We start from the raw sequence: 53,540 nt of genomic DNA on the forward strand, positions 1-53,540 counted from the left end.
CAACCGACGCCGGGCCGATTCCTGTGGACCAGCCCCACCGGTCGTACGTACGACGTCACCCCCAACGACGAATACCCACCACCACCGTTCTAGCGGTAGGAAGGGCACCGGTGATCCCGGGTTCACCACGGCCAGCGAGAGTCGCTGGGTCAAGCACGTCTACTACCAAGACGGGGATGTCATAGTGAGCTTTCCGATGGTGTGACGGAACGGACTTGGTTTATGGCTGGTCAACGGCTGAGTCGGAAGCGGAGTCTGCGGGCGCAGGCTTTTGCGGATGTTCGAAGCGGGCGTCGATCCCGAGACGATTCAGGTAGCACTGGACGCTGGCCTGTCGACGGTCTACAAGTGGTACGCGATCTGGGCCCCGACACGCCAGACCCGGTGATGGAGAAGCCAGGTCAAGCAACCTCCCACACCATCAAGATGCTCTTCCGCCATCCACCCTGCGCCACGTCTCAAATGTCCCTTAACTCACTACCGGCTTGGTAGCAGCGGATTGAGCGTGAGTCCCCACGCCACGGTGCGACCCTGGTCGTCGTACTCGATGTCACCCCCAGCGGGCACCACGGCAAGGTCCGGTTCGGCGACACTTGCTGCCGCGGCGAGCTGATAGACCGCGATCGGTTGGGCCAGCGTAGGAGCGGGTTAGCGTCGATTTGCTTTCGGATCACCACGACCGCGTGGTGTGAGAGTTGACATTCCCCCCGGGGGTAGGACGTAGCGTCGGCCGCGCATCCAATCGACGGACGGAGAATAATAATGACCATCGCCATCCCGGGGGTAGATTCCGAAGCGTTTCAGAACGAGGGCTTCGCCGTTGTCCCCGAGCTGTTCACTCGTGACGAGGTGGACAGATTCCGGCGAGCAGCCGAACGCGAGTTAGATCCTGGCAATCACAACGCAAAGGTCGGCCTGGTTACCACGACCGACGCCTGGGAGCACAACGAGGCGCTGCGTGCGCTCGCGTTGCACCCGCGTCTGGGGGCTGTGGGCCGAGCGGCTCGCCGGCCGTCGGCTGCGGATCTGGGGCGGCGAGGTGCTCGCCAAGCAGCCCCACGAACGGACGCCCAGCTATCTGCACGACGACCAGGTCTCCAGCCTGCTCGACTCGCCGATAACCTTCAACGCCTGGATCGCACTCGTGGACGTTCCGGTAGCCCGCGGCGCGATGTCGTTCCTCCCCGGGTCACACCGCCGCCCCGGCCCGGATCGCGTCACGGTGGCCGACCTGCCCAACGACGCGTTCGCCAGCTATTTGCTCGACACCTGGCCCGACCTGCAGTGGAAGCGGCGCATGACGATCCCGCTGCGCGCTGGAGGAGCGACCTTCCACCATGACCGAACGGCGCATGAAGCCGGGCCAAACACGACCGATCAGATCCGGCTGGCCTTCGTGGTGACCTTCACGGCCGCCGAGGCCAGGTATCGGCCCCAGAAAGGACGTGACCCACTGGCGATGACTGCCGGGCAACCCATCGATCCCGACCGCTACCGCTGGCCGGCACCGCCGAGGCCGTTTCATGAACCGACCAGACCGTGAGCGGTACGATCGCCTGACTTCGGTTTGGTGGTAGGGCTGTCGAGCTATTGGCCCGACCGAAAGGAAACAGCGCGACGTTGCCGCCTGTGATCCCGATCCCGTCGCGGGGTTACAACCGTGTTGGCGATAGGTTGCGCGCATCCGGCATGATCGCCAGGCAGGGTGATGCGGGATAGTGTATTCGGTAAAGCGTCGGCGAAAGGTCGGTCGCCTCCACAACCACGAGCAGCTGATGCAACGGTTAACCTGTCCGCTCGGTCTCTCCTCGTCGTGCTGTTTCGAAGGTGTCGATGCGGTCGAGGATTTGTTGCGCGACGGCGATCCGTTGCTGTAGTCGTTGCCGGGAATGCCGCAGTAGTTCGGCCAGGTGGGAGCCCACGGTGTCGTTGTCACCGGTGGTGAAATTGGTGGCTAGACGGCGGATTTCCGCGATGGTCAACCCGAGTCCGCGCATCTCGCCGATGAATCGCACGCACCACAGAGCGTCGTCGGTGTAGAGCCGGTATCCGGCGGCGCTGCGGCCCGGAGTGCGGATCAATCCGAGGTCGGTGTACTCGCGCAGGGCCTTCACAGGTACGCCGGTCCGTGCCGACAGTTCCCCGATCGTCGCCAGGCGTGTTTTGGTGTTTTTCGGGTCCATGGGTGCCTTTCTCTCATTCACCGGTGTTGAGCTCGGGTTGTTCAGCCGGCGCAGCAGGACAGCTCAATGACATCGGTGGTGAAAGAGGTCTATTCGCATTGACGAATATCTACGCGAACCATACTATGCGTCTACGCGAATAATTCAAGTCCCATGGAGGCGCCAGAATGACCCGGTCCGGCAGCGGCACCATCGTGTCGGGCGATCCGGCCTGTACACACGTCGATACGACGGCGAGATTTTTTTTCGCGCGCTGTCGGATCCGACCCGGCTGGCGCTGCTGGAGTTCATCGTTGCCGGTGAACGAACATCCGCCGACTGCGTGCGGTACGCCGGAATTTCCCAGCCTCGGGTCTCGGTGCACCTGTCCTGCCTCGCCGACTGCGGATATGTCGTCGCTCGCCGTGACGGCAGAAAGCTGCGCTACTCGATCGGGGATCCGCGGGTGCCCGACCTGCTGACTCTGGCACGGGCACTGGCGGTCGAGAACGCCGTCGCTCTGGATTGCTGTACCCGCATCCCCGCCGCCGTGGACGGCAGTCGATGAACGCGCTGAGGAATTCGGGCGGTCACACCGGCCCCGCTCGTGGTGACATTTCGCCATGGTGGAGTCCGGTTCCAGGACCTTCGGAAGTCGACCGAACTGCCGTGGGACGCGATTCTACTGGATGGGAATAAAACGGGCGCGCCGTACGGGTGTCGCGGCGCGCCCGCCCCCCTTACGCGAGCTGGCCTATCGACCTACCAGCTCCGCGGCTCGTTTCAGCAACCTGGTGATCGCGGCCGGATCGTCATCGTTAATCGCGGGAAAAGCCGCGCCGAAGCCACCGTTCAACCATGACACCCGCACTCCAGGGTTCGGTACGTTGGTGCCATCGGCGAGAAATACATGCGGACTGCAGTTCACTCGCCCGCCTCCTGCTTGGTCGAACTGATCGATCACCGATGAGCGGAAGGTTCCGTGGTCGAGGGCCTGCTGAAGTTTGATTTCGTCAACACCGTCGGTCTCGGCTGCGATGTCCAAGATCACGTGCCTGAGTGAGATACACCGGTGGTCAGACCAGAAGGCGATCCGCAGTGCCCGGTCGAGCTGCTCGCTGGCCGTCCAGCCCTGCGCCTTGCATGCCTGAACTGCTTCCAGCGCGGGCAGGGTCGTCACCGGATACGTCCAGTCTGGACCCGGCCGCAGGCGCCATCCGGCCTCCGGCTCGAGGGCGCCGACGACCGCGGCCTCCGAATCGACGCCCGGCCGGGAATTGACTGACCGGGTTGAACAACTCGAGGGGAAAGGCCGGTGATCAAACCAGAGCCGACCGTCGAGTCCGAGTCGGCTTCTCTCGCGATGTAGTCGATACACCGCCAGATGAGCGAATGAGCAGTTCAGGTCGGAATAAATGGCAAGGACGGCCGGCGAGCTCGGCAACAGTGGATTCTCGGACACTTAGTGATCCTTTTGGATGTCAGCCCCACGATGGTCGCGGATGCAGGTGACAGTAGTAATGCGGCCCGGCGAGAGCAAGCCTGAGGTTATTACGAGAAAATGACCTGGAAATGGTCCACTAAATGGACGCGTAATTGGACCAGCGTGGGCAGCCTTTGCGTCATTCGACAGGTATAGTTCGCAGACATGGCACAGCCTTGGACTGCGTTCGGATTAGAACTTCCGCTGCTGCTGAAAAGGACTGGACAAGGCCGGGTCGCGGGGCAACTGGAGACCGCCTTACGGTCAGCGATAAACTCGGGCCGCCTTGGCAAAGGCACGAGGTTGCCGTCCACGCGTACGCTCGCGTTCGATCTTGGTCTGTCCCGCGGCACCGTGGTCGAGGTATACAGCCAACTGGTCGCCGAGGGTTATCTCATCGCTCGCCAAGGATCGGGCACCGAGGTGGCAGTGGGCGCGCGGCCGCTCGCGCTGGCCCGAACCGGCTCGGCGCGGCCTGGTCCCAGAGCTCGGTGGGATTTCCGTCCGTCGCTACCTGATTTGTCGCTCTTCCCGCGCCCGGCGTGGCGGCGCGCCCTGACCTGGGCACTGGATAATATGGCAGACGAGGCGCTGGGCTACGGCGATCCGCGCGGCGTGGAAAGCCTGCGCACCGAACTGGCCCAATACTTGCGCCGGGTTCGTAACGTTCACGCCGATCCTGAACACATCGTCATCTGCAGTGGCGTCACCCAGGCGCTGACACTGATCTGCCGGGTACTGTCCGACCATCCGGACGTGGCCGTCGAGGATCCAGGATCACCCGCATTGTGCGCGCGAATCTCGACGGCTGGCCTGCTGCCGGTCTCGATCCCGGTCGACGCCGAAGGGCTCCGTGTCGACCTGCTTCGCTCGAGCCCAGCAAAAGCGGCGCTGGTTACCCCGGCACATCAGTTTCCCACGGGCGTGGTGCTTTCCGCTCGGCGACGAGCCGATCTGCTGCGTTGGGCAGCAGAGGGCGGCCTGGTCATTGAGGACGATTACGACGCTGAGTTTCGGTATGACCATCGTCCGACCGAGGCTTTGCAGTCCGCCAGTCCGGACCGTGTGTTGTACGCCGGGTCGGCCAGCAAGGCGCTGGCTCCGGCGTTGCGGCTGGGATGGCTGGTGTTGCCGGCCCACCTTGTCGACTCGATCGCCGACGCCAAACAAACCGATGACTTGGGTTCACCCGCTGTGGAACAGTACGCGTTCACCCACCTGCTGGCCACCGGCGCGTATGACCGCCATCTCCGGCACGCACGCACGATCTACCAGAGCAAACGAGACGCACTCATGAAGGCAATTCAGCGGCATCTACCGATCGCCGATATTCATGGCATCTCCGCCGTCTGCTGCAGACCATGATCAGCCTGCCGTCCGCTGTTGACGAACATCAGTTGGTCAAGACCGCCCGCCGAGTCGGCGTCGGCATCTATCCGCTTGGCGACTACGGCTCCGGCAGCCGACGGATCGGCCCTGGCCTGGTCCTCGGATTTGCCTCGCTTGGTCCTTCGGAGATCGCCAGCGGTATTGAGTGCCTTGGGCAATGCATCACTCAACTACTCTCCGTTGACCATGAACGGCGATGACGTTTCTGCTGCGGACCAGGAAACCTGACCAAACTGATGCCTTTATTTCCTCCCTCTTGCTGCGGGTTCTTGTAGTACGCCAGCGCTGCCGGGCCTAGCTCGACAACCGCCGGATGAACCTTCGTGCCTTGGTTGGCAGCCGAAACGCGGACTTTTTACTGTTGTCAAAGGATCGTTGGACCGATTGCTCGGGCTGATGTGGAGGGTTGACCTGTGCGACACGGTCCTGGTCGCACGTCGAAGTGGCCACCGGATGCCGATGGCGGCCGTGGTAGTGGGCAGGCCGTGCGGCGTCGGCGTACCGCTGCGTCGCCTCGGCGCAAAAAGGTGTAACACGGTTGGTACGAACAGTGATATCCGTTTTCCCCCCATCATCAATCATGCCCGATGAACGCGACGGACTTGATCGTCATTCCCGATTCGGCAGCCTTTTTGGCTAATTTCTGCCGCTCGCCGGCACAAATTACTCTCAGGCTGCGGCAGCCTACGGAAGGTCGATTTTCGAACGTTTTCATCGCAACGCCGGGGTCTGGAATATCCGAACTGGCACAGAAACCCCTTCAAGAATCGGACCAAAGCCGCTGCCCCTGCGACGGTATCGTCGAAGCCCGGACTCCGGAAATACCCGCCGGATCTGAGCCATGATCCCAGACAAGCCCGAGAGAAGAACGTCGTGACATCTCCTCAACAGCCATCCCCGAACGACAGCCGAGCACTGCCGGACCTCACCGGCCAACTGGCCGGACGAGCCGCGCAACTTGCCACCGAACTGCCACCCGAGGTGCTCAGCGTGTTCTTCGGACAGGCAGCAATGCTTGGCGAAAGCGACCTGGAAAGCAAAGTGCTCGCCGCAGGCTCGCGGGCACCCGACTTTTCTCTGCCGGACCCGCAAGGTGACGTCGTTGACTTGGCGGCGATGCTGGCCCGCGGACCCGTGGTTCTGACCTTCTACCGAGGAGCCTGGTGTCCCATGTGCAACCTGCAGTTACCGGCACTGCGGGACAGCCTGCCGGCGTTCACCGCCGCGGGAGCTTCACTCGTTGCGGTGAGCCCGCAACTGCCAGATGGCTCGCTGACCATGGCTGAGCGACACGCGCTGACATTCCCGGTGCTGTCGGACCTCCGCAACGTCACCGCCCGCCAGTACGGACTGGTGTTCACGATGTCCGCCGAGGTAGTCGACACCGCCCGCGCGATCGGTGTCGATTTCGTTGCGGTCAATGGCAACGACACCTGGGAACTGCCTATTCCGGCGACCTTCGTCATCGATCGCCAAGGAGTCATACGCTGGGTGCAGGCACACGCCGACTGGCGTCAACGACCGCAGCCACAGGCCATTCTCGATGCGCTCACCGCTTTGGCCGATGAACCGGAGTGAGCATGCTGTCCGGTGTAGCGCGGGCGACCCAGTTTGTCATATCCCAGCCTGCCGCACGTCTTCTTGCTGCGATCGGACCCGATCGAGCCGTTCTGTCAATGTGACCCAACCATTCCGCTGTTGATTAACACCAGGGAGCAAATGATGCAGTTTCTCGTCCTGAGCCACACCAAACCAGGCGCCACCGACGCCCAGGTAGGTGAGCACATCGCGGCCGAGATCGAGCGGGCGTGGAGTTACTACCTCACCGGAATCATCCGGCAGATATTCGCGCGTACGGCACCCGCCGCGCCTGGAGCCGTCCTGGTGATCGAGGCGGAACAGCTCACCCAAGCGCAGGAGCTGATGGATCAGATGCCACTGGCGCGAGCCGGCCTCGCCACTTTCGAAGTCATCCCGATCGGACCGTTCGCGCCATGGAATGTGCTGATGTCAAAGATCGACACCGTAGTGGGCGACGCCAAAGCAGATGCGTCGGCCTGAGCCTGGAATCGCTGCTCGTTCGCTGGGAGCGTTTCTCCAAACGCGTACGTGCCTATCTCGCTGGGCATTGGATGGTCGACAGGAAAGGCTCTACTTCCGTGGGCTAATATTCGGTGCGGGGCAATTATGACAAACCTCATGGGGGCGAGTCGTGTTGATTACAACTGCCCCGCCAGCGCCGGGTAGCGAACAATGGACGAGTACTCGGGTTTCGGGCCCGCACCGACCACGGAGGCAGTCCCTTGTCTATTCACGAATCGCCGCGGCCAGGTTCAGCATGAGCGCGCAAACGCAGGAGTCGTCCAGGTTCGGACGCAACATACGTTTCCGAAAAGAGTTCCGCGGCACCACCAGGCTCTCCGGTTTCTACCTTTTCCTCAGCCTGGCCACCCTGGTCGGCGTGTGTTCTTCCTGCGCGACAACGCGACAATGGTCACGCCAGCGGTGTGGATTCGATGCTCCATCGTGGCTGCGACCTCCATATTGCTGGTCTTGCTCACCGCCGCCGCCGCGCGCGCGGATCAGCAGGGGGATACATGCGACTGCGTATCTCCTCTGCGATCCTGCTGGTGGCGGTGATCGTCATTCTCGTTCTGCCGGGCGACTTCCCGCTGTGGATCAAAGCCGAGCAAGCTGGGTGCGGGTTGTTGCTGGCGGGAGTGGTCTACAACGTCAACCGAGCCAAGGTCCGCAGCCTGTTCGTGAGCTGACTCTGGCATTTGGTCCACGACCGCGGCTACTTCTATCGGCAGGGTCGCAGACCCGACTGGGCGATACTCCGCAGATATTTGTCAGCGACCACCAAGGAATGACAACTGTCATCAGCTAGTCCCAGTGGAAGCATTTCCACCGAGAGAAAATGGGGTGTCAAAGTGCGTTGGACAAAAGTCACCGCGGCTACATTCATGGCGATATTCATGGCGATCGCAGGCACACTTGTCAGCGACCAGGGCGCCTATGCGGGAATTGGGTGTGGTGCTGACACTGTCAGCGAAGGATATTTTCAGGTCGACGTTCAGCGCGCGGTGTTCAGCTGTGATGTCGTTGCGTTCGGCATCGAAGGGGTGCATGGGCCGTACGGCGGCGGTCTTTTTGTCAACGCGTGGGGTCCAGATGGCATTCAGGGTAGTGTCACGCTCACCGCGAATGGTTACGTCAACGTATGGAGCGGCGATCATGCGCCCGGCGGCCTCTGGTGCGGACAGATAAGCGACGAATACTGGACCAGGGTCTGTCTCAGCACCTGACTTCCGTGACAGCACTGGGCTCGGCGTGTTCCCTATCCGATGGCCGGTCCACCTCCAAGCTCGGCCGGCGAATGATCTTCCTGCTGGCTCCGAACGGGTGAGAGACAACGGACGGCTTGTTCTTCCAGCTCGGACTTGCCGGTGACGCCGTGGATCTGGTGAGGTTGTTCGAAACGTACGCGCGCGGGCTTTGGGCGAGGCCGCTTGAGTTTCTGGAGATGCCATGACTGCGGCGCGGTTGTTGGTGGAGGCCGAGCGGGACGCGGTTCAGATCGGTCGGCTGTCGGATTTGTTTCCGGAGCTGGACGTGGCCGGTGCGTACGCGATCCAGCTCGAAAACATCCAGCGCAGGGTCTCGGCTGGCGCCGCGGTGGTCGGTTACAAAGTCGGCCTGACCAATGCCGCGATGCAGCAGTTGCTCGGGGTGTACGAGCCGGATTTCGGCCATCTGCTGGACGATGTGACCTACTCGGACGGGATCTCGCTGGTAGCCGCGCGCTATTGCCAACCGCGTGTCGAGCCGGAGATCTGCTTTCGGTTGGCGGAAACACTGCACGGTCCCGGTGTGACGGTGTCGGACGTACTGGCCGCCACCGACGCCGTCGCGCCAGCGCTGGAGATCGTGGACAGTCGCATCCTGGACTGGAAGATCAAGCTTGTCGACACCGTCGCCGACAACGGTAGCGCGGCGGCCATGGTGGTTGGCGCCTTCCAGCCGCTGGACGGCCTGCCGGATCTGGCGTCGATGACGGCCGAGCTGTTCGTCGACGGCGAGCTGATCGGATCCGGCGCTGGCGAGGTCGTGCTCGGCCATCCCGCCGCAGCGGTTGCCTGGCTCGCCAATGCGCTCGCTGGCTGGGGCACCGGGCTGCCGGCCGGCCATCTCGTGCTTCCCGGCTCGATGACCACCGCGCCGTTCGTTCACGCCGGCCACCGCGTCGAAGCGCGCTTCGACGCGCTCGGCACTGTGTCCGCGAGGTTCACGTAAGGAACCCGTCATCAGGACCGATGTGCGGCATTCCGTCCTGCCGCTGGAACGGCGCGGAACATCGCGACCGGCCTGTGAATGGACGACAGCACGATTTCGGGCTGCGCGCGATCGGCTGCAGTGGAGCGACCTACCAGCTCTGGTACCTGTCAGAAGCCTGACAGCGGCGGCCTTTGGCGTGAATCCCCCGCCGGCGGGGGATGTTTCCTTGGGCGGTTGAGATAGTCACCAGCGAGCCCGACCCTGGGCTGCCTCTTCGCGGGGACGCTCATCGGGCGGACGGCAGGACCCCACCGGCCTGCCAGGTTGTCCATGACAGGTTCCAGTCGCCGTAGCCGTCCCAGCTGGGTGTCGTGGGTCCGCCGGTGTTGACATAGCTGAAGACGTCCCCGATATGGGCGAAGTTGAAGTAACGCTCGGCGTCGGCCACAGTGAGGTTGGTGCAGCCGTTGGAGGTGCTTCGGATACCGATGTTGCCGCCGTTCCAGCTGGCTGAGTGCACGAATTCGCCGGAGCTGGTCAGCCGGACCGACCACGGCACCTGCAAGTCGTAAGGGTCAGCCGGGTTAGTGGACATCATGCGCTGGACCCGGTCTTTTTCCATGACTATCTTGGTCCCGTTGTAGGTAGGGGTCTTCGATTTTCCCAGCGACACGGGCAATGTCATCGCGGGTTGACCGTCCGATGTGACGGTCATCCGTTTCGTCGCACCGTCCACGGTGGCGATGTTCGCGGCGCCGGTGGCGATCGACAGGGTGAGGCTGTCGTCATAAACGAGCCCATTGCCGGCAGACAGGCCCTTGACTGGGAAAGCGACCTCTATCTTGGCGTGCGCCGGCCAATATTGCTGGAGCCGGTAGTGCGCTTCCAGAACCTGTCCGGCCCGTGCGGACCGCTCCCAATACCAGGCGCCGACGGCCGGCGCGCCGTTGACGGTCACCGTCGTCGCCTTGTCGAAGGCACTCGCATCGGTGACCTTGCGATTGAAAAACGCGACGATTGGCATGCCCACGCCGTACACCGTGCCGTCGCTCTCAAGCAGTGACAGGTGAACGGGAGCACCCGTCAAGGCTGGTCCGGGCGAGGCGGATGATCCCGGGCTGGCGGGACCGCTTTTCGACGGTGTCGGGCTGCCGGCAGCATTGCTCCCACCCGACGAACAGGGGGAGAGAACGATGAAAGCCGCGACGGCCACGGCGACGGCGACCGCGCGGACCGCGCCGCCGCGGGTGGCTAAAATGTTCATCTGTATATTGTACGCTGACCGTTGCGCGCTGGAATTTTCCGCGTTGACTCATGAAAAATGCCCGCGTACGTGATTCTTGCCCATGCAAGGGCGCCGGTGTGGTGTACGGGCCTTGGAAGGCAGTGAGGTTGACGGTGACTGTGTCCTGGTCGCAGGAGGCGCGTCGGCTATCTGCACCGCATACTGTGCTGCGTCTTGGCGAAACGACCGAATCGAGGAGGCCGAGTGCCTGACGACATCGAGTACGCCATTGCCGCACAGGTGACGCGTCTGCGCGACACTTTCCGCACTGGTCGTACGAAGCCACTGTCCTGGCGCATCGATCGGTTGCAGCAGCTGCGCACGATGCTTGACGAGCAGCGTGAGGATTTCCGCGCCGCGCTTCAGAAGGACCTCGGCAAGAGCGCCGCGATGGCTGACCGTACCGAAATCGACTTCGTGATCCGTGAGATCGACCACCTGCTCGCGCATCTTGAGGAGTGGCTGCGCCCGCAGCCCGCGGCGGTGCCCGCTGCGATGGGTGCCGCGACCGCTTGGACCGTCTTCGATCCGCTCGGAGTCGTGCTGGTTGTCGCCCCATGGAACTATCCACTGCAGCTGCTGCTCGCTCCGGTGGTCGGTGCGTTGGCCGCTGGCAACTGCGTGGTGGCCAAGCCCAGCGAGGTTTCCCCGGCCACCTCAGCCGCGATCGCCCGCCATGTGCCGCGCTATCTCCCTGGACGCGGTCGCGGTCGTGGAGGGTGCTGTCGCGGAGACGACAGCGCTGCTCTCGCAACGCTTCGACCACATCTTCTACACCGGCAACGGCGTGGTAGGCCGCATCGTCATGACCGCCGCGGCGAAGAACCTCACCCCGGTCGCGTTGGAGCTTGGCGGCAAGTCACCGGCGTACGTCGACCGTGGCGTGGATCCGGCGGCCGCGGCGGCTGCCCGGATCGTCGCTGGCCGGTTCCTCAATGCCGGTCAGACGTGCGTCGCGGTCGACTATGTCCTCGCCGATCCGGATACCGCCGCCGCCCTGGAGTCCGCCTTCCCGCAGGCCCTCGAGGACTTGTACGGACCGAACCCCGCCTCGGCCCCTGACTACGGGCGCATCGTCAACGAGCGCCATTTCGACCGGCTGCTGGGCCTGCTCGGCGCCGGGCGTGTGGTTGTCGGCGGCACCCATGACCGCACCACCAAATACCTTGCTCCGACCGTGCTCGCCGGGATCACCGGCGAGGATCCGGTGATGCAGGAGGAGATTTTCGGCCCGATCCTGCCGATCATCGAAGTTGCCGACCTCGACGCGGCCATCGAGTTCATCAACGCGCGGGACAAGCCGTTGGCGCTTTACGTGTTCACCGACTCCGACGCCACCCGGGACCGACTGCAGAACGAAACCTCCTCCGGTGCGCTCGGCATCGGACTCCCGCTGGCTCACCTCACCGTGCCCGAGCTTCCCTTCGGTGGGGTCGGCGAGAGTGGCATGGGGCACTATCACGGGCTGTACTCGCTCGAGGCATTCAGCCACCGCAAGGCGGTCCTGGAGAAACCACTCGGCTGAACAGCGGTGTCAGGGAGGTGTGCGTCGGGACCGCGTCGGCGGTACGGGTGCGTCCGGCCGCCGCGCGGACGGTTGGACCGCCGACGGTTTCACCAGGACCCGGCGGTTATCCGTTGACCCTGGAGGCGTATCCACCCGACATGGAGACAGGGGTGAACTCCACTTTGAATCCCACGCCCACTCCGTCTTTGGACTCGGCTTTGCCGATGGCAGGGAAGATCAGGCGTCCCACCATGGCACCGCCGTCCATGAACTCCAAGGCGTCGATACCGGTGTAGTTGTGCTTGCTGCCCTGGACAACTGATTCGAAGTTCATGAACCTGGCCACCACGATCGGACCGGCGATGTCCGCGGGCGCCCAGTACTGACTGGGTTTGTCGGCGGCTTCGACGCCGTCTTTCTCGAGCTCCAGCTTGATGAGACCGATGCCCAAACCACCTTCAACGAGCTTCGCGTGCTCCTTTTCCTTCTCCGGTTTCTCCCATTGGCTGATTCCCTTGCTCACCAGGTTCTTGGCGGTATCCCAGGCACCCCCAAGCAGCCCACCCGCGGCCCCCTTGGCGGCCCCACCGGCGGCCGTACCAGCCTGACCTTCCAGCGACGCGTCGACGCCGATCGAGGCCTTGAGCTCCATTCCGACAATCTGATATTTGGAGGTGAATGCCCAGTCGGCACCAATGTTGTTGGCGTACGTGATGTCGACGGTCGTCACCAGCTTCTCGACCACCCATTTCATCCCGTCGAACACGGGGTTGGTCGGGGCTTCGTGATGCATCGAGATCTTGTACTGGTGCTCGGCATTGAGGTGGTGGCCGTCGAGGAACATCACCAGCACCCCGGACGGGATCGCCGACGAGCTGACCTTCTCGCCGCTCCGCCGCCGATGCTGTCGAGTTCACGGAGCAGCTTCTGCCGGTCGCCGGCCAGTTTGGCCTTGGCCAGCGGAGCCAGCGAGGCGTACCAGGAGTCGTATTGGGGCAGCGAACCACCGCGACCATCGAAGGCCGCCATGGCCGCGGCGATCCGAGACTGGCCGGGCAGGTTGCCCGAGCCGCGACGGTTGGTGTCCTTCTTCCAGGCCTCGAAGTCGCCCAACGCGGCGTCAATGTCGGCGACGAGCTGATCGCCGCCTTTCTGTTCCCAGATCTGCTGCACCTCGCCGGCTGGTCCCGGCTTGGCGCCGGTCTGCCCACCAGCGCCGGGCCCGCCCGCGTCGCGCTGCACCGCAGCCCGCTTGCCGTTCAGCAACCGAGCCACCGCCGCGTTGCCGGCCGACCGCTGCAGGTCGACCAGCCCGCTGGGATCAGCTGGCCGTGCCGGATGGAGCGGCGGTCGACTGCCCGTTGTCGGTCGTTGCTGGTTGTCGTCGTGCTGTCGCATGTCCCGATCTCTCCATCGGCGGGGCGAGCGCCTCGACGCTGGCCAAGAATAGGAATCTATCAACCCCCGAAATCAAGCACCAGCGGAGCGAAACCAAGGCTCGCTGCTTTTCGTGACCATATGCGCGCGGCCTGGCGGAGAAGTTCACGGCGGGAACACACAACTGCCCAATCGGGAAATGGCCAGCCAATTTCTTGGCGAGATTTTTACCTGAACAGGGCCGTATGAATGCGTTCGAAGACAAGAAGTGTTCGCGCGATTACGGAACGAGTTTCGCCCTTCACTCCAGCGGGCGCGGCTGTCGTACGTCAAGACCGCCTGGGTGCGTCCGCATATTCTCGAGGTGCTGCGCTACCTCCGTGCGACCCGGGCGACTCGGCAGCGCTCAGCCACCGCTGTCCCGGGCTGTGCGGCGAACCGGGGGAGCCCTGTTGCTGGCGGGTCCGAAGCCAGAGACTGCGGACAACAATGTCTGGTCAGGTCGACTCGGGATTTGTCATTTGCGGGTTCCTGGTTTTATTTTGTTTCGGTGGCTTAGAAAGTCACTCGGGCTGTTTGGAGGGCGCGGACCGCGGGCGCGTTGCGTGCGGCTAACGCGTGGTCGACCGGGCGGCCGGACAGCCCGCGAAGGAAGTCGACGGCGTCGGCGCGGACGTGTCCGGTCGGAGCGCTGTCGCCGAGCTGGAATTTGTCGCCGGCGGGGCCGGTCAGTTCCAGTGTGACCGCCGGGCCAGTCCAGCTGGCGGCGAGGTCGCGAATGACCTCGTTGACGATCCAGCGGTCGTGGTCGTCAAAGACCATCGGTTGGTCCGTGGCGCGACACAGATCAACGCGGTGCATCCAAAGATCGCGGCTGTAGATGATGTCCTGGAGGTAGCCGATGGTCCAGCGCGGCGGGTCGGGTATGCCTGGGCGGATCGTACGGTTGCGGATGACTGCTGGCATCCGACGTACCGAGCGCAGCGCGCGCGCGGCCAGGCCGTCGCGAAGGCCTGACCAGCTGCGGGCCACTGTCCTCGGTATGGTCGGCTATTTGCTGCGCGGTGAGCGCATCAAGCTCGATACGGTCGGGAAAGTGCCGCCTGCCGTGGCGGATCCGCCGGGTGACGGTGAACAGCGACGCGAGGTCTTCGGCCTGACCGACCAGATGCGCGGTGATGTCGCGAACCGACCAGCCGACACAGTCGGTCGGTTGCTGCCAGTGGTCACCGATTCGGCGCAGTACGGCCAGGATCGCGTCGCCTTCGGCTTCGGCGGCGTTGGCTGCCTGGTCGCGATCCGGTTTCTGTCGCCGAGCGGCCGGGTACGTGGTCATCGGCGTCAAAGTTTCTCCGTTGGGGTGTAGTAGGCGCAGAACATGTCAATGGCTTGTGGTGCCAGTCGGACGTACCGCCCGGCTCCCAGGTCCACTGCCGGTTCGTTGGACAGCTGTTGGCTGAGCAGACCCGCCATCAGCGAGGTGTAGAGCGCCAACCCATCTGGCTCGGCGGCCGCCGGGGACAGCCGGCCGGCGGCCACCGCCTCGTCCAACGTGGTCCGCAGCAGGTCAATCGTCTCCACGGCCGGCGCGTACGCCCGCTCGGACGGGGTGAACCCGGGAACTGGCCGCCAGAACAGCAGCTGGGCGAGTACCGGATGCGCGGTGCCCCATCGCAGCGCGCCATCCTCGCCGGCCCGCAGGCGCTCGATCGGATCGGTGATGCCCTCAGACGCCGTCGCGATCGCGACGTTCTGTCCGCGCGCGCCGGCCTCAAACAAGGCGTCGTACACGGCGATCTTTGAGGGAAGTACTGGTAGAGCGACGGCGGGCGCAGCCCCATCCGGCGAGCCACCTCCGCCAGACTCAGCGCCGCGACACCTTCTTCGACCATCACAGCCAGCGCGCCGTCGAGGATTTCCGCGATGGTGTCGTTCCGTCTACGCGTGCGCCTATCGAGTCCCTCGCTCATGGCATTAGCGACCTAACCCACTGTCGGGAGGGTTCTGTGACCGCGCTGCCGTCAACGACGCGGACCTGCACCGAGCAGGCCTCCGGCTTCCCGTACGTCGCCAAAGGAGCGAGCTGCGACCCGGCCAACCGGCTGACTGACGGCCACTGCGGGCAGGTCATGGCCGCGCTCGAGCAACGGATCGAGGGGCTCACCGCCTGCGTTCGCGGCAACCGCGCACGGGCTCGACACCTGCTTGATGCAGCCGCGACGGCACTGCAGCGCGCTGGCGCCTCGGTGCTTGCCGCCCAGACCCGACTGGAATGGGCCGAGCTTGCCGACCCTGCCGACCCAGAAGTTCGGCGTGCCATCGCCGGATGCTTAGAAATCTTCGACCACGCGGGACTGTCCAGCTGGACCGAGCGTGCCCGTGCGGCAATGCCTCGTACCACCAGGCAGCGCTGGCTAGAGCCGCTCAGCCGCCGCGAAGCCGAAGTCGCCGAACTGGTCAGCCGCGGCCACTCCAACCGGCGCATCGCACACCAGCTCTCCATCAGCGAACGAACCGTCGAGGCACGCTTGCACAGCGCCTACACCCGTCTTGACCTCGCCTCGCGGGTCAGCCTCGCCGCTTGGGTCATCGCCCGACAAACCTGACGCCCCACCCTTGGAACCACCTGCTGAGCAGATCCGCCACAAAGTAAGCAGCCGACACTGCCTCACCAAGTGGACCATCGGGATGCCAGCCAAGCGGCCGTGAGTGCTGCTGGTGCGTACGCGCGAGGGAATCCGGACCAGTGATCGGAGTCGGCGGAGTGCGACCAGTGAGCGCCGGTTTGAATCTGTACTACCGGTTCGCACCCGAGGCGTGGGGCCGGGCTGGTTCCGACTGGCTCTGTAAACGACCCCGCCGGCATGCAGTTGAGGTTCGCGGTCACGACCGAAGGCCGCGCTGATCACCATCGCGACTCCAAATCTGTGACCAGAAGGGCGACATTCCAGTTGTCCGTCCTCCGTAACTGCACCACTCGCGCCACTCCGCAGCCACCACGGGCAAACCCGGCCCTGGTCAGGACGCCTATGATCGGTTAAATGTCGCCCTCGAACTATCGGGTACTCCGATCCGCGCGGCTCTCGTACCGAACCAGGATCATGGGGTTCTTTGGGGTAATAGCCTTCATACTCTTCGTCTTCTCCTTCAACGGTGTAACCATGGCGACCTACTATGTGCTGGGGAACAAGGTTGTTGCTCACGTGGACGACTGCCACACATACCCAACGCGGTATACGGACAGCGTTGAGGTCGTCTGTAACGGAACGTGGAAAGAAGCTTACGGCGACCAGGTTGGTCAGATCTACGGCGTGGCGCCGAGCGAGAAGGGCAGCACCATCACAGTCCACGCCCTCCACGGCAGCGCCGTGGAGGACGGCACTCAACTTCCATCGATTGGTGCAGCCGGCGTCAGCTTGGTGGCGCTGGGTGTAATCGGTTTTGGGTTTCTGCTTGGAACTGTTCGGAAACATAGTGCCCGTGCTCGCGCCATCGCCGACGACGCCCAAGGTACAACCACGAACCGTCCCGAAACAGGTCAAGTAAGCACGCCGGACTAAAAGACCCAGCCGTCGCAGGCGAAATCCGTCACGGGCCGGAATGGCCAACGACCTTCGCCAGGCCGGAGCTGCCTCCGGCCGTGGTGTCAGGCGAAACTCGTTGACCGTTGCTCAGCCTCCGAGGAGTGGGCGCATGAAGGAGCGGTCGTAGCGCAGTACGCAGCCGCTGTCCTCCTTGATCCGGTCGGCGGCGATGAAGTCGGGATCCTTGCCAAACAGCGTCCTGTATTGCTCGTACTCGGCGAAACTCGGGAAGCTGAAGAGCGCGAGTGCCTTGTCGCTCGAGCCTTCTGACGGTAGGAAGTATCCGTGGTGGGCGCCACCGTGGCGGTTGGCGAGGTCGATCCACCGTTGGGCGAATCTCTCGAAGGCTTCGATCTTCGCGGGGTCGATGACGTACTCGACGACACAGGTAATCATTCGCTCAAACTACAGTGAGGTAACGGCCATCAGCCGATGGGTCAATGCAATCGACCGCGAAGCCATCTGGGTCTTCTGCATATTTCTTCCTCGATATTCGCCTGCTGGGATGCTTTTCCAAACGTCGAATGCCGCGGCTCGTACGAGTTTGTCAGCGGCAGTCCCACAACACGGGATTGCCGTAACCGATATTGTCATGACCGATGTTGCCGTAGACGATCTCGTTGTCGGCCACGCCGACCAACACGTTGCCGTCGGCGCTGCCGTTGACTGGAAGTTGCCGAAGGTTTCCTTGCTGCAACAGCCGAAGCAGGTAGGTGTCGTCGATCCCCACCGAACCAGCCGAGTTCACCGCGACCGCTTTGCCGTCGACCGGTGAGGTTACGCCGATACCCAGCAGCCAGGTCACCGATCCGACACCAGCCCGGCCTGTCACGACTCCATTGCGGATTGCTCGGCGAACTGGCGGCGGCCGTACGCGGTGGCCACTGGCCGGCGAAGGTTGTGCTGGCCGATCGACGCGACACCACGTGGCCGCAGCTGCTGGCGGCGCCAGGTGCACTGGCGTGGCGTGCCAGCGCGGACCGGCGGCTGGTCGACGTCCTGACGGCGCTCGCCGACAGCGGCATGACCGAGCCAGGTTGGCGAGTTGTCGATGCCTATCCGCCGCCGGACTTCGACGGCGAGCCATATTTTTTCCAGACTGGCAGTGAATTCATCGTCCTGCTCGGCTCGCGACGGCGGTACGAGCCGAAATTCTGGACCGCGTTGCAGTATTCGCCTGGCGCTTTCCGTCTTCCGGTCGGCTGGTCGGTCGACAACGTGCGAGGTGTCGACGGCTCGTTCGGCGCGGAGCGGATCAGGCAGTTCTGCTCGCTCCTGGCCGAGCACGGATCGGTGCCGTGGCGGCCTGCGGCGGCAGCGAAGCTGGCTGATCGCACCGGCCTCAACGCGGTCGAAGCCGCACTTTTGTTGGCGGGACTGCCAGACCCGGTGGACGTACGCGGCCGGCTCGGACTCAGCGCGGCCGATGCCGCGGCTGCCAGCCGGTCGCTCAGCCGGCGTGCCAAGCTGGCCGTGGACGCGGTTTTGCAGGCCGCCATCCCGAAAGAGCTTGAGCAGCTGTGGACGGCAGGACCGGATGTCAGTGCTGCCGCCGATGAGTGGATCCGCCGGTTTGGCAGGCGTACGCCGGTGGACATCGACACGCTGTCTTCGGCTTATGATGCGCGCGTCTCGCTGACCTCGATCGACGCGCTGGCCAGCGAAAAGGTTGGCAGGGACCAATTCGACCGAGCGGCCTGTCCGAGCTGGTCACGGCGATCCGCTGGCTGGCCTATCAGTTGCCGGCCGGTGCTCCGCTGCGCAGTCGGCTGCACTTGCGGCCGTACGCGGCTGGCTCGCCGACCCCGAAACGTCGCTTGAGATTGGCCGGTCGTACCAGCGCGGCAGCCTCCTTTCGTTGCTGGGACTGCGTTCGAAAGGTCACGGCGAGCGGATCGTCGTCGCTGACTGGCTGGAGTTACGCAAGGACGGCAACCGGTTCACGGTGGTGATCCGGCCAGGTGTGTACGGTCCTGAGCATCGTTCGACACTGGCCGCGATCACGGCTCTGCTCGATGACGCAATGCCGGACGTTGGCCTCCTCGATGTGTTGGCGCAGCAGGAAATCGACACGATCTGCGCTCAGACGGCCGCTGGCGAATATCTGCAGAATCCGGCGGTCGCCGTGCCTGACCTCGTGGCGACGGCGGCGGCACGGCACGCGATCGACTCCGGCGCGGCCACGCTTTACCTGCAGTTGTTGGCACTTCCGGATCCGACCGACGCCAATGTCGCTCGCTGGACTGGTTGGCCGGCCGATCGACTCAAGGCCGCTCGAGCCGCACTGGCCGAGACGGATCTCGTCCGCACCGCCAAACGTACGCGAGCCGGCCGCAGCCTGTTTTTCTTCCCGGCGGCTGGACCGATGTGCGCAGGCCGCGACGGCCGGTGGAGACCTGGAAGCTGGCACTGCTGGCGACGGATCGGCCGGGTCCGCTGCTGCCGGCCGGCACGGTGGCCGGCTGTTTTCGGGCGGCCTGGCAGCGCGCGTCGAGGACGGCGACGCGCCGACGTACAAGCAACTCTGAAAGACACCGAGGATGCAGGCGCATAAAGGAACACGGCTGGACCGTCACCCGCCGACGCCAGGCCGTTTCCTGTGGAGCAGCCCCACATTGGGCTCAGAGGAGAGGTCATGCCTGCTCGAGGATTTTGGAAAACGCGCGCAGGTAGGTTGGGTCTCCGTTGTGCTGGCGCAGCAGCCAGTATTCGGCGCCCCAGAAAAGATACGCTGACAGCCCTGGACGCAGGCCCTGGTTCCAGCGTATGCAGTGGTTGTAGTTGCCGATGATGTTCTCCGGTAGGCAGCTGTACATGCCGTGAGAGCGCGGATTCGGCGGCACCGTGACGGTTTCCCATGGCTCCGCCTGGCCTTCGGTGATCATCAGCTGCCGGCCGTTCTCAGCCGCCCACTCCAGCAGCTTCCGAGACGCCGGCTCTGCTGCCACGGTCGGTTTGCGCCCTCAAGGTAGAGCGTACGACCGCGGACGTTCACCAGTGCGTGCCGCGGATAGAAGTCGATCCCCACAATGTCAGCGAAGCGCATCGCCGCGTCGAGCGAGTCGCCCTGGTCCCGGGTTCGCCACCATTGCTGCGCGTTCACCAGCGTCGAAGTGGGCAGGAAGCCGTTCATCAGCACCGGCCGGGTCGGGTCGGCCGCTCGTACGGCCGCGACCTCCTGCTGGACGAATCCGGCGGACAGCCGCCACGAGTGTTCCATGCCGAGCGGATCAGTGGCCTCGTGCTCCACTTGCCAGGCCATGATTGCCGGCCGATTCTTGTATCTTTCTACCAAATGGACGAGATAGTCGATGCTGGTACGCAGTAGTGGGTGGGTCGGAGCAACCAGTTCTCCCTCCGGCAGTGGTGTCAGCAAATGGTGCGGTGGAACGAAGAATTCCGGATAGCCGAAGTTCTTTACCGGCCCAAGGCTCAGAATTATCCGCTTGCCGGCGCCTTCCGCGATGTCGAGCTGCCGGTCGAGCTCGTCCGTACGATACTTCCCGGTGGCCAGCACCAACCTATCCCAATAGGCGGCCAACCGGATCACCTCGAACGGATATTCCACCAGTGTTCGCAGCGTTTCGTCGGGGTCCAAACCCAGCGACTCAGCTTGCAGCGGTCGGAAACTGAGCCCCAGCTTGGTTTGTCGCCGCGGCAGGACCGGCTGTCGCTCCCAACGCCCGGTCAGCGGACGGACGGGCCGCCCGGCGGACTCGAAATTCGGACAGCACCGGCGCGAGCAGGCCGGCCGCACCGAGGCCGATCGCCGCTGCTGTCCGGGTCCGCCGGGAAAGGGTCTGTCGGGAGGGAATTTCTGGTCGAGTCATACCCACCAGCTTTACCGGCTGCGGCCCTTCTGTCGTTCTGCCTGCGCAGTATTCACGCGTACGCAAATTGACGTACGCCGGCTGCTGACCGACGGAGTGTTGGGCAAGCCATACGTAGCCGAGCGTACGCCGGCGCAGCGGTGGCCTCCTGCGACCGTACATGCGCCTCAGTCCGCTGACCGACGACTTGCTTACCGCCTGCTGGCACTCTCGAAGCCAGGAAAATCACCAGGTCAGGGGGAAAATGTGACGTCCGATGGGCTGGTCATCGAGAATCCGGCCAGCGGCGAGCGGATCGTTATTCGCAGGACGGCCGCCGAGACCGGCGGTGATCTGCTGGCGTGGGAGCTGTTCCTGGCACCCGGCGGGCGGGTGCCGAGCAGTCACGCGCATCCAGAGCAGGAGGAGCGTTTCGAACTGCTGGCCGGCCGGTTGCGGTTCCGGGTTGGGTTCCGAACCGTGGTCGCCGGACCTGGCGACGTCGTTGTTGTCCGGCCCGGCCAGGTGCACGGATTTGTGAACACCGGCGGGGAAACCGCGCGCGTGCTGGTGGAAACCCGGCCCGCACTGCAGATGCAGGAGCTCTTGGAGACGGCGGCGGCGCTAGTCTGCGCAAACCGCCGGCTGCCGCGGCTTTTCGACCTGTTGTTGTTCATGCACGAGTTCCGCGCGCGAGGTTCGGGCGCCCTACACACCTCATTTGGTGCGTGCGTTCGTACGACCGTTGGCGTGGCTCGCCCGGCGCGGTGGCCTCGATGCTCGCTATCGCCGAGCTCGGTTGCGTTCGCGGCGGCGGGCATGACGGACGCGATCGAGGTGCGGGAGCTGGTGAAGCACTATCGGGGCGCGGCTGGCAACGCGGTCGACGGGGTGTCTTTCGACGTGCCGGACGGCCAGTTTTTTTTCTGCCTACTGGGGCCGAACGGTGCGGGCAAGACCACCACCCTGTCGGTTCTCACCACGCTCCTCGCGCCGACCTCCGGCCAGGTCCGGGTGGCCGGCCTGGATCTGGCCGCGGAGCAGTCAAAAGTACGTCAGCGGGTGGGCATTGTTTGCCAGCAGCCGTCGCTGGACCCCAACCTGACCGCAGAGGAAAATCTTCGGCTGCACGCGCTGTTTTGTACGGACTCTATCCGTGGCGGCCGCTTTACCGGCTTATGCCGCGCGCGTACCGCTGGCAGGTAGCGGAATTGGCGGTTTTGTTGGAGCTGGAGGACATTCTCGGCCGGCGGGTGCGTTTGCTGTCCGGCGGGACCAGGCGCAAGCTCGAGATCGTCCGCGCTCTGATGCACCACCCGCGAGTGCTTTTCCTCGACGAACCCACCACCGGTCTGGATCCGCAGAGCCGCCGGAGTCTTTGGGCTTACCTGGCGGATATTCGCCGACTGCGAGGTACCACCATCTTCCTCACCACTCATTATCTCGAAGAGGCGGAGCCGGCCGACATGGTCTGCGTCCTGATGGGCGGTCGGGCCGTCGAACTGGGAAGCCCGGCGCAGCTCAAGAACCGATACTGGCCACCGGGTGCGCCAGAACCATCCCTTGAGGACACTTACCTTCTCTTGCTGGAAGGTGAAACTCGGTGACCGCTGGCCACGAGTTCTGGGCCGTGCGGCGGCGATAGCCCAGCGGGACGTGATCAAACTGCTCCGTGACCGGGCCCGGTTGGCGGTGAACCTGGCCTTCCCGATCATGTTGATCGCGGGCCTGGGCACGGTGCTGCAGTCCACTGTCGGCAAGGCAACGGGACTCGACGCCGTCACGGTCGCCTTTACCGGCGTACTCGCCGCCAGCCTTTTCCAGTCGACAGCGGCCGGCATGGTTTCGATCGTCGAGGACCGGGAGACGGATTTTTCTCGCGAACTGTTCGTCGCCCCGATCTCACGGGCCACGTTGATGGCGGGAAAGATCGCCGGCGAGTGCCTGGTCGCGCTGTGTCAGGGCGGTGCTGTCGTTCTCTTCGCCGTGCTTTTCGGAGTGGCGGCAACACCATCGCAGCTCGGCCGGCTGGTCGTACCAGCTCTCGCCTGCGCTCTGCTGGGAGCGGCCTTCGGGCTCGCGACCGTCGCGACGCTGCCGAATCAGCGCTCGGCGATGCAGGTCTTCCAGTTCCTCATCATCATTCCGCAGTACGTGGTCGCCGGGGTCCTCGTGCCGCTGCATAATCTGCCGGCATATCTCGACATTCTGGGCTGGGCGATGCCGCTACGATACGCGGTCGGCCTGATGCGCGAGGCCTTTTATGCCGGCACGCCCGGATACGAACAGGTGGTGGTCGCCGGCCCCACTCGCGACGGGCTGATTGTCGCGGGGCTTTTCCTCGTGCTCCTTGTCGTTGGAACCCTGCTGTTCAGTTATCGAGAACGCAATCGGTGATATCGACAGAGAAGCGGCGCGCTGAGTGACGCCGGGCACCCGCAGTAGACCGTACTGCAACGATGCACTGAATGCGTTTCTGATGCGCCCATTGGTCGATCGGCTTGGAGTACGCGAAGCAAATCGCTGTTCGGGAAACCGGCTGTGCGCCTACCCGTTGACGGCGAACCCCATCGCCTCTATCTTGGTGCATCGTTACACCATAGCGGCCTTGCCTGACTGCTGCGTCGGCGACGGCGGGTCGAGTCACCTTCACCGCCCTGACTGTCACGACTGATGGACGAAGGGAATTCCATGAAGGGCACGATGTGGTATCGGCTTGCTCCGGCGGCGACGGCTGTCCTGGCCGTCTCGCTGCTGGCGGCGCCGAGCGCGGCGGCCGGTCAGCCAGGCGGGCAGAGTATCGGCGACCCGTACTTCCCACACGACGGGAACACTGGCTACCAGGTCGACAACTACGCATTGGACCTGGCCTACCAGCCTGGTGCGGATCAGTTGAGTGGAACGGCGACCATTTCGGCGACCGCGACGCAGGACCTCAGCAGCTTTTCCTTCGATTTCGGGTTGACCGCCTCAGCGGTGACGGTCAACAGCGAATCGGCGGAATTCAAGGATCAGGACAACAAGCTGATCATCACGCCGAAAGTCGACCTGCCCGCCCAGAAACCGATGACGGTCGTGGTGACGTACTCGGGAGTTCCGTCCAAGGTGCGCATGTACGGCGAACAGGCCTGGTTCGCCAGCGCTGACGGGGCGTCCTCAGTCGCCGAGCCGCACTATGCCGCGTTCTGGTTTCCCTGTAACGATCACCCCTCGGACAAGGCCACCTGGTCTGCGTCGGTGTCTGTTCCGGATGGAACCACCGCGATCACCAACGGCAAGCTCGTCAGTTCCGAAAAGAGCGGCGACAAGGTGGTCTGGAAATGGAGCAGCGCCCAGCCGCTGGCCACCTACAACTCGTTCATGGCGATCGGCCGCTTTACGATGAAAAAAAACACCACGGCCGCTGACGGACGTACGTTCATCCGTGCCTACAGCCAAAGCCTGTCTGAGACCGAGAAGAAGAACGCCACCTCAAGCATCGAGCAGACCCCTGACGTGCTCGCCTGGGAATCCGGCCTCTTCGGGCCGTACCCCTTCGACATCGAAGGCGGGGTCGCCGTTGACGCCGGGAGCGTGAACGACGCCGAGGAGTATCAGACAAAGCCGGTGTACAGCAACGTTTTCAAGGACGGTAAGCTTCGGCGACGTCGTTCACGAGAACGCGCATCAGTGGTTCGGCGACGCGGTGTCGCCCAAGTCATGGCAGGACATCTGGCTCAACGAAGGCTTCGCCCAGTACACCGAATGGTTGTGGCAGGAGCACGAAGGCACCAAACCGGCGAGCAAACTTGCTGACGAGGACTACAAAAGCCACGACAGTGGCGACAGCTTCTGGAAGACCCCTCCCGGCGACCCGGGTGCGGCCGGCCTGCTGGACGACCCGGTGTACGAGCGTGGCGCCATGACCCTGCAAGCACTGCGTTCGACCGTGGGCGACGACACGTTCTTCGACATCCTCAAACACCGAGTAAGCGACAACATGTACAGCAACGAGTCGACAAGCGAATTCATCGCCCTTGCCGAGAAAATCTCCAACAAATCACTCAAGCCACTGTTCGACACCTGGCTGTACGCAAAGGAGCGTCCAGCCAACCCACCGAGCCAAGGAATGCGGCTCGGCTGAACGCGGTCGACGCCGGCGGGCGCGTGCCCGCCGGCTGGATCGACGGTCGGTGTTTCAAGGCGTCCCGCGAGGCCGGCTCAGGCCTGCGACCCGTAACGTGCGGCGATCTCCTGAGAGCTGCTCCAGTTGCTGTAGGTGGGCGACTTGGGCCACCCCTGGGGTGAGTCCTGCCATTCCTCCTGTCGCCCGTACGGCAACACGTCGACCAGCGCGAAGGTGTAACTGAGCTGTTCGGTGCCCCGGCCGCTGCTGTTCCAGGTGCGGTAGACCGTGTCGCCGTCGCGCAGGAACACGTTGACCGCGAAACCACCGCCGGCAGGCGCGCCGACGTCCGCACCGAACGGGCTGTCCGCGGTGGAATACCAGGTCATCGTGTTGCCGACCCGCCGCTGGTAGGCCAGCGCCTCCTCGATCGGTCCCTGGGTGACCAGGACGAACCGAGCGTCGTACTTGTCCAGGTATTCCAGCCGGGTGTACTGCGAGGTCAGGCTGGTGCAGCCGCCGCACTGCACTGCTCGCCGGCAGAGACCACATGTGGTTGTAGACGATCAGCTGCGACTTGCCTTCGAAGACATCGACCAGCCGGACCGGCCCGTTCGCGCCCTCGAGCGTGTAGTCGGGCATCTTCACCATCGGCAGCCGGCGACGCTGGGCGGCGATCGCGTCGAGTTCCCGGGTCGCGGCCTTCTCCCTGGCCCTTAGCTCGTCGATCTGACGCTGCCAGGTGTCGGTGTCGACCACGGATGGGAGTGCGTTGATGCTCATAGGGACCCTTCCAGCTCACCCTTGACTATCGGTATCACCAGTACTGACCTCACCCGAGCCAAAAACTCATCGGCGCGGTCGTCTCCAACTGTGGTTGAAGCCCAACTGGGACATCGCGCGGATCAGTGACCGGCTCTCAGGCAGGCGGTGGGGGCCCAGCGGCGAGTACGTGGGAGTGCGGAGGGCAAGCCGAAGTCTTATCGACAAGAAAGGGTAGGATTCTCGCCGGTTTCCGGACCTGGCCCGGTCAGCCTGGTCGACGCGAACCAAACCTGGCGGTCGTGGGTCGGTTTGTTGATTTCTAAGGCGACAACTCGGCGATCGCCGCCTGCACGGCTTTGCGGTTGTAGCTGCCCGTCGGCATCGTGGCGCTGTGTGCGTAGCGGATGACTCCGCTGCGGTCGATCAACAGGGTGCCGGACTGTTGCATCATTCCGAACACCTTCTTGGTCAGGCCGACGCCGGTGTGCGGGCCGCCAGTGGAGTTACTGATGACCGGGAAGGGAATGCTCTGTTTTTTCCTTCCAGCGGGCGGCATCCACCCGGTCTTCAGGGACCGCGATAATGACTTGTACGCCGTGGGCGCGAAAATCCGCCGCGGAGCGCGACACCAGGTGGCGGACGTGGAGGTTGCACACCGGGCAGGTAGTCGACCGCATGAAGAACATCAGCACGGCCTGACCGGGGAAGTCGGTCAGGCGCACAGCCTTGCCTTCGGTGTCGGACATCCTGATTTCGGGCAGCCGGGTATCCACAGCAAGCATTGAATCTCCTTGGTAGGAAAGAATCAGCCGAGGCTGTCGCGTACGGCCAGCCGCGCCCGATGCAGTTGTGACTTCATCGCGGCGAGGCTGAGACCGAGTGCGTCGGCCGCCATCTGGCCGGAATAGCCCTGCACGTCTCGCATGATCAGGACCCGCCGCTGAAGATCCGGAAGCGCGGCAATGACAGCCGCCACCCGGTCGGACTCCAGCCTGGCCAGCACCTCGTCCTCAGGATTGAGCATCGCGTGTGGTTCGACCGAGTGAGACTGCAGCATGAGTCTGGAGAGTCGTACGCACTCGTTTCGTACGATCCGGAACACCCAGGACGCCAGGGCACCTGAGGCGCGCAGCGTGCCGATCTTGCGGTAAAGGATCAGCAGCGCCTCCTGCGCCGCGTCCTCAGCGTCCTCCGGGGGGTGGCGCACAGCGTACGAGCGAAGCGCTGGACGTGCGGGTGCGCTCCGTACACGACGGCACTGATCGACTCGACATGGCCGCGTTTCGCCGACTCGACAAGCTGCTCACTGACCCAGTTCGGCATGTCACCTCCCGGTCCGCTCACATACTGACCCCTATAAGAGGCCAGCTGCGGCGAAAGGATTCGCGGTCACGCCGCAACGTTTCACAACGGGTCCTGGCCGAGGCCGACGCGGCCGTCGATCAGTTCGCGGGCCGCGTCGAGGTGACCGAGATGGCGGGCGGTCTCCTCGATCATGTGCATCACGACGAAGCGGAGGTCGGTGACCAGGGTTTCGTCGCCATGGCCGTGTCGTCCCAGAGGTCGGGTGGACAATGGGGTCGAGGCGAGCACGACATTCGCGCGCTCGATCTGGTCGCGGTAGAAGGCGAACACCGGCTCGGTTCGCTGGCCTGTCGCGAAAGGCCCGTTCTGGGCAGGCCACGGCAGTGGTTCCGCGGTGCCGAGGGTGACCTCCTGGAACCAGTGCCGCTCCGCGTGCCCGAGATGCTCGAGCATCCCCACCAGCGTCAGCCGGACGGCAACACCGGGGTTGTTGCCAGCTGATCTTCGTCCAGGCCGGCGAGGATCTCGAACACTCGGGCCCGCTGGGCGTTGAGGAAGTCGATCAGCAGGTCATCCATACTCATGGCCTGAAGTTTGCCGCATCCGTACGGTCAAGGACGGGACGACGTACTAACCGAACGGGTCCGGTGCGACGTACGACCGCTGGGTGAACGCGAGGGCGATCAGACTGTCGCACTCGCGAGTTTGAGCGGGTCGCGTGGCGCGTTGGGTTTGGCGTCGAGCATTCGCTGACCGATAGCCTGCACCTCATTTCGGCCCATTGCCTCGCGCACCTTCGGAAACCATTCCTGCTCTTCACGGGTCACGTCTGTGCGCGTTGGGCGAGCAGGTCGGATGCCTTGGCGGTGGCGAAAAAGGAGGCCACCACAGTGGCCGTCAGCAGGAGTCCGATCAGCAGGATGCCGCCGGTCGCGACCGGCGGTTCGGCGGTCTCGCCGGCCTGGGCGCGGGCCGAGCCGCTGAGAAATGGTACGACCGTCAGGACGCCGATTCCGAGAACGACCTCGATCGCGACGACCTTGGGAAAATGCCGCAACACCAGCGTGACCAGGGATCCTTCGGAGCCGGCGAGGCGGGCCCGTACCACTCGCGGGATCAGCCAAAGCTGGTTGAATCCGCCGGCTGTCACCAGCCCCACCACCAGAATCAGCTTGAGCAGCAGGAAACGGCCGAAGGTAGTGGTCACCAGTTGGGCGGGATCGCCGACGTTCTTCCAGGTCAGCCACAAGCCGGAGAGCAGCACCCCGCCGACGGCGACCAATGCGAGCGTGCTGAAGCGCTGCCAGATGTCCGCCCAGATCGCGGCCACCCCGGTGGCTTCCCGGCGGCCGGCCAGCACGAGCGCTACCAGCACGGTCAGGCCACCGAGCCAGGCCGTACCGCCAATGATGTGGACCTGGGTCAAGTACCTGTCCATCAAGGTGTCCAGCGCGGTGGCGCGCGTCGGTGTTGAGCCGATCAGGCTCGCAAGCATGGCGGCTGGGAAGGCAAAGAGCGCGATTGTGTCAATTCGGCTGCCGATTTTCTTGAAAAACAAGGAGATCAGCAGTGCGGACAGCAGCAGGACCAGGACATTCTGTACGAGATAGATCGTGCCGCTGGCGATCCAGTCACCTGGGGTGGCGGCCTTGGACAAGAACCGCCACATCGCGGCCGGAGTGGTGGCCTCGCCAAATGACATCCCCTTGGTTCCCCGGGCTACCCGGCTTGCCAGCTGGAAATAGCCAGTGACGAGCAACAAAACACCGCTGGATGCCAACAGCGCGGCGGCGCGGCGGCGGCTGGCGACCACGTACGCGTCAGTGCCGGACCTGTCCAGTGCGGGGCGTACGGCGACCCAGTAGGTGAGCGGGAACCCGATGGCCGCGGACAGGCCCAGGAAATATCCGAACTCGGTGAGCATCCGCCAGAGCGGTGGCAGAGCGCTGGGCACGGCGTCGGCGAGCACGTCAGGCGTCATGTTAGGTGAGGCTAGCCTACTTTTCAGGTGAGAGGGCTGTGACCCGAAGCACCAGGTGGGAAGTCGATCTTGCCCTGGTAGCGTCCGCCGCATGGCTGACGATGCCCTAATGCCGCTCGGGTACCGGGCCGCGAGTGCGGATGACGCTGAGCAGGTGGCGGCGCTGCACGCGGCGAGTTGGCGGCGGCACTATCGCGGCGCGTACGCGGACTCGTTCCTGGATGGTGACGTTGTCGCGGACCGGAGGGTGGTCTGGTCGGTACGCCTCGCCGAACCCGCCGGCAGCATCACCGTGCTGGGTGAGGACGCCGGTGGCCTTGCCGGCTTCATCCACGTCATTCTCGATAAGGACGCCGAATGGGGCAGCCTCATCGACAACCTGCATGTCGCTCATCGCTGCCAGGGGACCGGCGTCGGCACCGCTTTGTTTGCCCAGGTAGGCCCCGAAATACTTGAACGAGCCACCGATTCGGGTGTCTACCTCTGGGTGCTCGAGCAGAACCTCGCGGCCCAGCAGTTCTACCGTGCCCGGGGTGGCGTTTCCGTGGAGAAAGCGCCGGTTCCGCCGCCGGGCGGCGTGCCGTCTCGCCTAAAAGGCGCCCCGATGGCGCTGCGCATCGCCTGGCCCAACGCCGCCTTGCTGGCGGCCCGCTAGTAGCAAGCGGGTTAGGCGAAGCTGTGGATCGGCCGGGTGGGAACGCGGTTCGCGCTGTCCCCGAGGCGTTCGTTCAGTGGACAAAAAACGTCGTGGAGTGGGCGAGGGGTGTGACGGATGTGAGTCCGGTGGCGCGCGAGGGGTCGTAAGAACTGCATTCTGTTGCGGTTTCGCGGTTTGCGAACGGTGGCGTCGCCTCGTTACGTGCGCCCCGGCCTGGATGTACCGGCAGGGAGCTGGGTTCGGCCTTGTTTCGCCTGGCTCTTCGTCGAGAGTGAGGCCCCACCCTCACCAAATTGCTTAGGGCTTGAACGCGCGCGCTCCGCGTTTTGCTGATGTGATTGAGAAAATGACCACGTTCCGATCGTACGAACTCGATCTTTTTTGACGGTGATAGCGGTAGAATGGTGTCATGGCCGCCGGCGATGAAGGCACAGATCCAGAGCTCGGTTTCGCGTACGCACACACCGGCATCGCTATATCTCCAGAATCCGGCCGCAGGCTCGCCTGCGACGCGGACATCACCCCCATGCTCCTGGGCAGAAACAGCGTACCGCTCAACGTCGCCAGCACCGAACGACTCCTACCCGCACACCTACGAAAAGCACTGATAGCGCGGGATAAAGGCTGCGCCAGGTGCGGTCGACCACCTCGCTGGTGCCGCGGCCATCACGTCACTCACTGGGCCGATGGTGGCGATACCTGCCTGGAAAATTGCGTGCTCCTGTGTGATGCCTGCCATCGCCTGATTCACCACAGCGACTGGGAAGAACGCATCACCGACGGAATCGTCGAATTCATCCCACCCGCGTACCGGGACCCCGAACGAAGAACCATCCGTGGAATCAACCAACTCGCCGCATAAAACATCCACCCGGCCGCCGGGCACCACCACGCCCGGCGGCTCACAACCCTACCCGCCCCCGACGTTGCACTTCGAGTTCGGACCCACCATCCGGTTGTTTCGCGGCTAACGCAGCTCGAAATATTCGTCGTAGAACATGCCGTCGCCGGCAAGCGCACCGCGAAAGACTGCCTGGACCCGGTTGAGCCACGTGTAGCGCGAGTGGCTCGTCTCGAATCTCGGGGCACCGTAGAGAACGCCCGCGTTGCCTATCCCGCCCCCCCGCATGTCGCAGCGCCCTGAGCCGTACATGTAAATCGTCGCTCCGTCGTCGGTCTCAAGTGTGCCGCGGAAATCGATCGTGCCAGTGCCGTCGGGTCCGATCAGAAACCAGTCAGCTGTCGTTCCGCCAACGACTCGACCGTTGACGCGATCGCCCTCGATCCGGCCTTCGGGGATCTCGATGATCACCCGGGTGCCCGCCGGTGTGGTGCCGAGTGTTCGGTATTCCGCCAGTCGCCACGCGCCGACAAAAAGGGGCACGAGCTGTACGGCGGGGAGTGTTTTGAGATCGACGGCCGGCATGATGCTACCTCTCTGGAGACTTACCTTGAGGTTCCAAGGTAAGCCGCTTTACCTAATCTAGTCAAGGTAGGGTGGCGGGGTGACAGGACGCGTTCGCCGTACACCCGAGGAGGCGCAACGTCTCATCCTTGAGGCGGCCGAGCTGCTGCTTGTCGAGGGCGGGCCGCGAGCCGTCGAGGTGCGTGCGGTCGCCCAGCGAGTCGGCATGACCGACGCCGGCGTCACGCATCACTTCCAAAACAGGGAAAGTCTGCTCGTCGCTTTGTTGAGCCGCGCGGGCGGGCGGCGGCTGCGCGGCGCGGTCGAGGCGGCGTCGAGCCGATGGCTCAACGGCGTGGTTTCCGTCAGCGACCTCGTCGAAACGATGGCCGCGGTCTACGCGGACGGGTACGGCGAGCTGGCTATCGCGCTGCACGCCGCCGGTTGGAGACCAGATGGGCAGGGAATGCTCGAACCGGTGGTCGACGCCCTCCACGGGGCGCGGCGTCGTACCGGCAGCGGTTCGCCTCGCCGGATCGAGACCCGGCTCGCGGTGGCGGCCCTGCATCAGGCACTGGCCACCGACCCCACATATGGCGTGGCGTTTCGGAACAGCGCTGGAATCGCCAATCCGGCCGCCCAGGACCCGCGTGCTCAACGGCGATGGTGGGCGGCGACGATCGCCACTGTCCTGGGCATTCCCGCCGCCCCTTCTTCGCGAACTTGACGTTTTCGTTGCCGACATGCCGATAGCCACTACTAAAACGTCCCTGATCGCCTATCGATCCACTCGGAAGCGGCGGTCGGCTCGTACGGCGAGTTCGTCGGCGTCGACCAGGGTGAGCATGGGTGCGCCGATCATCACGACGACGAAGCGGGTCCAGGCGTCGGGAAGGTTGTTGGCGGCCAGGTAGTGGATGACGTCGCCGCCGGGTTCCCAAAACGCCTCGCCGGCCCGGATGATCCGCGGCGGCTCGCCTTCGAGCTCGAACAGCATCTCGCCTTCGATCAGATACCCGAAGACCGGACCGCTGTGCCGATGCGGCGGCGTGCCCGGGTCGGCTGGCTCCAGCTCGATGGTGGCGGTCATGACCTCGGCGCCGGCGGGCAGGAACGGCGGGACTTCGTGCGACAGGGTGGTCAGCGTTGTCATGGCCCGACCGTATGCGCGATCTGGACCGCTGGCGGGGGCCAGTTGACGACTTTTCTGGTGGACCAGTTGGGGCACTCGTACGAAGAAGGCATAACGGTCAGGGCGTACCTTTTTGACCTCTGTCGAATACGTTGCTCGCGTCGATCACCAAATGCCACCCTCCTGGGGCATCCACATTTGTGAATGCCATAAGGGGCGTACGTCCCAAGTGCACCTGTGGTGAATCATGATGGAGAGAACGATGAAGGCAGTCGGGAAGATTTCGGCGGCACTCGCGTCGATAGGGGCGTTGACCACCATGTTTGCGGTCCTCGCGGCCACTCCCGCGGCAGCGTCCCCCATGAACAGCCCGATTTCGCGAACGGCGTGCGATCAGAGCAATGACTTCAACTACTTCACCTTCTTCACCGGCGGATATCCGGTCTGCTTCGAAGGTGAGGGAACGCTTCCCATGCATTTTGGCCCGGTCAGCATTTGGTACGCGGAGAACAATCAGGGCTCCTTCACCTACCTGCTGCCAGGTCTCTGCCCACCGCCGGTGATCTTCAACCCGCACGAGACGGGGACCTTGCCGCCGGACGCCACGATCATCTCCCTCACCATCCTCTACGGCAGCTGAGCCGACCCGTTCACGTTGGTACGTCAGCTGTCCGCGCGAAGCCGTGCTCGCCGGGTCCGCAGGAAGGTTCGTTCGGTGTCGTTGGTGGCCAGGGCGATCGCTTCGTCGTACGCGGCGATGGCAGCTGAGGTGCGGGCGAGACGGGTGAGCAGGTCCGCGCGGGTGGCCGGCAGCAGGTGATAGCCCGGCAGGTCGAGGTCTTGGATGCAGGCCAGCGCTACCGCCGGTCCGTGCACCTCGGCGACCGCGACCGCCCGGTTGAGCGCGATGATCGGGGTGGGGCTGAGGTGCAGCAGGTGGTCGTACAGCGCCAACACCTGCGTCCAGTCGGTCGCCGGCCCGTCGGTGTGTACGGCGTTGATCGCGGCCTGCAACTGCTACGGCCCCGGCTGGTTGCGGCGCAGGCATCGCCGTACGAGCTCGTGCCCTTCGGCGATCAGCGCCCGGTCCCACAACGACCGGTCCTGTTCCGCGAGCACCACCAGCTCACCCGACGGCCCGACCCGCGCCGGCCGCCGGGACTCGACGAGCAGCAGCAGCGCTAGCAGCCCGATCACCTCCGGCTCGTCCGGCATCAGGTCGGCGAGTGCCCTCGCGAGCCGGATCGCCTCCTGGCACAGGTCCGTACGCAGCAGTTCCCCGGCGGTTGAGGCGTACCCCTCGTTGAAGACCAGGTAGAGCACGGTGAGCACCGGCTGCAGCCGGTCGGGGAGTTCGGCGGCGCCGGGCACTCGGTACGGGATGCCGGCGTCCCGGATTTTCTTCTTCGCACGAACGATCCGCTGGTGGACGGTCGGCTCCGGGACAAGGTAGGCCCGCGCGATCTCGGCCACCTCCAGCCCGCCGAGCAGGCGCAGGGTGAGCGCGGTCTGGGCGAGCGGCGACAGCGCGGGGTGGCAGCAGGTGAACATCATCCGGAGCTGGTCGTCGCGCACCGGTCCCACCTCCTTCGGCTCTGCGGGTTGGTGCAGCAGCAGCGCCTGCGCGTGGCGGGCTTCGCGACTGGACTCCCGGCGTAGCCGGTCAATCGCCCGATTACGGGCGGTGGTCACGATCCAGCCGCCCGGGTTGGGCGGCGGCGCCTCGCCCCACTTCTGGACGGCTGCCGCGAACGCATCCTGTACGGCTTCCTCGGCGAGACCGATGTCACCGAGCATGCGTGTCAGCGTGGCCACGCACCGGGCCGTATTCCGCCCGATAGACGCTGTCCAGGTCCATCCGCGCCTATTCCGCCGGCAGTTCGTTGAACGGGCGTACCTCGATCGGGCGCCCGCAGGCCAGCGCGCCTTTCCGGGCCCAGGCGAGCGCCTGGTCGGCGTCTTCGCACTGGATCACCCAGAACCCGGCGAGCTGTTCCTTCGTCTCGGCGAAGGGGCCGTCGGTCATCGTGGTCGTGCCGTTGGCGGGACGGACGACGGTGCTCGCGTACGAGGGCATCAAGCCGCCGGCGAACACCCACGAACCGGCGGCTTCCATCTCCAGGTTGACCTTGTGCGTCCGAGCCAACTGCGCCCGCAATTCCTCTTCGGTCTCCGGGTGGCTTTCGTCGAACTGGACGGCGAGCAAATATCGCTTCACGGTGGAGCTCCTTCAAACGTCAGGCGGGCGATGGCCGGGATCGCGATCGCGGCGAACGCGGACATCGGGCCCTCCGGTGAGTGGCGACCGGCTCGTTTGCCGGGCCTCTCACCATGGCTACGAACGGACTCGACGCCATTCGACACCATCGCGGAAAATTCCGCGGACTTCCCCGCCGAACCCGGCGGCCCGCCTGATCGTCACCGGCGGCGGCCGGCCTTCGCGGCGGCCGCCGTGTCGAAGTCGACCCGGGCTTGCTCCACTTTGACCAGATTCTGGGCGGTCCAAGTGGCCAGGTGCGCGAACAGCGGCGCCAGGCTGCGGCCGAGTTCGCTGATCTCGTACTCCACCCGTGGCGGCACTTCTGGGTGGTACGTACGAGTGACCAGCCCGTCTCGCTCCAGCTGCCGGAGCCGCTGAGTGAGGACTTTCGGTGTGATCGTACCGATCCGCCGTTCCAGTTCGACGAATCGCTGGACACCGAACTCGTTGAGTGTCCACAGGATCGGCGTGGTCCATCGGCTGAAGACGATGTCGACAACCGGGCCGACTGGGCACGCCTGTTCCGGAGTGGCATCGCTGGCTGGGTGCCGGGTCGCTGTCTCGGTCATAGCGGCCTTTCCGTCCAATACTTTCTTCTAGGTACCTACTATACCGACGCTGTTACGGTGACCGCGTCGCAGCGATGAAACCGCGCCGGAGACCACTGGGCCGCCGGCGATCCCGCCATCCTCCGGTAGGCCCGGGCGGAGGGTGGCGGCCCGAAAATCTGTCTATCTCTGGGAGTTCAACCGCATGTCCATGACCGAATCCACCGCCAACCAGGTCCGGACGGCCCGCAGTCCAAGCCTGGTGCTGGCCTTCTTATGTGTCGCCGGGTTCATGACGTTCGTCGACGTCTCCATCGTCAACGTGTCCCTACCGACCATCGAGCGCGAACTCGGCATCACCGAGACGTACCTGCAGTACGTCGTCACCGCGTACGGCACTGTGCTCGGCGGATTCCTGCTGCTTGGCGGCAGGCTCGCCGACACCTTCGGCCGTCGGCGCATGCTGCGAGGCGGCCTGGTCGGGTTCGCGCGCTCGCCTCGCTGCTGGCGGGCTTGGCGCAGGGCCCGGCCATGCTTATCGTCGCCCGCGGGCTGCAGGGGCTCGGGTCCGCGTTCATCGCGCCCGCCGCGTTGAGCCTCCTGACCACCACTTTCGCGCAGGGCCCGGCCCGTACCCGCGCCCTCGGTGTCTGGGGCGGGATCAGCGGACTGGCCTCGGTGGTGGGTGTGATCCTCGGCGGCCTGCTGACCGAGGGCCCCGGATGGCGCTGGATTTTTATTATCAACGTGCCAATCGGTCTGGTCGCGGCCTTGTTGGCGCCGCTCGTCGTGGCGGAGAGCCGCGACCCCGAACAGCGCAGGAAATTCGATGTTGCTGGCGCTGTCGTGCTCACCGCCGGCTTGGTGTTGCTGATCTACACCCTGGGCCAGACGGTCAGCTGGGGCTGGGATTCGGCGGCCACCATCTGCTGCCTGGTCGCGGTCATGGTGCTGCTCACTGGATTCGTGTTTGTTGAGCGCAGGGCGAGCGCACCCTTGATCCCGCTCTCCATTTTCCGGCAAAAGGTCATCCGCGGTGCCAATATCACCGCGGTGTTCATGCTCGGTACGCTCGTGACGTTGTTTTTCTTTGCCAGCCTGTATATGCAGCAGGTGCTGAACTATTCGCCGGTCACCACGGGCCTCGCGTACCTTCCGATCGCCGTCATTATCTCGGTCGGCGCTGGCGTTTCCCAGCAACTGGTGAACAAGTTCGCGGCCAAGCCGGTGCTCATCGTCGGCCTGGTGTTAGCCACCAGCGGACTCCTGCTTTTGTGGCGTGCTCCAGCTGATGCGAGTTACGTGGTGGACGTGCTGCCCGCGTTCCTGATCGCTGGGCTGGGCCTGGGCATGGCGTTCGTACCGATCCAGGTGGCAGCTTTTGCTGGCGTGCGGGAGGCGGACTCCGGCGTCGCCGCCGGACTGATCAACACCAGTCAAGAGGCCGGAGGCGCGCTCGGCGTGGCGGTCGCCGCGACCGTCGCGTTCAGCCGCGTACCCGAGCTGGTGGCGTGGGCCGGCACTGATCCTGGACGCATCGTGCAGGCCAGGCTCAGCGTGTTCCACGAAGCGTTCCTGGTCGGTGCCGGCCTCGCTTTCGCGGCCGTACTCGTCGCACTCACTCTGCCGATGATGCGAGCAACAGCAACGAAGTAGCGGTCGTCAGGAGGGCAGGGGCCGGGTGCGGGTGGGGTACGTCCGCGGTGCCACCGCGGTGAGGTGCGGTGTGGTCGTGGGCCGTTGAAGGACGGTGGTGCCGACCAGCGGGAGGCTGAGTGAGCTGCCGGTCAGGTCCACCGTGACGGTCGCGCCGGTGCTCGACGGCGAGTTTTTTTCGGTGTCGGACAACGAAAGGATCAGTCCCAGAGTGTGCCCGGCCACGAGGATCTGGTCCTGTGGCTGCAAATGCCAGGTGATCGTGTACCACTGGCCCGGCGTCAGCGGCGTCTGCTGGCTGAGCGACTGGTAGTGCGCCGCGTCCTGCCAGCCGCGCGTCAGCACCCCGTACGACGAGCTCGCGGTGTCCTCGGCGGTGTCGAGATAGCAGGCGCTGTCCGCTGTCGTGGAGTCGCCGTAGCAGCTTCGCGTGCGCAGCGTCTTGACTCCGCTTTCGTCGTCGGCCAGATCCCGGTCGCGGGTAGCCGTGCCGTAGTCGACCAGTCGTGCGGACAGCTCGGTGTCAGGTTTTGTTGCTTTGACGCGCAAAGTGATGGTTGGCGTGCCGGACAGCTGGGTGTTGGCGGCCAACGGCGCGGACAGGAACGCCAGCCGGCCGGTACGGGTGGTGGTCGGACTGGACACGGCGTTGGCCTCGGTGAGGCTGGTGCTGTCGGTGATCGAGCGGGTGGTGGCTGTGCCACCGGGGGAGGTGCCGAGCGTTCCGGCGCCGGTGCTGCTGGCACCCATCGTCAGCGTCACCGGCGCTGATCCGGCCGCCGGGTAATCGCTTTGGGTCTGCCACTGGTTCGGCGTCCGCTCGACGTCGACGGTCGGCTGGCTCATGACACCGTTGTCCAGGCCCTGCAACCAATAGTCGAACCAGGACTGCAGTGTGGTCACCCAGGTGGAGCGGCGAATATCGAATGGGTCGGCGTGGCCTTCCTGCGACAGCCAGAGCTTGCGTGGCACGTCGTGCGCGGCGAGGCCGCTCCACCACTGCGCGAAATTCTGCGGGAAGACATTTTCGTCGTTGAGCCCATGCACGGCGAAGACGCTCGCTTTTACGTTGCCAACATTGGCGAAGTAGTTGCGCTGTGTCCAGAAGGCGTTGTAGTTGCCGGTGTGGTCGTCGCCGCCGGTGGTGAGCGAGGTGTATTCCGACGAGCAGACGCTGCCCGTACGACCGACCTCCGAGGCGAGTCCGCCGGGCCAGCCGGTGGAGCGCGGCACGCCGTTGACCCGCATGTAGTCGTACCAGCTGGAGATCGCCGAGATCGGCACGATGGTGGTCAGGCCGGCGACTCCGGTGGCCGCGACCGCGTTGTTGGCGATCCGTGCCGTCCCAGGACTTGCCGATCATGCCGACCTTGCCGGTGGTCCAGTCCGCGACCGCGGCGGTTCCGTTGGCGTAGTGCGCGGTCGTACGGCCGTTGAGCCAGTCGATGACCGCCTTGGCGCTGGCCACCTCCTCGGGACCGCCGAGGTCTTCGCAGCCTGTGGAACGGTTGGTGCCGGCCAGGTCGACGCCGACGAAAGCGTAGCCGCGCGGCACGAAATAGTTGTCGTAATAAAGCGGCATCGAATCGATGACGCCGTTGCTGTCGTAGTCTTTCACCTGAGTTTCGTTGCCACGGCCGCAACAGGAGTAATACGGCGACGCTTCCATGATCACCGGCACCTTCAGCCCGGCCTGCGCCGCCTCGGACGGTCGTACGATATCGATGGCCACCCGGTCCGGACTGCCGTCGCCGTCGTTGTCCAGACTGGTGTCGACCCAGATGCTTTCGCGGATCGCGTTGGCGTACGAATAGACCGGCGTCGCGTCGTGTTTCCGGACACGTACGGTCGCCGCTGGGCGGCCGAAGCCGGCCCCGCCGGCACGGCCGTCACGCAGACCGCCATCGTGACCAGGACACCCAGGACTCCTGCGAGGGATCCGCGCGGTACACGTCGCATCGAACGTCCTTCCATCGGGGGACTTCGGCGAGCAGTCGAGAGGCCATGATAGAGCAGGAACCCGGTGCCGCGCTGACCTGTGATGACAGCCGCCGTTTCTGGCCTCTTTGCTTTTTGGGCCGCGCCGCCATTCCCCATCAGGCAGCCCTTCGTTCGTACGGTTGCCCATTGCTGGACGTCCAGTCGAAGGTGTGGCTAATGTGCAGACAGATTCATTTGCAGGAATGCGAACATGCCACGGGGGAGCCAAAAATGCGCCACGAGCCTTCGATTTTGTTGTTCTGACGAAGTCTTGACGGCCTACGTGGGTCAGTGGGTCCAACCCACTGTCGCGTTTCGCGGCGATCCCACCCATGTCTCCTCGACGCCGGACACCATTGGCGTCGAGGTAGTGATGCCCGTCGTTTGTCAAGAAGGAGGTGAAATCCATGAAGCCAGCCAAACCGAAGATGAAGCAGATCAAGGTGCGCAAGCCCGGCACCGTACGGCTGACCATTCCAGCCCAGTGCTACGGCTGTTGTTGCTGCGCATAGCGCAGGCGCCACCGGGGACCGAAGGACCGCGAGCCCCTGTCGCGTCCTTTGGTCTCCGGTGATTCCCATCCTCGGAAAGGAAAGTGATGTCGCTCCAGGTCGAGGGCGGGACGTTGCGATTCCATTCGTTGTCTTTCCTACCGGAGGGTGGCGAGGTTGTCGTCGGGCGTACCGATGTCGACTCGTACGGCGTGTTTCCCGACGACGGCGCCGCGCTGCTCCAAGAGCTCGTCGCCGGCCGGGCCACCGAGGATGCCGCCCAGTGGTACAGCAAGACGTACGGCGAAGACGTCGACATGGCCGAATTTGTCGAGACACTTCGGGAACTTGACTTTCTCCGTGTCGATGACGTGGCACGGGTTGGACCGGTGCGGTGGCAGCGGCTTGGCCGGGCGATGTTCTCGCCACCCGCCTGGTGTTGTTACGCTCTCCTGGTCGCGGTGGCGGTGGTGCTTTTGGTGCTGGATCCGCGTTTGTTGCCCAGTCGTCAGCACATCTTCTTCTCGCCCTATTTGCTGGTCATCGAGGTGACACTGTTCTGCGGGCAGCTTCCGCTGTCCATGTGGCATGAGATGTTCCATGTCCTCGCGGGCCGGCGCCTGGGACTGCCTTGTCGTACCCGAGTGGGGCGAAGATTCTATTTGCTGGTGTTCGAGACGGCGATTGACGGACTGGTGGTCGTACCGCGGCGCAAGCGCTATCTGCCGATGCTCGCTGGGATGCTGGCTGACCTGCTGGGTATGTCCGTACTGACGATTGTCGCGTATCTCACCCGCGAGCCGGACGGTACGATCTCGCTGGTTGGTCATGTCTGTCTCGCGCTCGTGCTCACCTCGGTCCTGAGGGTCGTCTGGCAGTTCTATTTCTTCATGCGTACGGATATCTACTATTTGGTCACCACCGTGCTCGGGTGTGTGGATTTGCACGGAACGAGCAGCGCGATGATCGGCAACGGTGTCAAGCGTCTGTTGGGACGGCGGGATCGTTTGATTGACCCGGAAAACTGGCATCCGCGAGACCGTCAGGTGGCGAAATGGTATGCCCCGCTGCACGTCGCCGGTTACGCCGTCATGCTGGCCGTTCTGGTGTTCGCCATTGTTCCGATCGGCTGGCAGTTCCTGACGACCGCGATGCACACCCTGCTGTCCGGTGACGCGCGGCCGGCGCGACTTGCCGATGCGGCCGCCATGCTCGTCATCAACGTCAGCCAGCTCGCTTTCGCGGCCTTTCTGGCCGTCCGCGAGCGCCGCGGCCGCGGCACGTTGTCCAGCCAGGAAAAGAACTTCAAGGAGCGCGCATGAACACCGCCAACCACCTGTGGGTCGCGACATCGAGTAGGAAGGCCGGTCGCGCGCTGGTCGCGTCGCTGCGCCTGGGAACGCCGTTCGCGACGATCGACGCGCACCACCGCCTTCGCGGCCCGTACACCATGGGTGGCAGCATGTTGCGTACTATCGCGCCAGACTTGTTGAGTCACCATCGCGAACTCGCTCAGCGGCATGACCTGGAACTGCTCGCCATCGCGCCGGAGCTCGCCGACAGCCTCGAATGCCAGCGAGTCACGTTGATGGCCACCGCCGCTCCGCAGGATCGGACCAGGTATTTCTCGGCTACCCAGACCGCGCGGCTGGCACACGGATTCGTCGATCTCCTGCTGGCATACCTCGCGCGCCTGGACGGTCCAGCGCCATTGGTGGTGATAGAGAACGCCGAGCTGTCGGAGGCCACCGACGTCGAGCTCCTGACGATTCTCCTTCGCCGCGCCGACCCGCGGCGGCTGCGGTTGGTGATCTGTACGGCCGGTGAGGTCAGCGAACCGCTCGCCGGATTTCTTGGCAAGTACACCACCAAAGTCCAGGCCGACGAGATATCCGAGAACGATGACTCGTGGACTGATGATCCGGCGGATTATGTGGCGGCGGAATGCGTCGGCGACGATCGGCAGCGAGCCGCCTACCTGGCCCTGGATCCGGCCGAGCGCGCCGCCCTGCATGACCAGCGCGCACGGGATCTGCTGGGGCGCAACGAGTTCTCGCTGCAGCTTGGTGCTGTCCCTTACCATCTCGTGCGCGGCAGCGATCCGGCCGGTGCCGGCGCCAAGGCCGCCGAGATAGCTCTCCAGCACTGCCTAATGCAGGGTTTCTACGAGTCGGTGTTGCATTTCGGTCGGCACGTACTGGACTTGCTTGACTGGTCAGTGGACGGCGAACGTTGCTGGCTGGCCACCGTCAAGATGGGGACCGCGCTTTCGGCGCTGGACCGGCCGGCGGAGGCGGAGCAGGTGTACGAGGACGCCTGCCGCAGCAGCACGCTGCCCGCTGTCCATCTGGGTCCGCGTACGGGCGTGCGATGCTCTACACCCGCTTCTACGACGAAAAGCGGGACCAGGGGCGGGCGATGTCTTTGATCAACACTGCCATCTGCATCGCGTCACTCGGCACCGAACAGCAACGCCGGGCGTACAACGTCACCTTTCAGGAAAACGGCAGAGCGCTCGTCGAAATGCACCTTGGCAACTTCTCGGCGGCACTGCGCCTGCTGGACGCGGGGCTGGCCCGGTTGGATGAGGAGGTCGATCCTGGCCGGTTCGCGCCGCACCGCTCGGTGCTCATGTACAACAGGGCGAAGCTGTTGAGTCGTATTGGTTCGCCGGAGGAGGCGCTTCGGGCGTACGACGCGGTGATCGGCGTCGACCCCAACTATTCGGAGTACTACGTCGAGCGGGCCGAAGTGCATCGGCAGCTGGGCGCGGTGGAGCTGGCCTTTTCCGACTACGAAACGGCAATCCGGCTCAGCCCGCCGTATCCACAAACCCATTTCAACCGCGGCGACCTGGCGATGGAACAGGGCGACCTGCCGCGCGCGCGATCGCGGATTTCGACCGCGCTCTTGAGCTGGATGACACATTGGTGGACGGCTATGTCAACCGGGCCACCTGCCAGTTGGATCTCGATGAGTGGGAGAAGGCAGGCGAGGACATCGACACCGGGCTCGTTCTGAGTCCCGACCATCCGCAGCTGCGTTGTTTGCAAGGTATGTTCGAACAGCGTCGTGGAAATCTGCCGGCGGCCCGCGAGGCTTTCGCCGCCGCGGTAGAGCTCGATCCGTCGCTGGCCGCCGGTTGGTGCAACTTCGGAATACTGGCATTTTGACGAGGGCGAGATCAGCGCGGCCATCAGCTATTTCGACCGGGCCATCGCGCTCGACGACGACCCGACGATACGGATGAACCGCGGCATCGCGCGCCACCAGGCCGGCCAGCACGCTGAAGCGATCGAGGATTTTTCCTTCGCGCTCTTGACTGTCGACGAAGACGACGCCGGCGAGCTGCTCAGCCACCGAGATCAGTGCCTGCGTGAGCTCGTGTCCAAGCCCTAGTGGTCTGTCTGTGGCGTGCTGAATCGCTGGTCGTTGCTGATGACAAATGTCCCTGGCGTTCGCTACCGCCTGCATGTTCTACTCGACCGGCACTTTCGCGGTGCGGACCGCAAAGTCTCCGCCGCGGCGAAGGTGCGTACGCACATGCCGTCATATCTGAGGTGACCATCGGTCACCGGGCGGTAGTCGAGATTGGAGCATGAGCTTATGAAGGTGAGTAGCGGTGTGCGGCGCACTCTCGCCGTCCTTGTCGCAGCGGTGACAGCTACGGCCTTGATTCTGGCGGCGACATCGCCGGCCGAAGCTTCCACGGTGCGGCCGATGTACTGGACTAGCAACGCGCACATTTGGATCAGCGTCGAAAAGGATTTCCAGTTTTACACCGCGGTCAAGTTGCAGAGTGTCCCGAGTGGCAACTCGGTGTATGGCCATTGGGCCGCGTGGAACGCTGACGACCCCAGTCAATCCGGCAACACCGCGGAGCGGTGGTGGACCGTCAGTGAAGGGCAGAGCCAGATCGCCAACACGTGGCGTCATACCTGTGCGACTTTCTGGGTCCACGGCACCGGCTACACCGAGTGGGGGCCAGCGCTCTGCGCGTTCGCCTATTAGCAGCGCCTCATCGGGGCTAGGAAGCTCGTCCGCATGGCCCCCATGCTTGCGTCTGACGCAAGTATGGGGGCCATGCGGACGTCCGGCGGGGCGGAATTAGGAGCCTGGAGCCGTGGATTTACGGCCCCGCGTGTTCGTGTCCGGTCGAATTAATTAGGTGGAGACGGACCCTTTACAACCATGATCTAAGGCGTGTACGAAGTGACCCAGCAGCCCATCTTCGAAATGTTCCCTGGCAGTGCGGAACGGCATACCTACTGAGGCGATAAGCGCGGCCCTCGTACGAGGGTCACGGGCCTGGTCGGCATCGAGAGAAAAGGGGCGTGGACAATGGAAAACGTGATCAGTCGTGGGTGGAGTCGAGGACTCCTGGTGGGCGCTCTCGCGGCGGCGTTGGTCGGTGGCACGGCTGCGGCCGCGCAGGCCGGCGTCGATCCAGCGCTGGCGGCGGGGACGCATCGGCCGGCCACCGTGGTACGGCCGCTGGACTGCTCGTCGATTCCGTCCACCGCGGACGACAATATTCTGCGGATCCTGCGGGACGTGTGGGAAACCAGCGGGGCGTCGACGACCGGGTGCGGTTGGCTGAATTCGAGACGGCTTGGGTGGAGTCGCATGCCAACAATCTGCCGTGTGGTGACCAGGACTCGATTGGTGTCTTCCAACAGCGGCCGAGCCAGGGCTGGGGCACGTACGACCAGATCATGGATCCGTACTATGCCACCAACAAATTCCTCGACTATGCCATTCCGACGGCGGCCGACAACACCTGGATGACGGCCGGCCAGGTCGCGCAGGCCGTCCAGCGCTCGGAATACCCGGACCGGTACGAAGAGGCCCAGGGCATCGCGCAGGACATGATCAATCGTTCGTGGGGGCTGTAAATCCGACCGGAACGGCTCTCAGTGTGGCGAGCCGGACCTGCTCAGGCGCCGCCTTTCCAGTGATGGTCCGCGACCGCGGCGGCCGTGCGCTCCAGGGCGCTCTGGGTGTCCGCGTACGTGCGCTGGGCGACGGCGATGTAGAGACAGTCCAGGATCAGCATCTGTGCGTGCCGCCCGGCCATGCTGCCGGAGCGGAAGGAGATTTCCCTGGACACGGTCTCCAGCACGATGTCGCTGACCTTCGCGAGCCGTGCACGCGGCGAGTTCGTGACTGCGATCGTGGTGGCGCCCTGGTCCCGGGCCAGCGCGGTCGCCTCCACGACCTCTTTTGTCCCGCCGGTGTGTGAAATCGCGAGTACGACGTCCCCAGTAGTCAGCAGTGCGGCGCTTGCCAGCGCGTCGTGGATCTCGTTCCAGGCGCTCGTACGCCGGCCTATCCGGTTCAGTCGCCGGCTGAATTCGCCGGCGGTGGATGCGCTGCTGCCGCTCACGCCGTAAATGTCGATGCTCCGGGCGGTGGCTATTCGCTCGGCAGCAGTTTCCAGCGCGACCAGATCGATGCGGGCGGCGGTGTCCTCCAGCGCGCGTACGTCGGCGGCGAGCAGTTGGGCGAGAACCCGCGGCATCGGCTCGTCCGGCGCGACCCCGCTGGTTCCTTCCGACCAGGCCGGCGTCGGATGGACCGGGTCGTGGCTCATCCGCCCGACCTCCGCGGCCAGCGCCAGCCGCAACTCGCCGTAGCCGGACAACCCGACGGACCGGCAGAACCGAGTGACCGTCGTACGAGAGATGTCACAGCTCGCGGCGAGGTCGACGATGGTGGTGGCCGCGACCTGCGCCGGATGGGCGAGGACCTCCCGGGCAAGCCGCTGCTCGGCCTCCGAGAGCGTCGGCAGGACGGCACTGACACGCGCGTGGACGGAACCGCCGAACGGAGCGTTGGGACCCAAACGCTCCGCTGGCGGGGCTGCTGCTGCTCATGGTCGCTACGGTTGCCCATCGGGCGGCGACCCGTCAACCGTCAGTGGTTCCAGGCGCCGGTAATGGGGGTGTCGTTTTGTTGTCCGAATGCGGTGGTGATGTCGGTGTGTGGGGTGATGTTGGAGTTGCAGAGGTAGTAGACGCCGGTGGTTTGTCGGTAGACGCCGATGGTGGTGTAGCCATCTGCGTTCCAGTCTCCGGTGACTGGTACATCGCCGGTCGCACCGAAGGTGATGGAGCCGTCGGTGTGTGCGGTGATGTTGGAGTTGTCGAAGTAGAAGGTGGAGTTGCTGGGTCGGTAGACGCCGACTGTCGTGCAGCCGTCGCCGTCCCAGTCTCCGGTGATGGGTACGTCGCCTTTTTGGCCGAAGGTGAGTGAGCCGTCGATGCGGCTGGTGATGTTGGAGTTGTCGAAGTAGAAGGTGGACGTGCTGGGTCGGTAGACGCCGACTGTGGTGGAGCCGTCGCAGCAGTCCCAGTCGCCGGTGACGGGGATGTCGCCGAATTGTCCGAAGGCGAGTGAGCCGTCGGTATTGCCGGTGATGTTGGAGTTGTCGAAATAGAAGGTGGAGGTGCTGGGGCGGAAGGTGCCTACGGTGGTGAAGCCGTCGGCGTTCCAGTCGCCGGTGACGGGGATGTCGCCTTGGGCACCGAAAAAACGAGTGTTCCGTCGGTGTGGCCGTTGGTCGTTGAATTGCTGAAAATGAACGTGGAGCTGAGTCCGCGATAAACGCCGAGCGTCGTGGTGTAATGCGGGCGTCCACCGCCGGTGGACAGCGTGATGCCGGAGTAGTACGTGGTCAGGATGCGCTGGTACGAGTACCCGGCCACCGCGCAGGCTTGTGATCCGTACTGGCTCATCTTGCTGCCGTCCGCGCCGGCGCCGCAGCCCTCGCCATTGTTTCCGGTCAGGTTCGCGCGGTATTGGCTTTCGAAAATCGCGCCGCCACGGTGCATGGAGACCGGCCAGGTGGGCGTCCACCGCGGCGTCGGTCGACGGCTGATGGCTCCCGGCCTTGTAAACCTGGGAGCTGGTGCTGTCGTACACGTCGAAGCACTGGCCACCGGACGTACGGTCGCCGGAATGGTTTGTCCAGTACCAGGCGTAAGTTTTCGCTGCCATCGCGCCGGCTTGCAGTGCGGCCGCGCTCCAGCTCGCGATCCATTCGTTGGGCAGCACGTCCTTGACGTACTGTTCGAATGGCACTGTGACAATGGACCCGGTCGCGGTGATAAGGACACGGATCGAAGCCGGCGGATTATTGTCGTCGTAGTGGCCATTGCATCCGGTCGAGGCGAGCGGACCGACCGTGGTTCCCATGGTGCTGGGCAATGCGTTGGCGGCAGCCGCCTTGGTCACGCCAAGCACCATTGCCAACGCCACTAACGGTACGAGCGTCCACTGATATTTCTTCACCATTTCTTCCCTCCTTTCGGCCACGGCTCAGTGGTTCCAGGCGCCGGTTATCGGTGTGTGTGTCGTTTTGTTGCCCGAAGGCGGTGGTGATGTCGGTGTGTGGAGTGATGTTGGAATTGCAGAGGTAGAAGACCCCGGTTGTCGGCCGGAAGACGCCAATCGTGGTGTAGCCGTCCCCGTTCCAGTCGCCGGTGACTGGTACGTCGCCGGTGGCGCCGAAGGTGATGGAGCCGTCGGTGTGTGCGGTGATGTTGGAGTTGTCGAAGTAGAAGGTGGAGTTGCTGGGTCGATAGACGCCAACCGTCGTGCAGCCGTCGCCGTCCCAGTCGCCGGTGATGGGTATGTCACCCTTCTGGCCGAAGGTGAGTGAGCCGTCGATGCGGCTGGTGATGTTGGAGTTGTCGAAGTAAAAGGTCGAGTTGCTGTCTCGATAGACGCCAACCGTCGTGGAGCCGTCGCAGTCCCAGTCTCCGGTGACCGGGTGGTCGCCGAATTGTCCAAAGGCGAGCGAGCCGTCGGTGTTGCCGGTGATGTTGGAGTTGTCGAAATAGAAGGTGGAGGTGCTGGGGCGGAAGGTGCCTACGGTGGTGAAGCCGTCGGCGTTCCAGTCGCCACTGACCGGAATGTCGCCCTGTGCACCGAAAGTCAAGGTCCCGTCGGTGTGGCCGCTCGTGGTCGAGTTGCTGAAAGAGAACGTCGAGCTTAATCCGCGGTAAATGCCGAGTGTCGTGGTGTAATGCGGGCGCCCAGTGAACAGTCGTGCGCCGCCATAGAAGTCTGTGTGGGCCGACAGGTTGGAGACCTTGACCAGCTCGCCAGAGTTGGCGGCCTCCACGATCCAGCCGGCGCCGAGATACATGGCGACGTGATGGATCCCGGCGACAGTGTTGTTGCTGCTGTAGAAAAGCAGATCACCGGGGAGAGCTTGAGCGGTGCTGTAGAAGTGCGTCTTCACCGCCGGTGAATGCCATTGTGCATCGGTGTTTCCCGATCCGAGGATGTCCGGGCCGAGCGCGAGGGCGTAGCCGTAGCGGACCAACCCGGAGCAGTCGAGACCTTTGACATGGCAGTCGTTGGGCGCGCCATTGTTCGGGTCGCATTGACCCAGCGTCGGGCCCGGTTGCGGGCCGTGCCCGCCGCCCCATGAGTAGGGCACGCCGATTTGGTAGCAGGTATTGATAACCGCGTTGTTCGCTTGCTGTGCTGCTCCACACGGCGAGTACGCCGCACGCTGGCGCGCGCCTGCGCCGGACTGCTGTTCGCGAGCCCGCTCGCGAACAGCGACAGAGCGATCAGGAGTACGGCCGAGAATCTCGGCCAGCCGGTTCGGTGGGTTGCTACTTCCATGGTGTGCATCCCTTCGGCGGCGCCGCGGTGAGCGGGTGGGCAGGGGGCGGCGCAGGGAGTGGGGCGGCTGCCCCACGGGAGAGGTGGACGGTTCGCCTTGTGAATAATGCCCGTGCTTGCTTGTGCGGGCATGATCTTTGCCCGCGACCTCTCGCGTGTCAATGGAGAGAGCACACATTCCCCAAGTTGGCCCCCGATTTGCCGTCAACCGTTCCTCGTATGACAATTGTCAAAAGACGGCCCCCGGAGAGAATTCCCCTATATCTCGATAAAAAACACCGCGAACTCGACGTATTCGCTGGCGATCCGCCGGTAAAGGCAGCGAAAACGTCGAGTTCGCGAAGGGCAGCGTTGGCCCAGGTCATCGTCCGGTCATCGCTCGCTCGCGGTATTTGCACGGAACACATAGCGGCGCAGCACCGGATACAGGACGAGCACCGAGCCGAGGGTGACCAGGAAGCCCAGCGGCGTGATGCCCGACTCGGTCAGGAAACCGCCGGTGGCCGCCGAAGCCAGAACCGAGACCACGCCAGCCCAGTTGACGGATTCGACCTCGTCTGGGTCCGCCACTTTGCGCCGCCGTATGAGGTAATAGTCGGCGATGATCACGCCGGCCAGCGCGGTCGTGGTCACGCCGAGGACTCCGAGGTACCGATTGATGAGGCCCAGAATGTCTCCGGCCACCATCAGCAGTCCGATGACATTGGCGAGCACCACCATGGTCAGTCGGCCCACATTGCGACGCAGCAGCCCGTCGAAGAGGTTGGACAGTGAGAGCGACCCGGAGTAGGTGTTCGGCACCTGCGCTTTGGCTTGTGCCACGTACATCAGCAAAAAAACCGAGCAGTCCGGCCAAGACGATGAAATAGGCGCCGGAGTTGTTGTTCGCCATCCACGAAACCTTTTCCGCGATCGTGGCGCCCTGTTGGCTGGCCGCGACGGCCGGATTCTTACCAAGGTATGTGGCGACCGCGCTGCTTCCAGCTCCTACGATCAGGCAGCCCAGCACCACCATCACGATGTCGATCATGATCGCCCCGCCGATCGCGAGGATGCCGACATCCTTGCTGGTACGGGCATACCGGGCGAAGTCGGCGTCGGTCAGCGCGAGAGCACCGCCGGCCGAACCCGCGAGGATGGCGATCACCGCGGCGAAATGCGCGCTGCCGTCGCCGCCGGTCACCGGTCCTGCCGTCAAGATCGCGGACAATGACAGACCCGATGTGGTCACCGCGATGGCCGCGAGAGCTATCGCCAGGATGAGAAATGCTATGAGCAGCACTGTCGACGTACGTTGCACCAGCTTCAGGCCGAATGTCGTGAGCGCGATCCACACCACCGTCAAAAGACCGTAGATAACGATCGCGTTGACCACCGACGGTTTCCAGCCGAACATGAAGAGTGTCCCGTAATAGAGCAGCGCGTCTTCCAGCGCCAAAAATCCGATGATCATGAAGGAATAGATCAGCGAGGCGATCACCGAACCACGGATTCCCAGCCCGTACACGCGTGAGGTCACCGTGCTGGAGGTGCCGTTCTGGTACGCCACGTGGCCGACCAGCCAGCCCAGGGTGCCGCCGAAGACCGTCACCAGCAGACCGGCGAGAATCCCCCAGCCGACCCCGGCGATCAGGGTCACTCCGCCGCCGATCGCCAGCTGGACCAGCGTCGAGACGATGCCCGCCGTATTCATCAGGAGTCCCCAGCCGCCTCGGCGGGCGGCCAGTGGGACAGCGGTCAGCGCGTAGTCCTCGATCTGGGTCTTTATGCCGGCAGGTTCTGTGGCCACCGAACGCCTCCGAGATTTAGTGCGGCTCTCGCCGGGAAAACAGCCGAATGTTGATCGACCAGAGCCCTTCGCGCTGGAGGATTTCGCTGACCGCGGCACCCGCGACGATCAGTCCGCTCAGAATTTGCTGCCAGTAGCTGGGAACGCCCGAGATCGCGAGGCCATTGGCCAGGGTGCCAAGGAAAAGCACCCCGATGGCGGTGCCCACCACACCGCCCGAGCCGCCGCGTAACGCGGTTCCGCCGAGCAGGACGGCGGCGGCCGCGTCGAACATGATCGTGTCGCCGACCTGCGGGCTGGCCGCGGCGACCCGGGCGCACTGCAGCACCGCCCCGAGGGCAGCGGCCGAGGCACAGATCGCGTACACCCAGATCGTGACCCGAGTCGTGTTGATGCCAGCCAGTCGGGCCGCCTGGAAATTGCCGCCCACCGCGTACAAGTCCCGGCCGAAATGGGTGAACCGCAACACCCACCATGCCGCGAAGAACACCACGGCCATCATGATCACCGGAATCGGTATGCCGACCACGCTCCCGAATGCCATTCCGTCCAGGAATCCGGAATTGATCGCCTTCGTCTCGGTGCCCGATACCAGGTTGACCAGTCCGCGAAAGAGCGACAATGTCCCCAGCGTCACCACCATGAAAGAGGCGCGAAGGCGGCCGATCAGGAATCCGTTCGACAGCGCACCCAACGCTCCGGCCAGTACGACCGTGGCCACGCATGCCACGAAGATGGGGAATCCCAAATCGTGGTAGAACCAGGCCAAAATGAACCCCGAAAGGGCCATCATCGACCCGATCGACAGGTCGAACCCGCCCAGGATCAGGACGAAGGTCAAGCCCATCGACAGCATCCAGAGAATGGAGACACTGGTCAGCAGGGTCTTGATGTTGGCTTCGGTGGTGAACGTCGGCTGAGTGACGGCGAAATAGGCGATCAGCAGGACAAGGCCGATCGCGATCATCGCGATCCGCGAGTGGGCGAGAAAAGAGCGGACTCGGGAACTCAGATGTGGGTCGGTCGCGGATAAATCGCGACCTTCGGTACGGGGGCCACTCTGAATGTCGGTCATCGCGGTCCCTCCGTCGCCAGGTGGGTGAGCCGTGCCTGGGTTGCCTCGGCACGGGAGAGCGTGGCCACCACCCGGCCCCGAAACAGCACGACAAAACGGTCGCAGAGCAGCAACAACTCATCGATCTCGGCGGATGAGATGACCAGCGCCATCCCGTTGTCCCGTGCCTCGTGGACGATCCGATGGATCAGGGTGGTTTCACCGAGACCGACCACCGGAATGTCCAGCGCAGCCCGCAGTTCATGGACACCGCCGTCCTGGAAATGGCCCACCACCACGGCGTCGAAACCGCGCCGTGCGGCGTCCAGGTTGGCGGCGACGAGTTCGTACGCGCAGCGGCCTCGCTGAGCCGGTGAATGTACGGGTGCGGCCGTTCCAGGCCGGCGACGACAACCTCGACCTGATCACCGGCCAGTGCCCGCAGAGCATCCTGGAGAAGACGCAAATACGTGCTTCCCGAAGCGGTGAAACTCTGCCAAAGGATTCTCATCTGATCCGTTCCCTGTCGTCGTGACCCATCCCTATTCTGGTGCTGTCGCGATGGTGTCGCACTTCCTTGTTTCGGTCAGCGAACCGAGCGCTGGCCAGCGGGGCGGTCGTGCTGCAACTTCGGAGGCGTGCTCGTACGATGCCATTCGCCGGGGGTGCAGCTTTGATTTCGCCAACCGTGGACGCGGCGGAGAAATTCGCTGAATCGGTGCCACTGTCCATTCCCGACCTGTTGCGCGCACGGGCGAAGCAGTCGCCCGATCGGCCACTTCTGCGGATCGGTGCCGATCGATGGACCGCTTCGCAGGTGTGCGACCGGGCATCCCGATTCGCGGCCGCTCTGCGAGCGGAAGGAATCGCGGCCGGTGAGCGGGTCGCGATCATGGCCGACAACAGGATCGAGGTGCTCGACCTTATTCTGGGTTGTGCGTGGATGGGCGCGATCGCCGTTCCCATCAACACCGGCGTACGCGGCCAACAGCTCCATCACATTCTCACCAACTGTGCGGCCGAGCTGCTGGTGATCGAGAATGCCTTTCTCGATCGGATAGAAGCGTTGCCGGACACCGCGTCGCTTCGACGAATCTGGACGCTGGACGGCCGGGAACCCGAGTCGCCGTTGGCCGTCGCGCTGCCACCGCTGAGCATGGGCATCGAACCTGCCGATGTCCGTCCTCGCGACACTGCGCTCATTCTCTACACTTCCGGCACGACCGGTGTCTCCAAAGGAGTGCTCTCCCCGCATGGGCAGTTTCATTGGTGGGGAGTCAATGTCAGTACGCAGCTGGAGCTTAGGAATTGGAATGAAATAACATTTCAAGTTGGCTGATTATTTGGTATTATGTCGGGGTGCCCAAGGATCGATCTGTTGAATTTGCTGCGATGGCGGAGCGTCTGGCCGGTTTGCTGCCGGCTTTGGATGAACGTCAGCGGCGGTTGGCGTTGGCGACGGAGGCTTGTTCGTGGGGGTATGGTGGGATTTCCGCTGTGTTTCGCGCGACCGGTGTGTCCATGCCGACGATTCGTCGGGGTGTGCGGGAGTTGGATGCTGCGGGTGATGGTGTCCCGCGGGGTCGTGTGCGGATTCCTGGCGGGGGTCGCAAGAAGGCCGAGGACGCCGACCCGGATTTGATGGATTGCTTGGATTCCTTGATTGAGCCTGGAACGCGAGGTGATCCGGAGTCCCCGTTGCGGTGGACTACGAAGTCAACTCGCAATCTCGCCAAGGAGGCAACCGAGCAAGGCTATGCGGCTAGTCATACGCTCGTGCGGAATATTCTCCGCGGGATGGGCTACAGCCTGCAAGGAACCCGGAAAACCCTGGAGGGTGAACAGCATCCTGATCGTGACGCCCAGTTCCGTTACATCAACGGACTCGCCGAAGATTTCCTGACCACTGGCGATCCAGTGATCAGCGTGGACACGAAGAAGAAGGAGCTGGTCGGGAGGTTCACGCAGGCCGGGCGGGAAGAGCCTGTCACGATTTCTGTGTAAGCCGGAGGTGATTGGCTTACTTGTCTTATTATATCAGAATGTTAGGCGGCCGGGGAATAGTTGGGTGAGGGTGTTGAGTGCTATTTTCCAGCCCCAGGTGCCTGTTCCTGAGGCTCCGCCGCGTTGGGTGGAGATGTTGCGTAGTCCGAGGTAGATGAGTTTCATGGCTGCGTCTTTGTCGGGGAAGTGTCCGCGGTTTTTTTGGTGATTTTGCGGAGTTGGAAGTTGATGGATTCGATTTGGTTGGTGGTGTAGACAATTTTCCGGAGTTCTGCGGGGTAGTCCAGGAAGGGGGTGAAGTCGTTCCAGGCGTTGTTCCACACGTCGACGGCTCCGGGGTATTGTTTGCCGTGGGTCTTGGCGAACGCGTCGCGGGCGAGCTCGGCGGCCTCCAGGGTGGGCGCGGTATAGATCTCGCGCATCGACGCGGCCAGTGGTTTGCGGTCCTTGTAGGACACGAACCGCATGGCGTTGCGGATGACGTGCACGACGCAGGTTTGCACTACGGTGTCAGGGAAGATTGAGCGGATCGCGTCCGGGAGCCCGGTCAGCCCGTCGCAGCACGCGATGAGGATGTCCCGCACGCCGCGGTTGCGCAAGTCCGTCAGGACCTTGGCCCAGAACTTGGCTCCCTCGGTGTCCTGGATCCAGCATCCGAGAGGGAGTGTTTGCGGCCGTCCACGTCCACTCCGATGGCCAGGTACGCGACCTTGGTGGTGACCACGCCGTTGTCCTTGATTCGGACCCGGATCCCGTCGATGTAGAGGATCGGGTAGACCTCGTCCAGCGGCCGTGACTGCCACAGCTTGATCTCGTCGACGACCACGTCGGTGATGTTCGAGATCAACTCCCGGGACGCGTTTACTCCATATATTTCAAGTAAATGCGCCTCG

General features: G+C 64.1%; 67 protein-coding genes and 6 pseudogenes (2 of these 73 running past the window's edge). 38 read left to right on the forward strand and 35 right to left on the reverse strand.

What is annotated here, in order from left to right; translation table 11 throughout:
* Together GNX96_RS25325 and GNX96_RS25330 are read left to right on the forward strand one after the other, a co-directional pair.
* On the forward strand, positions 1-185 hold the 3' portion of the coding sequence (locus tag GNX96_RS25325) for a DUF222 domain-containing protein (RefSeq protein WP_279581448.1). The gene continues 1,081 nt to the left of window position 1, outside the view; the window shows 185 of its 1,266 coding nt (coding positions 1,082-1,266); its start codon lies beyond the left edge, outside the window; its stop codon occupies positions 183-185.
* 773 nt (positions 186-958) lie between these two features.
* Complete coding sequence (locus GNX96_RS25330) at positions 959-1,543, forward strand: phytanoyl-CoA dioxygenase family protein (RefSeq protein WP_163570000.1); 585 nt, start codon at positions 959-961, stop codon at positions 1,541-1,543.
* A 241-nt stretch (positions 1,544-1,784) separates the two neighbouring features.
* Here the strand turns inward: GNX96_RS25330 and GNX96_RS25335 are convergent, their stop codons facing one another.
* Positions 1,785-2,183, reverse strand: coding sequence for a MerR family transcriptional regulator (locus GNX96_RS25335; protein ID WP_163570001.1), 399 nt, complete (start codon positions 2,181-2,183; stop codon positions 1,785-1,787).
* A 289-nt stretch (positions 2,184-2,472) separates the two neighbouring features.
* Here GNX96_RS25335 and GNX96_RS25340 point away from each other — a divergent pair, with 289 nt between their 5' ends.
* Positions 2,473-2,730 carry a helix-turn-helix domain-containing protein gene (locus GNX96_RS25340; RefSeq protein WP_452124489.1) on the forward strand — a complete coding sequence of 86 codons (258 nt, stop codon included), beginning with the start codon at positions 2,473-2,475 and terminating at the stop codon, positions 2,728-2,730.
* A 186-nt stretch (positions 2,731-2,916) separates the two neighbouring features.
* On the opposite strand, the gene GNX96_RS55115 is transcribed toward GNX96_RS25340, so the two are convergent.
* A complete protein-coding gene (locus GNX96_RS55115; RefSeq protein WP_279581449.1) occupies positions 2,917-3,342 on the reverse strand; it encodes a hypothetical protein in 426 nt (141 codons plus the stop codon).
* Between the two features lie 468 nt (positions 3,343-3,810).
* Between GNX96_RS55115 and pdxR the strand changes: the two genes are divergently transcribed.
* From pdxR to GNX96_RS25380, 7 genes are all read left to right on the forward strand, one after another.
* Positions 3,811-5,010, forward strand: coding sequence for a MocR-like pyridoxine biosynthesis transcription factor PdxR (pdxR, locus tag GNX96_RS25350; RefSeq protein WP_163570003.1), 1,200 nt, complete (start codon positions 3,811-3,813; stop codon positions 5,008-5,010).
* Positions 5,007-5,234 (forward strand): hypothetical protein, encoded by a 228-nt coding sequence (locus tag GNX96_RS25355; RefSeq protein ID WP_163570004.1) that lies wholly within the window; start codon positions 5,007-5,009, stop codon positions 5,232-5,234. The genes pdxR and GNX96_RS25355 overlap by 4 nt, the downstream gene beginning before the upstream one ends.
* A 781-nt stretch (positions 5,235-6,015) precedes the next feature.
* A complete protein-coding gene (locus GNX96_RS25360; RefSeq protein WP_279581450.1) occupies positions 6,016-6,612 on the forward strand; it encodes a peroxiredoxin-like family protein in 597 nt (198 codons plus the stop codon).
* A 144-nt stretch (positions 6,613-6,756) separates the two neighbouring features.
* Positions 6,757-7,095 carry a YciI family protein gene (locus GNX96_RS25365; protein ID WP_279581451.1) on the forward strand — a complete coding sequence of 113 codons (339 nt, stop codon included), beginning with the start codon at positions 6,757-6,759 and terminating at the stop codon, positions 7,093-7,095.
* Between the two features lie 536 nt (positions 7,096-7,631).
* Positions 7,632-7,805, forward strand: coding sequence for a hypothetical protein (locus tag GNX96_RS55120; protein WP_279581452.1), 174 nt, complete (start codon positions 7,632-7,634; stop codon positions 7,803-7,805).
* Between the two features lie 207 nt (positions 7,806-8,012).
* Entirely contained in the window at positions 8,013-8,342 is a 330-nt protein-coding gene (locus tag GNX96_RS25375) for a hypothetical protein (protein ID WP_163570006.1), read from the forward strand.
* 223 nt (positions 8,343-8,565) lie between these two features.
* On the forward strand, positions 8,566-9,330 hold the full coding sequence (locus GNX96_RS25380) for a 2-keto-4-pentenoate hydratase (protein ID WP_163570007.1): 765 nt from the start codon (positions 8,566-8,568) through the stop codon (positions 9,328-9,330).
* Between the two features lie 268 nt (positions 9,331-9,598).
* On the opposite strand, the gene GNX96_RS25385 is transcribed toward GNX96_RS25380, so the two are convergent.
* Entirely contained in the window at positions 9,599-10,576 is a 978-nt protein-coding gene (locus tag GNX96_RS25385; protein WP_163570008.1) for a L,D-transpeptidase, read from the reverse strand.
* Positions 10,577-10,837: 261 nt separating this feature from the next.
* Between GNX96_RS25385 and GNX96_RS64805 the strand changes: the two are divergent.
* Positions 10,838-11,215, forward strand: a pseudogene (locus tag GNX96_RS64805) (aldehyde dehydrogenase family protein); the annotation flags it as partial.
* A gap of 58 nt (positions 11,216-11,273) precedes the next feature.
* Positions 11,274-12,122 carry an aldehyde dehydrogenase family protein gene (locus GNX96_RS25390; RefSeq protein ID WP_279581454.1) on the forward strand — a complete coding sequence of 283 codons (849 nt, stop codon included), beginning with the start codon at positions 11,274-11,276 and terminating at the stop codon, positions 12,120-12,122.
* A gap of 106 nt (positions 12,123-12,228) precedes the next feature.
* Here the strand turns inward: GNX96_RS25390 and GNX96_RS25395 are convergent, their stop codons facing one another.
* The 6 genes and pseudogenes from GNX96_RS25395 to GNX96_RS64815 all read right to left on the reverse strand — a co-directional run.
* Complete coding sequence (locus GNX96_RS25395) at positions 12,229-12,948, reverse strand: hypothetical protein (RefSeq protein WP_279581455.1); 720 nt, start codon at positions 12,946-12,948, stop codon at positions 12,229-12,231.
* A complete protein-coding gene (locus GNX96_RS25400; protein WP_163570010.1) occupies positions 12,948-13,502 on the reverse strand; it encodes a hypothetical protein in 555 nt (184 codons plus the stop codon). The genes GNX96_RS25395 and GNX96_RS25400 overlap by 1 nt, the downstream gene beginning before the upstream one ends.
* 534 nt (positions 13,503-14,036) lie before the next feature.
* On the reverse strand, positions 14,037-14,303 hold the full coding sequence (locus tag GNX96_RS55130) for a hypothetical protein (RefSeq protein WP_279581456.1): 267 nt from the start codon (positions 14,301-14,303) through the stop codon (positions 14,037-14,039).
* A gap of 25 nt (positions 14,304-14,328) precedes the next feature.
* Positions 14,329-14,817: a maleylpyruvate isomerase N-terminal domain-containing protein gene (locus GNX96_RS64810; protein ID WP_163570011.1), complete on the reverse strand. Its 489-nt coding sequence runs from the start codon at positions 14,815-14,817 to the stop codon at positions 14,329-14,331.
* A gap of 5 nt (positions 14,818-14,822) precedes the next feature.
* Positions 14,823-15,272, reverse strand: a complete 450-nt coding sequence (locus tag GNX96_RS25415; protein WP_279581458.1) for a TetR-like C-terminal domain-containing protein — start codon at positions 15,270-15,272, stop codon at positions 14,823-14,825.
* A gap of 23 nt (positions 15,273-15,295) precedes the next feature.
* A pseudogene (locus tag GNX96_RS64815) lies at positions 15,296-15,451 on the reverse strand (TetR family transcriptional regulator); the annotation flags it as partial.
* 36 nt (positions 15,452-15,487) lie between these two features.
* Here GNX96_RS64815 and GNX96_RS25425 point away from each other — a divergent pair.
* Together GNX96_RS25425 and GNX96_RS25430 are read left to right on the forward strand one after the other, a co-directional pair.
* Entirely contained in the window at positions 15,488-16,087 is a 600-nt protein-coding gene (locus GNX96_RS25425) for a helix-turn-helix transcriptional regulator (protein WP_163570014.1), read from the forward strand.
* Positions 16,088-16,582: 495 nt separating this feature from the next.
* A complete protein-coding gene (locus GNX96_RS25430) occupies positions 16,583-17,041 on the forward strand; it encodes a hypothetical protein (RefSeq protein ID WP_163570015.1) in 459 nt (152 codons plus the stop codon).
* 111 nt (positions 17,042-17,152) lie between these two features.
* On the opposite strand, the gene GNX96_RS25435 is transcribed toward GNX96_RS25430, so the two are convergent.
* A complete protein-coding gene (locus GNX96_RS25435; protein ID WP_163570016.1) occupies positions 17,153-17,461 on the reverse strand; it encodes an NIPSNAP family protein in 309 nt (102 codons plus the stop codon).
* A gap of 151 nt (positions 17,462-17,612) precedes the next feature.
* On the reverse strand, positions 17,613-17,897 hold the full coding sequence (locus tag GNX96_RS25440; RefSeq protein WP_163570017.1) for a hypothetical protein: 285 nt from the start codon (positions 17,895-17,897) through the stop codon (positions 17,613-17,615).
* 14 nt (positions 17,898-17,911) lie between these two features.
* On the opposite strand from GNX96_RS25440, the gene GNX96_RS25445 reads away from it, so the two are divergent.
* Together GNX96_RS25445 and GNX96_RS25450 are read left to right on the forward strand one after the other, a co-directional pair.
* Complete coding sequence (locus GNX96_RS25445; RefSeq protein WP_163570018.1) at positions 17,912-18,886, forward strand: hypothetical protein; 975 nt, start codon at positions 17,912-17,914, stop codon at positions 18,884-18,886.
* A 37-nt stretch (positions 18,887-18,923) separates the two neighbouring features.
* The gene (locus GNX96_RS25450) at positions 18,924-19,619 is read left to right on the forward strand and encodes a hypothetical protein (protein ID WP_163570019.1); all 696 of its coding nucleotides are present in this window, start codon (positions 18,924-18,926) and stop codon (positions 19,617-19,619) included.
* A gap of 79 nt (positions 19,620-19,698) precedes the next feature.
* On the opposite strand, the gene GNX96_RS25455 is transcribed toward GNX96_RS25450, so the two are convergent.
* Both GNX96_RS25455 and GNX96_RS25460 read right to left on the reverse strand, forming a co-directional pair.
* A complete protein-coding gene (locus GNX96_RS25455; RefSeq protein ID WP_163570020.1) occupies positions 19,699-19,950 on the reverse strand; it encodes a hypothetical protein in 252 nt (83 codons plus the stop codon).
* On the reverse strand, positions 19,950-20,663 hold the full coding sequence (locus GNX96_RS25460; protein ID WP_163570021.1) for a glycoside hydrolase family 5 protein: 714 nt from the start codon (positions 20,661-20,663) through the stop codon (positions 19,950-19,952). Before GNX96_RS25460 ends, GNX96_RS25455 begins: the two co-directional genes overlap by 1 nt.
* Before the next feature lie 478 nt (positions 20,664-21,141).
* Here GNX96_RS25460 and GNX96_RS25465 point away from each other — a divergent pair, with 478 nt between their 5' ends.
* The 5 genes from GNX96_RS25465 to GNX96_RS25485 all read left to right on the forward strand — a co-directional run bounded on the left by GNX96_RS25465 (position 21,142) and on the right by GNX96_RS25485 (position 24,997).
* Positions 21,142-22,080, forward strand: a complete 939-nt coding sequence (locus tag GNX96_RS25465) for an ATP-binding cassette domain-containing protein (protein ID WP_163570022.1) — start codon at positions 21,142-21,144, stop codon at positions 22,078-22,080.
* On the forward strand, positions 22,053-22,481 hold the full coding sequence (locus tag GNX96_RS55140) for an ABC transporter ATP-binding protein (protein ID WP_279581459.1): 429 nt from the start codon (positions 22,053-22,055) through the stop codon (positions 22,479-22,481). Before GNX96_RS25465 ends, GNX96_RS55140 begins: the two co-directional genes overlap by 28 nt.
* Entirely contained in the window at positions 22,468-23,271 is an 804-nt protein-coding gene (locus GNX96_RS25475) for an ABC transporter permease (RefSeq protein ID WP_279581460.1), read from the forward strand. The genes GNX96_RS55140 and GNX96_RS25475 overlap by 14 nt, the downstream gene beginning before the upstream one ends.
* Positions 23,272-23,733: 462 nt before the next feature.
* On the forward strand, positions 23,734-24,669 hold the full coding sequence (locus tag GNX96_RS25480) for a M1 family metallopeptidase (RefSeq protein WP_163570024.1): 936 nt from the start codon (positions 23,734-23,736) through the stop codon (positions 24,667-24,669).
* The gene (locus GNX96_RS25485) at positions 24,560-24,997 is read left to right on the forward strand and encodes a M1 family metallopeptidase (protein ID WP_163570025.1); all 438 of its coding nucleotides are present in this window, start codon (positions 24,560-24,562) and stop codon (positions 24,995-24,997) included. The genes GNX96_RS25480 and GNX96_RS25485 overlap by 110 nt, the downstream gene beginning before the upstream one ends.
* Positions 24,998-25,074: 77 nt before the next feature.
* On the opposite strand, the pseudogene GNX96_RS25490 reads toward GNX96_RS25485, so the two are convergent.
* The 7 genes and pseudogenes from GNX96_RS25490 to GNX96_RS25515 all read right to left on the reverse strand — a co-directional run bounded on the left by GNX96_RS25490 (position 25,075) and on the right by GNX96_RS25515 (position 29,030).
* Positions 25,075-25,762: pseudogene (locus tag GNX96_RS25490) on the reverse strand (DUF899 domain-containing protein).
* Positions 25,763-26,063: 301 nt separating this feature from the next.
* Entirely contained in the window at positions 26,064-26,300 is a 237-nt protein-coding gene (locus GNX96_RS55145) for a hypothetical protein (protein ID WP_279581478.1), read from the reverse strand.
* Positions 26,248-26,517 carry a peroxiredoxin family protein gene (locus GNX96_RS55150; protein ID WP_279581461.1) on the reverse strand — a complete coding sequence of 90 codons (270 nt, stop codon included), beginning with the start codon at positions 26,515-26,517 and terminating at the stop codon, positions 26,248-26,250. The genes GNX96_RS55145 and GNX96_RS55150 overlap by 53 nt, the downstream gene beginning before the upstream one ends.
* A 32-nt stretch (positions 26,518-26,549) precedes the next feature.
* Positions 26,550-26,951 carry an RNA polymerase sigma factor gene (locus tag GNX96_RS25500; RefSeq protein WP_279581462.1) on the reverse strand — a complete coding sequence of 134 codons (402 nt, stop codon included), beginning with the start codon at positions 26,949-26,951 and terminating at the stop codon, positions 26,550-26,552.
* 197 nt (positions 26,952-27,148) lie between these two features.
* Positions 27,149-27,502, reverse strand: a complete 354-nt coding sequence (locus tag GNX96_RS25505) for a mycothiol transferase (RefSeq protein WP_279581463.1) — start codon at positions 27,500-27,502, stop codon at positions 27,149-27,151.
* A gap of 230 nt (positions 27,503-27,732) precedes the next feature.
* Complete coding sequence (locus tag GNX96_RS25510; protein WP_279581464.1) at positions 27,733-27,876, reverse strand: hypothetical protein; 144 nt, start codon at positions 27,874-27,876, stop codon at positions 27,733-27,735.
* Entirely contained in the window at positions 27,873-29,030 is a 1,158-nt protein-coding gene (locus tag GNX96_RS25515; protein ID WP_163570026.1) for a copper resistance D family protein, read from the reverse strand. Before GNX96_RS25515 ends, GNX96_RS25510 begins: the two co-directional genes overlap by 4 nt.
* A gap of 109 nt (positions 29,031-29,139) precedes the next feature.
* On the opposite strand from GNX96_RS25515, the gene GNX96_RS25520 reads away from it, so the two are divergent.
* Positions 29,140-29,685, forward strand: a complete 546-nt coding sequence (locus GNX96_RS25520) for a GNAT family N-acetyltransferase (protein ID WP_279581465.1) — start codon at positions 29,140-29,142, stop codon at positions 29,683-29,685.
* Between the two features lie 412 nt (positions 29,686-30,097).
* Positions 30,098-30,550: an HNH endonuclease gene (locus GNX96_RS25525; RefSeq protein ID WP_163570028.1), complete on the forward strand. Its 453-nt coding sequence runs from the start codon at positions 30,098-30,100 to the stop codon at positions 30,548-30,550.
* 105 nt (positions 30,551-30,655) lie between these two features.
* Here the strand turns inward: GNX96_RS25525 and GNX96_RS25530 are convergent, their stop codons facing one another.
* The gene (locus tag GNX96_RS25530; protein ID WP_163570029.1) at positions 30,656-31,114 is read right to left on the reverse strand and encodes a DUF3237 domain-containing protein; all 459 of its coding nucleotides are present in this window, start codon (positions 31,112-31,114) and stop codon (positions 30,656-30,658) included.
* Positions 31,115-31,193: 79 nt separating this feature from the next.
* On the opposite strand from GNX96_RS25530, the gene GNX96_RS25535 reads away from it, so the two are divergent.
* Positions 31,194-31,820: a TetR/AcrR family transcriptional regulator gene (locus GNX96_RS25535; RefSeq protein WP_163570030.1), complete on the forward strand. Its 627-nt coding sequence runs from the start codon at positions 31,194-31,196 to the stop codon at positions 31,818-31,820.
* Between the two features lie 51 nt (positions 31,821-31,871).
* On the opposite strand, the gene GNX96_RS25540 is transcribed toward GNX96_RS25535, so the two are convergent.
* A complete protein-coding gene (locus GNX96_RS25540; RefSeq protein ID WP_163570031.1) occupies positions 31,872-32,246 on the reverse strand; it encodes a cupin domain-containing protein in 375 nt (124 codons plus the stop codon).
* 241 nt (positions 32,247-32,487) lie between these two features.
* Between GNX96_RS25540 and GNX96_RS25545 the strand changes: the two genes are divergently transcribed.
* A complete protein-coding gene (locus GNX96_RS25545) occupies positions 32,488-32,865 on the forward strand; it encodes a hypothetical protein (RefSeq protein ID WP_163570032.1) in 378 nt (125 codons plus the stop codon).
* Positions 32,866-32,888: 23 nt separating this feature from the next.
* Here the strand turns inward: GNX96_RS25545 and GNX96_RS25550 are convergent.
* From GNX96_RS25550 to GNX96_RS25560, 3 genes and pseudogenes are all read right to left on the reverse strand, one after another.
* A pseudogene (locus GNX96_RS25550) lies at positions 32,889-34,083 on the reverse strand (RNA polymerase sigma factor).
* A gap of 6 nt (positions 34,084-34,089) precedes the next feature.
* Entirely contained in the window at positions 34,090-34,443 is a 354-nt protein-coding gene (locus GNX96_RS25555) for a YciI family protein (RefSeq protein WP_163570033.1), read from the reverse strand.
* Positions 34,444-34,643: 200 nt separating this feature from the next.
* Positions 34,644-35,054: a winged helix-turn-helix transcriptional regulator gene (locus GNX96_RS25560; RefSeq protein ID WP_163570034.1), complete on the reverse strand. Its 411-nt coding sequence runs from the start codon at positions 35,052-35,054 to the stop codon at positions 34,644-34,646.
* A gap of 190 nt (positions 35,055-35,244) precedes the next feature.
* Here GNX96_RS25560 and GNX96_RS55155 point away from each other — a divergent pair, with 190 nt between their 5' ends.
* Together GNX96_RS55155 and GNX96_RS25565 are read left to right on the forward strand one after the other, a co-directional pair.
* Complete coding sequence (locus GNX96_RS55155) at positions 35,245-35,628, forward strand: MFS transporter (protein WP_279581466.1); 384 nt, start codon at positions 35,245-35,247, stop codon at positions 35,626-35,628.
* Complete coding sequence (locus GNX96_RS25565) at positions 35,565-36,689, forward strand: MFS transporter (RefSeq protein WP_279581467.1); 1,125 nt, start codon at positions 35,565-35,567, stop codon at positions 36,687-36,689. Before GNX96_RS55155 ends, GNX96_RS25565 begins: the two co-directional genes overlap by 64 nt.
* Before the next feature lie 6 nt (positions 36,690-36,695).
* On the opposite strand, the gene GNX96_RS55160 is transcribed toward GNX96_RS25565, so the two are convergent.
* Together GNX96_RS55160 and GNX96_RS64820 are read right to left on the reverse strand one after the other, a co-directional pair.
* The gene (locus GNX96_RS55160; RefSeq protein ID WP_279581476.1) at positions 36,696-38,024 is read right to left on the reverse strand and encodes a CocE/NonD family hydrolase C-terminal non-catalytic domain-containing protein; all 1,329 of its coding nucleotides are present in this window, start codon (positions 38,022-38,024) and stop codon (positions 36,696-36,698) included.
* Between the two features lie 61 nt (positions 38,025-38,085).
* A pseudogene (locus tag GNX96_RS64820) lies at positions 38,086-38,421 on the reverse strand (CocE/NonD family hydrolase); the annotation flags it as partial.
* On the opposite strand from GNX96_RS64820, the gene GNX96_RS55165 reads away from it, so the two are divergent.
* From GNX96_RS55165 to GNX96_RS25600, 7 genes are all read left to right on the forward strand, one after another.
* Positions 38,357-38,503 carry a hypothetical protein gene (locus GNX96_RS55165; protein WP_279581468.1) on the forward strand — a complete coding sequence of 49 codons (147 nt, stop codon included), beginning with the start codon at positions 38,357-38,359 and terminating at the stop codon, positions 38,501-38,503. The pseudogene GNX96_RS64820 and the gene GNX96_RS55165 overlap by 65 nt on opposite strands.
* A 764-nt stretch (positions 38,504-39,267) precedes the next feature.
* Positions 39,268-40,482, forward strand: a complete 1,215-nt coding sequence (locus GNX96_RS25575) for a hypothetical protein (protein WP_163570035.1) — start codon at positions 39,268-39,270, stop codon at positions 40,480-40,482.
* Entirely contained in the window at positions 40,479-41,588 is a 1,110-nt protein-coding gene (locus GNX96_RS25580) for a hypothetical protein (protein WP_163570036.1), read from the forward strand. Before GNX96_RS25575 ends, GNX96_RS25580 begins: the two co-directional genes overlap by 4 nt.
* Entirely contained in the window at positions 41,579-42,181 is a 603-nt protein-coding gene (locus GNX96_RS25585; RefSeq protein WP_279581469.1) for a tetratricopeptide repeat protein, read from the forward strand. The genes GNX96_RS25580 and GNX96_RS25585 overlap by 10 nt, the downstream gene beginning before the upstream one ends.
* A gap of 225 nt (positions 42,182-42,406) precedes the next feature.
* On the forward strand, positions 42,407-42,559 hold the full coding sequence (locus tag GNX96_RS25590) for a tetratricopeptide repeat protein (RefSeq protein ID WP_163570038.1): 153 nt from the start codon (positions 42,407-42,409) through the stop codon (positions 42,557-42,559).
* A 321-nt stretch (positions 42,560-42,880) separates the two neighbouring features.
* The gene (locus tag GNX96_RS25595) at positions 42,881-43,171 is read left to right on the forward strand and encodes a hypothetical protein (RefSeq protein WP_163570039.1); all 291 of its coding nucleotides are present in this window, start codon (positions 42,881-42,883) and stop codon (positions 43,169-43,171) included.
* 545 nt (positions 43,172-43,716) lie between these two features.
* Complete coding sequence (locus GNX96_RS25600) at positions 43,717-44,055, forward strand: hypothetical protein (RefSeq protein WP_163569962.1); 339 nt, start codon at positions 43,717-43,719, stop codon at positions 44,053-44,055.
* Between the two features lie 41 nt (positions 44,056-44,096).
* Here the strand turns inward: GNX96_RS25600 and GNX96_RS25605 are convergent, their stop codons facing one another.
* The 4 genes from GNX96_RS25605 to GNX96_RS64825 form a co-directional block, all read right to left on the reverse strand.
* Positions 44,097-45,005, reverse strand: coding sequence for a MurR/RpiR family transcriptional regulator (locus tag GNX96_RS25605; protein ID WP_163570040.1), 909 nt, complete (start codon positions 45,003-45,005; stop codon positions 44,097-44,099).
* Positions 45,006-45,076: 71 nt separating this feature from the next.
* On the reverse strand, positions 45,077-46,396 hold the full coding sequence (locus GNX96_RS25610) for a SpoIID/LytB domain-containing protein (RefSeq protein ID WP_163570041.1): 1,320 nt from the start codon (positions 46,394-46,396) through the stop codon (positions 45,077-45,079).
* The gene (locus tag GNX96_RS25615; RefSeq protein WP_163570042.1) at positions 46,296-47,609 is read right to left on the reverse strand and encodes a C40 family peptidase; all 1,314 of its coding nucleotides are present in this window, start codon (positions 47,607-47,609) and stop codon (positions 46,296-46,298) included. Before GNX96_RS25615 ends, GNX96_RS25610 begins: the two co-directional genes overlap by 101 nt.
* 563 nt (positions 47,610-48,172) lie before the next feature.
* The gene (locus tag GNX96_RS64825) at positions 48,173-48,628 is read right to left on the reverse strand and encodes a cytosine permease (RefSeq protein ID WP_390624145.1); all 456 of its coding nucleotides are present in this window, start codon (positions 48,626-48,628) and stop codon (positions 48,173-48,175) included.
* Positions 48,629-48,678: 50 nt separating this feature from the next.
* Here GNX96_RS64825 and GNX96_RS64830 point away from each other — a divergent pair, with 50 nt between their 5' ends.
* Both GNX96_RS64830 and GNX96_RS64835 read left to right on the forward strand, forming a co-directional pair.
* Positions 48,679-49,155 carry a hypothetical protein gene (locus tag GNX96_RS64830; protein ID WP_390624146.1) on the forward strand — a complete coding sequence of 159 codons (477 nt, stop codon included), beginning with the start codon at positions 48,679-48,681 and terminating at the stop codon, positions 49,153-49,155.
* 165 nt (positions 49,156-49,320) lie between these two features.
* The gene (locus GNX96_RS64835; protein ID WP_390624147.1) at positions 49,321-49,548 is read left to right on the forward strand and encodes a hypothetical protein; all 228 of its coding nucleotides are present in this window, start codon (positions 49,321-49,323) and stop codon (positions 49,546-49,548) included.
* Between the two features lie 57 nt (positions 49,549-49,605).
* On the opposite strand, the gene GNX96_RS25625 is transcribed toward GNX96_RS64835, so the two are convergent.
* From GNX96_RS25625 to GNX96_RS25635, 3 genes are read right to left on the reverse strand one after another with little or no spacing between them, the layout of a single operon-like run.
* Positions 49,606-50,664 (reverse strand): ABC transporter permease, encoded by a 1,059-nt coding sequence (locus GNX96_RS25625; protein ID WP_163570043.1) that lies wholly within the window; start codon positions 50,662-50,664, stop codon positions 49,606-49,608.
* A complete protein-coding gene (locus tag GNX96_RS25630) occupies positions 50,661-50,879 on the reverse strand; it encodes a hypothetical protein (protein WP_163570044.1) in 219 nt (72 codons plus the stop codon). The genes GNX96_RS25625 and GNX96_RS25630 overlap by 4 nt, the downstream gene beginning before the upstream one ends.
* A complete protein-coding gene (locus GNX96_RS25635) occupies positions 50,852-51,154 on the reverse strand; it encodes a hypothetical protein (protein ID WP_163570045.1) in 303 nt (100 codons plus the stop codon). The genes GNX96_RS25630 and GNX96_RS25635 overlap by 28 nt, the downstream gene beginning before the upstream one ends.
* 162 nt (positions 51,155-51,316) lie before the next feature.
* On the opposite strand from GNX96_RS25635, the gene GNX96_RS25640 reads away from it, so the two are divergent.
* A complete protein-coding gene (locus tag GNX96_RS25640) occupies positions 51,317-51,982 on the forward strand; it encodes an AMP-binding protein (RefSeq protein ID WP_163570046.1) in 666 nt (221 codons plus the stop codon).
* 20 nt (positions 51,983-52,002) lie between these two features.
* Positions 52,003-52,647, forward strand: a complete 645-nt coding sequence (locus GNX96_RS25645) for an ISAzo13 family transposase (protein WP_163570047.1) — start codon at positions 52,003-52,005, stop codon at positions 52,645-52,647.
* A gap of 33 nt (positions 52,648-52,680) precedes the next feature.
* Here GNX96_RS25645 and GNX96_RS25650 read toward each other — a convergent pair.
* Positions 52,681-53,540 (reverse strand): annotated as a pseudogene (locus GNX96_RS25650) (IS256 family transposase) (it continues 377 nt past the right edge of the window).

Origin of the sequence: Fodinicola feengrottensis (genome assembly GCF_010993775.1) — a bacterium.
GTDB classification, from domain to species: Bacteria; Actinomycetota; Actinomycetes; order Mycobacteriales; family HKI-0501; genus Fodinicola; species Fodinicola feengrottensis.

What these genes read in the sequence shown, in the direction of transcription:
- GNX96_RS25335 (WP_163570001.1), bottom strand. Translation starts at nt 2,183, where the DNA reads ATGGACCCGAAAAACACCAAAACACGCCTGGCGACGATCGGGGAACTG.
- pdxR (WP_163570003.1), top strand. Translation starts at nt 3,811, where the DNA reads ATGGCACAGCCTTGGACTGCGTTCGGATTAGAACTTCCGCTGCTGCTG.
- GNX96_RS25355 (WP_163570004.1), top strand. Translation starts at nt 5,007, where the DNA reads ATGATCAGCCTGCCGTCCGCTGTTGACGAACATCAGTTGGTCAAGACC.
- GNX96_RS25365 (WP_279581451.1), top strand. Translation starts at nt 6,757, where the DNA reads ATGCAGTTTCTCGTCCTGAGCCACACCAAACCAGGCGCCACCGACGCC.
- GNX96_RS55120 (WP_279581452.1), top strand. Translation starts at nt 7,632, where the DNA reads ATGCGACTGCGTATCTCCTCTGCGATCCTGCTGGTGGCGGTGATCGTC.
- GNX96_RS25375 (WP_163570006.1), top strand. Translation starts at nt 8,013, where the DNA reads ATGGCGATCGCAGGCACACTTGTCAGCGACCAGGGCGCCTATGCGGGA.
- GNX96_RS25380 (WP_163570007.1), top strand. Translation starts at nt 8,566, where the DNA reads ATGACTGCGGCGCGGTTGTTGGTGGAGGCCGAGCGGGACGCGGTTCAG.
- GNX96_RS25385 (WP_163570008.1), bottom strand. Translation starts at nt 10,576, where the DNA reads ATGAACATTTTAGCCACCCGCGGCGGCGCGGTCCGCGCGGTCGCCGTC.
- GNX96_RS25390 (WP_279581454.1), top strand. Translation starts at nt 11,274, where the DNA reads ATGTGCCGCGCTATCTCCCTGGACGCGGTCGCGGTCGTGGAGGGTGCT.
- GNX96_RS25395 (WP_279581455.1), bottom strand. Translation starts at nt 12,948, where the DNA reads ATGTTCCTCGACGGCCACCACCTCAATGCCGAGCACCAGTACAAGATC.
- GNX96_RS25400 (WP_163570010.1), bottom strand. Translation starts at nt 13,502, where the DNA reads ATGCGACAGCACGACGACAACCAGCAACGACCGACAACGGGCAGTCGA.
- GNX96_RS55130 (WP_279581456.1), bottom strand. Translation starts at nt 14,303, where the DNA reads ATGGTCTTTGACGACCACGACCGCTGGATCGTCAACGAGGTCATTCGC.
- GNX96_RS64810 (WP_163570011.1), bottom strand. Translation starts at nt 14,817, where the DNA reads ATGACCACGTACCCGGCCGCTCGGCGACAGAAACCGGATCGCGACCAG.
- GNX96_RS25430 (WP_163570015.1), top strand. Translation starts at nt 16,583, where the DNA reads ATGGGGTTCTTTGGGGTAATAGCCTTCATACTCTTCGTCTTCTCCTTC.
- GNX96_RS25435 (WP_163570016.1), bottom strand. Translation starts at nt 17,461, where the DNA reads ATGATTACCTGTGTCGTCGAGTACGTCATCGACCCCGCGAAGATCGAA.
- GNX96_RS25455 (WP_163570020.1), bottom strand. Translation starts at nt 19,950, where the DNA reads ATGATCACCGAAGGCCAGGCGGAGCCATGGGAAACCGTCACGGTGCCG.
- GNX96_RS55140 (WP_279581459.1), top strand. Translation starts at nt 22,053, where the DNA reads ATGCCGCGCGCGTACCGCTGGCAGGTAGCGGAATTGGCGGTTTTGTTG.
- GNX96_RS55145 (WP_279581478.1), bottom strand. Translation starts at nt 26,300, where the DNA reads ATGCCGCCCGCTGGAAGGAAAAAACAGAGCATTCCCTTCCCGGTCATC.
- GNX96_RS25505 (WP_279581463.1), bottom strand. Translation starts at nt 27,502, where the DNA reads ATGCTCGAGCATCTCGGGCACGCGGAGCGGCACTGGTTCCAGGAGGTC.
- GNX96_RS25515 (WP_163570026.1), bottom strand. Translation starts at nt 29,030, where the DNA reads ATGACGCCTGACGTGCTCGCCGACGCCGTGCCCAGCGCTCTGCCACCG.
- GNX96_RS25520 (WP_279581465.1), top strand. Translation starts at nt 29,140, where the DNA reads ATGCCGCTCGGGTACCGGGCCGCGAGTGCGGATGACGCTGAGCAGGTG.
- GNX96_RS25525 (WP_163570028.1), top strand. Translation starts at nt 30,098, where the DNA reads ATGGCCGCCGGCGATGAAGGCACAGATCCAGAGCTCGGTTTCGCGTAC.
- GNX96_RS25530 (WP_163570029.1), bottom strand. Translation starts at nt 31,114, where the DNA reads ATGCCGGCCGTCGATCTCAAAACACTCCCCGCCGTACAGCTCGTGCCC.
- GNX96_RS25540 (WP_163570031.1), bottom strand. Translation starts at nt 32,246, where the DNA reads ATGACAACGCTGACCACCCTGTCGCACGAAGTCCCGCCGTTCCTGCCC.
- GNX96_RS25545 (WP_163570032.1), top strand. Translation starts at nt 32,488, where the DNA reads ATGAAGGCAGTCGGGAAGATTTCGGCGGCACTCGCGTCGATAGGGGCG.
- GNX96_RS25560 (WP_163570034.1), bottom strand. Translation starts at nt 35,054, where the DNA reads ATGACCGAGACAGCGACCCGGCACCCAGCCAGCGATGCCACTCCGGAA.
- GNX96_RS55155 (WP_279581466.1), top strand. Translation starts at nt 35,245, where the DNA reads ATGACCGAATCCACCGCCAACCAGGTCCGGACGGCCCGCAGTCCAAGC.
- GNX96_RS25565 (WP_279581467.1), top strand. Translation starts at nt 35,565, where the DNA reads ATGCTTATCGTCGCCCGCGGGCTGCAGGGGCTCGGGTCCGCGTTCATC.
- GNX96_RS55165 (WP_279581468.1), top strand. Translation starts at nt 38,357, where the DNA reads ATGATCACCGGCACCTTCAGCCCGGCCTGCGCCGCCTCGGACGGTCGT.
- GNX96_RS25575 (WP_163570035.1), top strand. Translation starts at nt 39,268, where the DNA reads ATGTCGCTCCAGGTCGAGGGCGGGACGTTGCGATTCCATTCGTTGTCT.
- GNX96_RS25580 (WP_163570036.1), top strand. Translation starts at nt 40,479, where the DNA reads ATGAACACCGCCAACCACCTGTGGGTCGCGACATCGAGTAGGAAGGCC.
- GNX96_RS25585 (WP_279581469.1), top strand. Translation starts at nt 41,579, where the DNA reads ATGTCTTTGATCAACACTGCCATCTGCATCGCGTCACTCGGCACCGAA.
- GNX96_RS25590 (WP_163570038.1), top strand. Translation starts at nt 42,407, where the DNA reads ATGAACCGCGGCATCGCGCGCCACCAGGCCGGCCAGCACGCTGAAGCG.
- GNX96_RS25595 (WP_163570039.1), top strand. Translation starts at nt 42,881, where the DNA reads ATGTACTGGACTAGCAACGCGCACATTTGGATCAGCGTCGAAAAGGAT.
- GNX96_RS64825 (WP_390624145.1), bottom strand. Translation starts at nt 48,628, where the DNA reads ATGTACGTGGCACAAGCCAAAGCGCAGGTGCCGAACACCTACTCCGGG.
- GNX96_RS25625 (WP_163570043.1), bottom strand. Translation starts at nt 50,664, where the DNA reads ATGACCGACATTCAGAGTGGCCCCCGTACCGAAGGTCGCGATTTATCC.
- GNX96_RS25635 (WP_163570045.1), bottom strand. Translation starts at nt 51,154, where the DNA reads ATGAGAATCCTTTGGCAGAGTTTCACCGCTTCGGGAAGCACGTATTTG.